The following is a 44,802-nucleotide window of genomic DNA, read 5'->3' on the forward strand; positions in this document are numbered from 1 at the left end:
GCTAAAGTTTGTACTTTTATTCATATCTGGTTTTGTGGTAAAACAAGATATAAAGCAAAGCGGGAAATCCAACTATGGAAATCCCGCTTTTAAAAAACTTTATCGGACACTAATGATTAATAATGTTATTGGCTTTTATACTTAACTCTATGCAGCAAGCAAAAAAGCTCCAAATTAAACTAGGAGCTTATGGATATATTATAAATGTATGCTATTAGTTGAATTCCGGACGACTTTCTGATAGGTAAATATCTCTGGTTGCAACTTGCATAGTTCCTTTTTTATCGAGTCGCAGCATGCTTTTAACTACTTCTGAACGACAGGCTAGCGTTAAATCGGCTATTAAAGGATCGTCATCGAAAAAGAAAGGACTCATATCGTATTCAGGATTCCCTTGTACTTTAATCACTCTATTGATTTGTTTCAGTTCTTTTGTACGTAAAAATTTTCCCGGCATGAAAGTGTAAAATGTATATCGTCCATCTGCATCGGTCTTTATCCAAGCTCTATGGTGCACGTAACGCTTACGGTTACTATCTCGTTTCATTACAAAATGTCCATTTTCATCAGGCTGACAGATGTAAAGGATAACATCCTTGGCCGGTGTTTTTCTGTCCTTCTCATAAATAATTCCGGTAACCATAAGTTTATTTGAAGCCGTTTCAAAACCTGGAACTGTATCTGTATTATTCAGCTGTTTTTCCGAATAATCGTAAATAGGGTTTCGTTTCTTGTAATTGGCAGGTATCTCCATTGAAACACTTGCTAATTCCTGAGCTTGTATTGTATAGTAAGAACCCACAAAACAGACAATGCAAAAGAAACTTATTAGATTTTTCATGAGGCATTATATTAAATTCGTTTAAAATTATACAATTCAGTTCATTACAACCTAAAAAATCATATGAACTAAAAAAATAAACGATGAAACGAATAAATAAGATCATTCAAGGTTCTAAAAGACCAAATAACCGTTATTGTTCGATTCGATAGTAAAAATTTAAATTCCGTAATTTTCCCTCAAGGCAGTTTGTTCTCCAAACGTTACGCTCTTAAAATAGCCTTATTTACCAGATCGCTTATTATTTCGAACTGCTCTTCAACAGACATGTTGGAATTATCTATTTCAATAGCATCCTTGGCCTTTACTAAAGGTGAATCCTTTCTGTTGGAGTCCATATAATCACGTTCTTGAACATTTTTCAATACAGCATTGTAGTCTACCCTATCCCCTCGTTCAATAAGCTCTTTATAACGTCGTTCAGCACGGGTTCCTGCCGATGCTGTCACAAATAATTTTAAATCGGCATTAGGAAAAACAACAGTCCCAATATCACGCCCATCCATAACAACGCCTTTATTTTCACCTATTTTACGTTGCTGATCAACCAATTGCTTTCTTACTTCTGGGACAGCTGCCACTTTACTTACAAAGCCTGATACTTCCAAAGTACGTATGTTTTTTTCCACATTAATCCCATTTAAATAGACTTCTGCAAAACCAAGCGCTTCATTAAATACAAAACTAATATCAATAGTTGGCAATTGCTCAATAAGTGTTTCTACTTTAAAATAGGTCTCTCCTATGAAGTTATTTTGCATAGCATAAAGTGTAACCGCTCTATACATAGCACCAGAATCTACATAGACATATCCCAACTGCTTTGCTAGCTGCTTTGCAATAGTACTTTTTCCTGTTGAAGAAAAGCCATCAATGGCTATGGTTATTTTTTTATTGTTCATCTTAATTATTGCAAGTCTATTTGTAGTCCAAAAAAGTTTGAGTTCGCTGCACTTGTATACTTAGCATGGGCATAGCTAAATCGCATTTTGTTCATTTTAATTGAAAAACCAGCCGACAACCCCGAAAAATTACGTTGATCTACAATTCTTAATTCTTCAGATCGTCTAAAGTTGTATCCCAATCTTAAATTAAAACCTCCCTGAGGGAAAATTTCCGCTCCTATAATGGTGTGCCTAATAACTTGACCTAAAAACCCTATTTTTTCTTCAGTTTGGTTGCCACTTAAATCACTTTCAACCCGAGAAGGATTAGGTCGTGCTATAGGCCATTCCTGTAAATTCTCAAGCGTTACATGCCATCGTATTGGAACATGTTCTAGCGTTTGAGACATACCAAAATCTACTTCAAATGGCAAAGGTTCGTTTAAGCCTGCATAAGTAGTAATCTGTGTTCCCAAGTTTCTAACTGCTATGGCTGCATGAAAATCCAAGTCTTCGTTAATGTAAAGCAATCCCAAATCAATTGCTGCCCCAAAGGAGCTATATTGTTCTAGCTTGGAGGTTATTAATTTTAAATTACCTCCACAATAAAAATCAGAATATCCTATTTGGAATGCATACCCCATGGACAAGGCAGCTTCACTACCAGAAAATGTTCCCGTTGCATTTCCGTTCTCATCATAACCATCAAATGATCCATAATTAATATAGGTAATACCTCCATGCAGCGTTTGTGTATGTCGGTCTACATTATAGGCATAAGCACCAGAACCATAGCCTATACCTCCTAAATAACTCACATAATTTATGGCCAACTGGTTATGCATTTCAACATTAATGGTCGCTGGGTTATATAATCCCTGAGTTACATCATAATCTACATTAGTCAAAATTTTACCTCCCAATGCAGCTTGACGTGGAGACGCCATTAAATTGAGAAATTGATAGGTAGTTTCACCCCCAACTTGGGAATAAGTCAACACAGAAAAAAGTAAACATAAAATGGTGGTTATTGTTCTTAGCATACGATACCACAAAGTAAACAAATCTATCTTAAAACGGTAGTACCTTTCTTTTATTTTAAGAAGTTATCTTGACTTTTTACAAATTATAAAAAAACCTCGATGGGCATCGAGGTTTTAGAAGAATTTTTTGAAACGAACTATCCCCGAGGCAGAGCCTCAAGGAATTCTTTTCAATTAAAAGGTTTTTGCATTTTTAACCTTTTGATTTGTAAGAGCTATTTTAATCACATCGCTCATATCGGTTACGTAATGAAATGTTAAGCCTTTTAAATACTCTGGCTTAATCTCTTCTATGTCCCTTCGATTTTCTTCACAAAGCAAAATTTCTTTTATACGCGCACGTTTTGCAGCAAGAATCTTTTCTTTTATCCCGCCTACAGGCAATACTTTGCCCCTTAGCGTTATTTCTCCTGTCATAGCTAAACTCTTTTTCACTTTACGTTGGGTAAATAACGACACAAGAGATGTTAGCATGGTTACACCTGCACTTGGGCCATCTTTAGGAGTAGCCCCTTCTGGTACGTGTATGTGCACATTATATTTATCGAAAACTTCCTGGTTTATGCCAAATTCATCAGCATTCGATTTAATAAATTCCATAGCAATGGTTGCCGATTCTTTCATCACCTTACCTAGGTTACCGGTAATGGTAAGCCCTCCTTTTCCTTTGGATAAAATGGATTCTATAAATAAAATATCACCGCCAACACGTGTCCATGCTAAACCAGTAACTACACCGGCTACGTTGTTATTTTCGTATTTATCACGTTCTAATTTAGGAGCTCCCAAGACCTCCACAACATCCTCATTGGTTACTTTTACATTATAACCTTCTTCCATAGCAATGTTTTTAGCTGCATAGCGTACCATTTTTGCTATTTGTTTCTCTAAACCACGAACACCAGACTCACGTGTATAGCCTTCTACAATTTTTTCCAATTGGGGCTTAGCAATCTTTAAATCGTCACCTGTTAAGCCGTGCTCTTTTAATTGCTTAGGCAGTAAATGACGTTTAGCTATTTCTACTTTTTCTTCTATAGTGTATCCTGTAACATTAATAATCTCCATACGATCCAACAAAGCAGGCTGGATGGTAGACAAACTATTGGATGTTGCAATAAACATAACTTTAGAAAGGTCGTAGCCCATTTCTAAAAAGTTATCGTAAAACTCATTGTTTTGCTCTGGATCCAACACTTCTAACATTGCTGATGATGGATCTCCCTGATGTGAATTTGTTAATTTATCAATTTCATCCAAAACAAACACTGGATTAGAGGTACCTGCTTTTTTAAGACTTTGAATGATACGTCCTGGCATGGCTCCAATATATGTTTTTCTATGACCTCGTATTTCGGCTTCGTCTCTTAGTCCTCCTAATGAAATGCGTACATATTCCCTACCTAATGCTTCAGCTATCGATTTGCCAAGCGATGTTTTACCTACACCGGGAGGCCCATAAAGGCATAAAATGGGCGATTTCATATCGTTACGAAGCTTCAAAACAGCAAGATATTCTATAATACGGCGCTTAACATCCTCCAATCCAAAATGATCTCGGTCTAATATCTTTTTAGCACGTTTTAAATCAAATTTATCCTCGCTAAACTCGTCCCATGGCAAGTCCAAAAAGAGTTCTAAATAGTTCCTCTGAATGGAATACTCGGCCACTTGGGGATTCATGCGTTGTAGTTTAGCTATTTCCTTTTCGAAATGCTTTGCTACTTTTTCATCCCATAACTTCTCTTCGGCTAACAATTTCATTTCTTCAATTTCCTGATCATGGCTTACGCCTCCCAGTTCTTCTTGAATGGTTTTCATTTGCTGATGCAGAAAATACTCTCGCTGTTGCTGATTCATATCCATTTGAACACGAGACTGAATGTCGTTTTTAAGTTCCAATTTTTGGAACTCAACATTCATATACTTAAGGGTTGCAAGTGCGCGTTTCTGTAAATCGTTTATTTCCAAAAGTGCTTGTTTTTCGTCTACAGAAAGATTCATGTTAGACGAAACAAAGTTCACTAAAAACGAACTACTCTCTATGTTCTTAATGGCAAATGATGCTTCACTTGGAATATTGGGGCTATCTTTTATTATTCGTAATGCCAAATCCTTTATAGACTCAATAATTGCTAAAAACTCTGGGTTATTAATAGCAGGTTTTGCTTCTGGAATGTCACGAATGGTCGCATTCATATAAGGTTCTTCCGTAATGACTTCTGCCACTTTAAAGCGTTTTTTCCCTTGAATAATGACAGTTACATTTCCATCTGGCATTTTTAAAACGCGTAAAATACGGGCAACAGTACCAGTATCATGGATATCCTTTGCTGTTGGGTCTTCTACAGATTCATCTTTTTGAGCAACAACACCTATTACTTTACTACTATTGTTTGCATCATTAATCAATTTAATGGATTTATCGCGTCCGGCAGTAATAGGTATAACAACTCCTGGAAACAATACCGTATTTCGCAACGAAAGTATTGGTAAGGTCTCAGGTAGGGATTCGTTATTGATCTCTTCTTCGTCTTCAGGTGTCATTAATGGAATTAATTCTGAGTTTTCATCAAATTCCTGTAATGACAAACTGTCAAGGCCTATAAAATTAGATTTTTTCATATATACATTTAAGTCAATTTGTCATTAAAACAAGCTTGACGTTTTTTATAAATTATTTTTTTAATCCTTTAAACCACTTACAAGCACTATTTTAAGGCTTTATAGGTAGTATTTACAATATTATAAATTCAATTGTTGTGCCACACTTAATAACGGCAAAGCTAAAGAAGAGTAAAAATTTGTTTTAAAAAAAACTTTTACAAAACTATTTGTAAGACAATACTCTTATATTTGTAGCTTAATTTTAATACAACATTATGAATTTAAAACAATTTTTACTAGTAACTTTATTTATTAGTGTATTAGCATGTAGTAGTGAATCTGATGACTCTAAAGAAACTCCAAATGATGGGGTACTTGTTGAGAAAATAATTTATGACAAGGGAACTGAAGATGAGTATACCGAAACTTTTATTTATGATGGTAATAAGCTAATGAGTGTAGACTATGGAGATGGCTACAAAAATGTTTATACCTATGATGACAATGATAATTTAATTAAAGATGACGCTTACGCAGAAAATGAGTTAGCAGTTACTATAGCTTTAGAATATAATTCTGAGAATAAGGTAACAAGTTATACAGAAACTTTTTACGAAGGTTCTGGGTTAGAAGGAATCTACAAATATGAACTTACTTATAATAATGATGACACCATCACTGTAAAAGTTTATAAAAAAGCGTCAAGCTCAGACTTTGAATTAAAGTATACTGAAACAATTACCTTAAACGGAAAAAACATTGTAAAAATAGTACACGATGATGATTACACTGAATCGTATACATATGACAATAAAAATAGCCCCTTTAAAAATATTCATGCTATTGAAGTCTTAAACCTATTAAGCAATCATGAATATGGTGCTGAAATTTATTCTAACACCCACAACATTATTAGTTTTGTAGAAAGTGGTGATAGTATAAGTGACAACTATAATGATACCTACGAATATACGTATAACGAAAATAATTATCCAAAAACAGGTATAGCAACCTATTCATATGGTAATCTAGAGGACGAAGTTTCTACTATAGAGTTTGTCTACAAATAAATAGATCTGATTGATTAATTAAAAAGGGCTGTCCAAAAAAATCGACAGCCCTTTTTATATGGAAAGCAGTGTACTAATGATTATAACATATCCATTTCTCAGAACATCGTCTACATTTTCCCAGCTTTTTTTAAAACATACAACAAAACAATTGGTATCGCCAATAAGACAATCATAAACAAGTTCGTTTTTAGCAACCAAGGAGCTAAAATTAGGGTTAAAATATAACCTCCAACAGCCCCTCCAACATGGGCATCATGCCCAATATTACCTAAGCTTTTCTTCATGCCATAAATAGAATACAATAAATAGCCAATACCAAAAATATAAGCAGGAATGGGGATAGGGATAAAGAATATATACAAGCTCATCCCAGGTTGTAATAATATAGCAGCATAAATAATGCCCATAACAGCACCACTTGCACCAACAGCACTATAATGGTATTCTTGCTTATGGAAATACAACGACACCAAACTTCCCATTAAAAGGCTTCCTACATATATAATTATAAAACTGGAAACACTCATTAGATTTATAACAACTTCAGCAAAAAAATAAAGGGAAAACATATTAAAGAATAAATGGGCATTATCTACATGCAAGAACCCTGAACTAAACAAGCGCACCTTCTCTCCTCTCTGTACAGCCCCAACATTGAACTTATATTTTTCAAAAAAACCAAAATCACCAAATCCCTTATAGGATATTATAACATTTGCAACAATTATAACGATCGTAACTAAATCTAACTTACCCATTAATATACACTTTAAAATAAAAAATATTGATTTCCTTTAATTTTGAACAAACAAATCTAAACGAAAAAATGATATTGTCCCTTGCTTTAACTAATTAAATACATTTTCTTTTCAGTTAAAATATAACATATCTTTGCACTTGAAAACCTAAAATTATTTCATGCAATTCTTAATATATTTGCTGGTCTACCCACTTTTATGGGTGATTTCCAAACTACCTTTTAAAATTCTTTACTTAATATCTGACGGACTATATGTTTTAGTGTATCACATTATTGGCTATAGAAAAAAAGTAGTTACCGAAAACCTAAATCTTGTCTTTCCTGATAAAACAGAAAAAGAAATAGCTTCCATAAGAAAAAAGTTTTACAGACACCTATGTGATATGTTTTTAGAAATGGCCAAGACCATGTCCATTACAAACAAAACTCTAGAAAAACGCTTTAAGATTGTTAACCCTGAAGAGTTTGAACGTTTAGAAGGTCTTAATAAAAGTATTATTTTAATGTTTGGTCATTATGCCAGTTGGGAATGGACTATCGTACTGCAAAACTACATAAACTTTAAAGCCCTAGCTGTTTACAAGAAATTAGCAAACAAGCATTTTGACAAGCTGGTAAGGGATATTCGTTCTAAATTCGATTTAACATTAATAAGTACAAAGGAAACGATTAACACTATTAACAACAACGAAATCAATAATATTAAAAGTATAACGGGCTTTTTAAGCGACCAGTCTCCCCGACTATCAAAAGATGTGTACTGGGGGGAGTTTATGGGTATAGAAATACCTTGTTTTACAGGTGCCGAACGCTTAGCCAAAAAATTAGATTTAACGACGGCCTTTCTAAAGGTTACTAAAGTAAAACGTGGTTTTTACGAGGCTAAAATTATAACCCTTGCAGAAGATTCCAGAGAATATCCCGATTACGAATTAACAAATATGTTTTTACGGGAAGTTGAAAAACAAATAACAGAAGCCCCCGAATATTATTTTTGGACACATAAACGTTGGAAACACAGAGAAAAAAAGCAATAGTTCAAGATTCTAATGTTACAAATCTGGTATGTAACCATACCTGTACAGTTCATCCAAATGATTGATTTGTTTAATCGCGCCATCAAAAACGATATGCCACGTATTGGCCACATCCAAAACATTTCTATAGTCATGATCCGTTAAAATAATGCCTTTGGTTAATGCGGCTTGCCGTATTAAATCCTTTATAGTGTCTATTAATACCGGAGCAACACCATTAAAAGGTTCGTCTAACAAAACAAATTTTGAACTACTTTCCAAGAGAAGTTTAATTTCTAAATACCTTAACTCTCCACCCGACAGACTAGACACTTTTTGCCCCCATAATTTCACCAATAATTGATCATCTAAAAAAGAAACAACCCTATTTTCCCCTAAATATGCCGCAACTATAGTTTCTATCTTTAAATTGTGCGGTAAAAAATTATCTTGAGGTAAATAAGTGATTAGACCTGTTTCCTTATAAGGTTTATTATAAACTTTCCCATTGCTCTTAATAAACTTCCTATCTGCCAAAACAGTTCCGAATAAAATTTTTAAAAGCGTGGATTTTCCCGAACCATTTCTCCCTAAAAGGCCTACTATATTCCCCGTTTCACATTTTAAATAAATGTCTGTAAGGACCTGTTTGCCATTATAAGATTTAATAACGCTATCTATTTCAAGTATATCAGGCATAGAGTCGTTATTGAAATTAAAATGATAACAAAGAAGACATTAACAAGATAATTCGCTAACATCAATTGAATTTTTGTTATACCCACATTGTAATAATAGTAATATGTGTTCTTATGCGTTATTTCTTTGTACCCCAAACTAATGAGAAACCCCACAGAGCAAAACATGCCTCCAAAAACCAAAACAGATTTTGCAATAATCCCAAATGTTACCGAGATTAAAAAATTAATAAGAAAGGTACTTTTATAAAATTGCCAATATATACGTCCTTTGTTTTGCATGTAACCAATAGCTTCCCTTTAGTGGTATTATAAACTTTTAGCGATCTCACCAATCTCACCAATAAACTTATCTGCCAGCGTATTTGCTTCGGTTTGTGATTTCGCTTCTGTATAAACGCGAATAATGGGCTCTGTATTGCTCTTTCTTAAATGCACCCAATTTTCAGGAAAATCAATTTTAACACCATCAATTGTTGACACATTTTCATCTTGGTAACGATTTGCTATAGCTTCTAAAATACCGTCCACATTTAAATTGTGGGTTAATTCAATTTTCTTCTTACTCATGAAATAGTTAGGATATGATTTTCGCAACGCGCTCACACGCATTTTCTTGTCTGCCAATAAACTCAAAAACAAAGCCACACCAACAAGGGCATCACGACCGTAATGTGATTCTGGGTAAATGATGCCTCCATTTCCTTCACCACCAATAACCACATTATTTTTTTTCATCAAGTTTACCACATTCACCTCTCCAACAGCACTTGCCTCATAGGTGCCCCCATAGGCTTCTGTTATATCTTTTAAGGCTCTGGTCGAACTCATATTACTCACCGTATTACCTGGTGTTCTACTAAGTACGTAATCGGCACAGGCTACGAGTGTATATTCTTCACCAAACATCTCTCCATTTTCATCTACAAATGCCAAACGATCGACATCTGGATCCACTACTATACCAAAATCGGCATGCTCTTCAACCACTTTCTTTGATAAATCAGCCAAATGTTCCTTTAAAGGTTCGGGATTATGCGGAAAATGTCCTGTTGGTTCACAATACAACTTTACAACATCAACCCCTAAACGCTCTAACAATAATGGAATCGCTATTCCTCCCGTAGAATTCACACCATCGACCACAACCTTAAACCTAGCCTCTTCAATAGCTTTAACAGTCACTAACGACAAGTCTAAAACTTCAATAATATGTAAATCGATGTATGCACGGTTTTTTGTGATCTTTCCTAAGTTATCAACATCCGAGAAATCGATATTACCCCCCTCAGCAATTTCTAAAATTTTTGCGCCTTCGGCTGCATTTAAAAATTCTCCCTTTTCGTTTAATAGTTTTAAAGCGTTCCATTGTTTTGGATTATGACTGGCTGTTAGAACAATTCCGCCATCGGCATGTTCCATTGGTACAGCAATCTCCACCGTGGGTGTTGTAGACAGCTCCAAATCAATAACATGAATACCTTGAGCTACCAATGTGTTCATGACAAGGTTCTGAATCATCTTACCCGAAATACGGGCATCTCTCCCTACTACAACGCTGTAATTATCCTTATTGCGTTGCTGCTTTATCCAAGCTCCATAAGCAGCTGCAAATTTAACGGCGTCAAAAGGTGTCAAGTTATCACCTGCTTGTCCGCCAATTGTTCCCCTAATTCCTGAAATTGATTTTATGAGTGTCATTGTAAGTTAGTTTTGTAATATATACACAAATATACAGCTATTCTTAATTCCTAATTCGTAAATTACACCAATGAATTACTTAGCCCATATTTACCTTTCGGGAGATAATAGCTTGGTGACTATTGGTAATTTTATTGCCGATACTATTAAAGGTAGCTCTTACAAGGATTACCCCAAACCCATTCAAATTGGGGTGTTACTGCATCGACATATCGATACGTTTACAGATGCCCATTCTGTAGTTAGACAAAGTACCAAACGCCTTCACGCAAAATACAGTCATTATTCCGGAGTTATTGTCGACATTCTTTACGATCATTTTTTAGCTAAAAATTGGGAGCAATACAGTTCAACTCCACTAGATGTCTATGCACATAATTTTTACGATTCATTGGATAAACATTACGATATATTGCCTTTGCGTGTTAAAAAAATGATGCCATATATGATGGCAGATAATTGGTTAGTGAGCTACGCTTCAATTGAAGGTATAGCAAAAGTTTTGTGGGGCATGGATCGAAGAACCAAAAATAAATCTGGTATGCATGGGGCTGTTCATGAGCTTGAAGTTTTTTATTCTGATTTTGAATCGGAATTTACACTGTTTTTTAATGAACTTATCACCTTTTCAAAGCATAAACTAATTGAGCTTTCTTAAATTATTTTCCTCAGTCATGAAATACTTTCTAATTACCATTCTAAGTACCTTTTTTTTATTTGCATCGTGTAATAAAAAAATAACTAAGAGAGGGCTTATAACCAAACATGCCATGGTCGTATCTGCTCGAGAAGAAGCTTCAAAAATTGGTAGCGATATATTGAAAAAAGGCGGTAATGCTTTTGATGCCATGGTTGCGACAGAGCTGGCCTTAGCTGTAGCCTATCCCTATGCTGGTAATATTGGTGGCGGTGGCTTTATGGTTTACAGAAAACATGATGGCAAAACAGGCTGTTTAGATTATAGGGAAAAAGCACCTTTGCAAGCAACAAAATCCATGTATCTGGATAAAGACCATAATATTATTCCTGAAAAAAGTACTTTAGGAGCTATGGCCATTGGTATTCCCGGTACTATTGCCGGTATATTTGCCGTACACGAAAAATTTGGCACTTTACCAATTCAAGAAATCTTTCAGCCCGTAATCGATTTAGCAAACAACGGTGTTGTTGTGACAGAAAAGCAAGCCAAACAAATTTACAGTAAACAAGCTGATTTTTTAAAAGTCAATAAAGACACTATCCTTTTTTCTAACGAGTGGAAAATAAACGACACCATTATCCAAACCAACCTAGGAAGAACTCTAACACGTATTATGCAAAATGGACGTGATGAGTTTTACAAAGGAGAAACCGCAAAAACACTTTCAAGGTTCATACAAGATAATGGTGGTATTATTACAGAGGAAGATTTAGCAAAATACGAAGCCAAGTGGCGTAACCCTATTATATTTGAATACGATGACTTAAAAATCATCTCTATGTCTCCTCCTTCCAGTGGTGGTATTTGCTTAGCACAAATTATGAAAATGATAGAACCTTTCGATCTTCATAATTATGGGCATAACACATTAAAAACCATTCAAATACTAACTGAAGCTGAGCGCCGTTCGTATGCTGACAGAAGCTTTTATCTTGCCGACCCCGACTTTGTAAACATTCCTAGTATAGAATTGCTAGATAGTACGTACCTAAAAAAGCGTATGGCCAATTTTTCTTTTGAAAAGGCGACGAGATCAAGCGAGGTATCCCATGGCAAAATTGAAATAGTTGAAAGTAATGAAACAACGCACTACTCCATAATTGATCAGTTCGGAAATGCTGTTTCGGCAACAACGACCCTAAACGGTGCTTACGGTTCAAAACTCTATTGTTCCGAACTTGGCTTCTTTCTAAACAATGAGATGGATGATTTTAGTAGCAAACCAGGAGTTCCAAATATGTTTGGTCTTATAGGCGGTGAGTCTAACAGTATTGCTCCAGGAAAGCGCATGTTAAGTTCTATGACCCCCACAATTATAGAAAAGAATGATGCTTTATTCATGGTTGTTGGAACACCTGGTGGGGCAACCATTATTACCACTGTTTTACAAACAATTTTGAATGTACACGAATTTGGTATGACCATGCAAGAAGCAGTAAATGCTCCACGATTTCATCACCAATGGCTTCCTGATGAAATTCGTATGGAACCCAACACTTTCAATATACATCTTATAAAAGAGCTGGAACACCTAGGGTATGAAATAACGACAAAGCACTCCCCTGTTATTGGTAAAGTCGACGGAATACTTGTTTTAGATGATAAAACGCTAGAGGGTGGTGCAGATAATCGAGGAGACGATACAGCCGTCGGTTTTTAAGTGTTTTCCTTTATTAGCTCGGTGGTATTTAATAATTTAGTCTCGGCACACTAAGCATTTGTAAACAAAAGCAATAGGACTAATGAAACCAAAAAAAACACTAAAGCTGGTTATTGGGATCTTTATATTTCTCACACTTCCCAGCATCTTGTTTTCAGGTTTTATGTTCTTTAAATACAATGAAGCACTTCCCACTGGCCAATCTGGAGAGCAAGCAGACTTGTTAGCACATAAAATGTTATCGGCTCTTAACTATGAAGCTTATAAAATCACAAATTATATTGAGTGGACCTATAAAAAAAGACGTCATTACGAATGGGAAAAAAGCAAGAATATATGCCATGTATATTGGAAAGAATATAAAGTAAGCCTAAACCTAAACGATCCTTCCAGTAGCAAAGCCTTTGTTCATAGCTTTATAGTGGAAAGTGATATTTCTAAAGACCTTATTACCAAAGCTAAAAAGTATTTTAAAAGAGATTCTTTTTGGCTTATAGCTCCCTATACTGTTTTTAACGAAGGAACCAAGCGAAAAATAGTCACAATTAACAATAATGAAGCTCTTTTGGTAACCTACACTTCAGGTGGGCTAGCTGCTGGAGACTCCTACTTATGGATATTGGATGAAGAAGGAAAACCGAAAAGTTTTAAAATGTGGACATCCGTATTACCGATCAATGGATTAGAAGCTACTTGGTCCGACTGGACTACTACAGAAAGTGGCGCCCAACTCCCAACATTTCATAAACTACTGGTTGCCGGATTTGAAATCAGTGCCATAAAAGGAACACAATAATTTCCTCGTTTCTTTAGTAATTAAAAAAAATCTGAAAAATTCATAGATAAATTTTATTTAGTTAGGATTCCTTACTATATTTGTGAACTAACAATTAATAAACTTTAGTAATTATGAGTAAATCCATTTTTTATCACGCAGGTTGTCCAGTATGTGTAAGTGCTGAACATGACATTTTAGATCTATTAGGTGCAAATAGTGTAGACATTGTAAACATAGGTGAAAACAAGTCTAGAATTGAAGAGGCAGAACAAGCTGGTGTTAAATCTGTTCCTGCATTATTAACGCCAAATGGAAATGTACTTCATATCAATTTTGGTGCATCCATTACCGATGTGAAAGGTTAGATTACAGTCCTAATCAATTAAAGCATATTTGGTTGAGTGCTATAATTGAAGTAGTAAATTGCAATTAATTAACTTTAGGATTGTTAAATTTGCCTGTCGTTCATTATTTCGGCAGGCATTTTAATTATGGAAGATACTATTTTTAATCCCAATGAAAAGCAGAGCATTTCTAGTAAAATTACTGTAGGACTAGAACGTATTTCTGAAGTTTTTAAAGTACTTCTTTGGGAAAAAGCCAAGTTGGTTGGCTTAAGTCCCATACAAATCCAAATACTTATTTTTATTGCATACCACCAACAAAACCTGTGCAATGTAAGTCATTTAGCCAAGGAGTTTAATGTTACCAAACCTACAATTAGCGATGCTGTTCGTGTTTTGCTACAAAAAGAACTTATAATAAAAAAAATTGCTTCAAATGATAGTAGAAGGTATTCCATAGCACTTTCAGAATCTGGTAATAAAATGGTTAGCGATACCGAGAATTTTGCTGCCCCGTTAAATACTCAGCTTAAGAATATTGCAACAGACGATCTAGAAAACCTTTTTAAAACACTCGCCAAATTAATTTACAAACTCAATCGTAGCGGGATATTAACCGTTCAGCGTACCTGCTATGGTTGTAAGTTTTATGCTCAGAAGGACAATAACGATTTTTGCAACTTACTTGATAAACCTCTTAAATCTGAAGAAATCCGATTGGACTGTCCCGAATTTAAAGAGGTTTGATATCATTAAATTATATTCATTTCAAATTACAGCAAGACCGTACGCTAACTAACGTCCTATTGACTTCAAGCAAACAGTCTAAATTATTTACTTCTTTGCCCAACAAAAAAGTGGTTCTTGGATTTAAACAATACATTAAACGTGGTTAAACTTCCATATATTCTGGTAATATACTGTTGCAAATCTATTTTACCCTGCTCATCCAAATCGCTGGAATTAATACGCTGCTCCATAACACGCAAGCGATCCCTAACCATTGTTATTTTATGAAAAAAAGTATCAATTGGAATTTCCTTTCCTTGCAGTGCCGAATCACCTGGCTGTAGGACTATGGTCCCGCCTTTCCATTTATCTGCTATTGGTACAATTTCAGAAACATCACTCCATTTCTTTAAAATTTTCACCAAACTACTTTCAACATCAAAAAAACTTACAGTATCCACATCGCCATCTGCTGCCTCTATTATTTCAAATTCACTATCAATAGCTATGGTTTCTAAACCTTTATCTATAAAAGTAACCCAATAATGTTGTGAGGTTACGTTGGTAACAACTCCCTTACCATAATCTGCATGATCGATTCTTGATCCAATCCCTAATAATTTCACGCGTTTAAATTTTTAGTTAATTATTGATTCTATTCTAATTATAAAATTTTGTTCTATACAAAACGCCTTTCATAAACTAACCTGCATATTAGCTACAATTTTAGTTTCCCTTTTGTATAGCTATTTCTAAAATAAGATAAAAATCTGATTTTGAAGACTAGCCCCCGGAGTATTTTAAATCTCGACTATTGAGAAATTAATTACTTAAAGTTCACTTTGTACATTCTGTATAAAAATACACAATCCACTTAATACATTACAAGAAAAAAACAACATGTTTTTACCATAAACAAGTTCAATCTTCCCTTTTAAAATTCTTAATATTTTGTTAAAATTCAATTTTAACTTTACGCTCAACACCCCCCTTTAAATGTAGGGGTATCTATAAATTTTCGCCTCATAGAACACACCTTCCCATACCCAAAATCAGGCATCAATTAAAAGTAAGCTAACTACATTTTCACCTACCCTCATTTATGAGGAGGTTACACCTCTTACCCTACAATACAATAAAGGTTAAATATTTCTAAAGCCACTTTAAAATATGTAGATTAAACCATTATTTTGTTCAAAATTCTAAAAAATAATTTTATTGATTATGAAAAAAATACTACTTATACTTTTATTGGTAACCGGATACAGTTATGCAAATGATTTAAACACTGTGAGCTTTGATAATGACAAACCAAAAGTTGGAGATGTATTGGTTATAAACGCTACTTCAAACACCAAATACAACCATATAAGTTTTCCTAAATTAAACACCATAGTTAAAAGAGGCGGTTTAGCTAACTATAAGACTGTTCACGGTCAAAAAGTAATTATAAAAAAAGTAATTGATAACAACGACGGTAGTACAACCGTTGTGTTAGTAAGTAAGGATAAAACTAAATTCTTTGGTTTTTTAAAATCAGTGAAAGCCAACTACCACAAATCGGTCGATTCGGGTGAGTTATCTAAAATTAACTAATTTTACGTACTACAAACATTTAAGTTGTAAAAAGCCGTATATCCTTTATGCGGCTTTTATTTTTCTGCAAATCCTCAAAGTAATTTGCATTATCGCAAACTACATCAAAATTCAAGGCATTCCCTCCCAAGAAATTAACAACTAAAATTGTAACTTTGCAACTTTGCATTTCTATGAGTCAATTCGAAGAACATATTGAAGTAAAGGGGGCTAGAGTTCACAACCTTAAAAATATAGATGTTACCATACCTCGTGAAAAACTCGTGGTCATAACTGGGTTGTCTGGGAGCGGAAAATCTTCCTTAGCCTTCGATACCATTTATGCCGAAGGACAACGGCGTTATATAGAAACCTTTTCGGCTTATGCCCGTCAGTTTTTAGGAGGGTTGGAGCGTCCCGATGTCGATAAAATTGACGGACTATCGCCCGTCATAGCGATAGAACAGAAAACCACCAGTAAATCTCCTCGATCTACGGTAGGAACCATTACAGAGATTTATGATTTCATGCGTTTGCTCTTTGCGCGTGCGAGTGACGCTTACAGTTATAACACAGGTGATAAAATGGTTAGTTATAACGACGAACAAATTAAAGAGCTGATAATTAATGACTTTAAAGGTAAACGCATTAATATATTAGCTCCAGTAGTGCGGTCTCGTAAGGGGCATTATAGAGAATTATTTGAACAAATAGCCAAACAAGGCTTTGTTAAGGTAAGGACAGACGGTGAAATTAAAGACCTTGTAAAAGGCATGAAACTCGATCGCTATAAAACGCACGATATAGAAATTGTTATTGATCGGTTAATTATTAATGATACAGACGACAACGACAAGCGCCTTGCCGAATCTATTAATACAGCTATGTACCATGGCGATGATGTACTTTTAGTAATTGACCAAGACACTAACGAAACGCGTTATTTTAGCCGAAACCTAATGTGTCCCTCCTCTGGTATATCATATCCAAATCCAGAGCCCAACAATTTCTCTTTCAATTCCCCAAAAGGTGCTTGCCCCAACTGTAACGGTATTGGCGAATTATATCAAGTAAATGAAAACAAAATCATCCCGGACGCTTCATTATCCATTAAAAATGGCGCTATTGCACCCCATGGCCCCGAAAAGAACAGTTGGATATTCAAACAATTAACAACCATTGCGCAACGCTTTGATTTTAAATTAACCGACGCCTATAAAAGTATACCCGAGCCTGCTAAACAAATGATTTTATATGGAGGTAACGAAAAGTTTTCCATAGAAAGCAAAACACTTGGCGTTACGCGCGATTATAAAATAGAGTTCGAAGGTGTCGCCAATTTTATTGAAAACCAATATAAAAATGCCGATTCAACTTCTCTAAAACGTTGGGCTAAATCTTACATGGACAAAATTAAATGTCCAGACTGTCAAGGCTCTCGACTTAAAAAAGAAGCCCTTTATTTTAAAATACAAAACAAAAACATTGCAGAACTTGCGAACATGGACGTGGTTGAACTTTCTAAATGGTTCAACAGTTTACACGAGCACCTATCCGAAAAGCAACTAAAAATAGCGGAAGAAGTCATAAAAGAGATAAAATCCAGATTACAATTTCTACTAGATGTTGGCTTGGATTATCTTAGCCTTAACAGAAGCTCCAAATCCTTGTCTGGAGGTGAAGCACAACGCATTCGCCTGGCTACACAAATAGGTTCACAATTGGTAGGTGTTCTATATATTTTGGACGAACCAAGTATTGGTTTGCACCAACGTGACAACGAAAAACTAATTGATTCATTAGTGTCACTTCGAGATATTGGTAATTCGGTCATAGTCGTAGAACATGACAAAGATATGATTGAACGAGCCGATTATGTAATTGATATAGGGCCAAAGGCAGGAAAACATGGAGGGGAAATTATTAGTATTGGCGATCCAGACGCCCTTAAAACGCACCATACGCTTACTGCAGATTACTTAAACGGTAGCAAACAAATAGAAATCCCAAAAAAACGCAGGGAAGGAAATGGAAAAACACTTAGCCTAAAAGGCTGTACAGGAAACAACTTAAAAAACGTTTCTGTAAACCTCCCTTTAGGTAAAATGATTGGGGTTACCGGCGTTTCGGGAAGTGGTAAATCAACGCTAATAAACGAAACCCTCTACCCTATCCTAAATGCCCATTACTTTAATGGTGTTAAGAAACCGATGCCCTATAAAAGTATTAAAGGTCTTGAACACATCGATAAAGTCATAGACATTAACCAATCCCCTATAGGCAGAACCCCAAGAAGTAATCCAGCTACCTACACAGGAACCTTTAGTGAAATTAGAGCACTATTTGCAAAAATACCTGAAGCCATGATACGCGGTTACAAAGCCGGACGCTTTAGTTTTAATGTAGCTGGCGGGCGCTGCGAAACGTGTAAAGGCGGCGGGCTGCGCGTTATTGAAATGAACTTTCTTCCCGATGTATACGTTGAATGTGAAACATGCCAAGGGAAACGTTTTAATAGAGAAACCCTAGAAATTCGCTATAAAGGAAAATCTATTAGCGACGTCTTGGATATGACCATAAATGAAGCTGTGAAATTTTTTGAGCATATACCGAAAATTAACAATAAACTTAAAACAATAAAAGATGTTGGTTTAGGATATGTAACATTAGGTCAGCAAAGTACAACGCTCTCGGGAGGAGAAGCACAACGTATAAAACTCGCAACCGAACTAAGCAAGCGTGATACCGGCAATACCTTTTACATTCTTGATGAACCCACTACCGGATTGCATTTTGAGGATATAAGGGTACTCATGCTTGTATTGAACAAACTCGTTAATAAAGGCAATACCGTTTTAATCATTGAACATAATTTGGATGTCATTAAAACTGTAGATCATATTATTGATATTGGTTATGAAGGTGGTAAAGGTGGAGGTCAAATTGTTGTTGAGGGTACACCCGAAGAAGTTGCCAAGCACAAAAAAAGCTATACTGCCAAATTCCTAAAAAAAGAATTGGCACTATAAAAAATATTAGCCCCTTTTAACAACTAACAACTTCTAAAAAAATTAAATTTGAAGCATTGGCGTTATTTTACAAATGATTAACACTAATGAATTAACCTATTATAAAGTAATATATGAGAAAAGAAAAACACCACAAAGGGTGGAATGAAATAAAAACAAACGATTCATGGGCCATTTTTAAAATCATGGGAGAGTTTGTTAATGGTTTTGAAAAAATGAGTAAAATAGGGCCTTGTGTTTCTATTTTTGGTTCTGCACGAACAAAACCAGATAATCCTGAATATAAACTTGCCGTAAAAATAGCCAAACGTATTGTAGAATCAGGTTACGGTGTCATTACTGGAGGTGGGCCTGGAATTATGGAAGCTGGGAATAAAGGCGCTCATTTAGGAGGTGGTACTTCCGTTGGATTAAATATAGACCTTCCGTTTGAACAGCATGACAATCCTTACATAGATAATGACAAAAGTTTGGATTTCGATTATTTCTTTGTACGCAAAGTTATGTTCGTAAAATACTCACAAGGGTTTGTTGTTATGCCTGGAGGTTTTGGCACTTTAGACGAGCTTTTCGAGGCCATTACACTCATACAAACACATAAAATCGAAAAATTCCCAATTATCTTAGTTGGCACAGCATTTTGGGAAGGCCTTTTGGATTGGGTAAAAACAACCTTATTGGACAGGTTTCAAAACATTAGCGCCAAAGATCTTGATTTAATACATGTAGTAAATAACGAAGAAGAAGTTATAACCATATTGGATGCTTTCTATAAAGAATTCCAATTAAGCCCAAATTTCTAAGAGACTGCTTAAGCCTTATTTTAGATTTTAAACCTAATAAAACATGATATTTTATTATATTGTGTCGCCTTACACAATTTATCAATTTTAAAAGCCTGTTTAGTAAATTGAAATTTCATTTTATAAGTTATTTAGTATTTGCCTTTATAAGCTTTAGTGGTTTTAGTCAAAACAAAATCAACCTTAAGGCCGTTTTTGATATTGATAACAAGCAAATAAAAATTTCACAAACCATTCAGTACAAAAACACGTCACAGGACACACTGCATGACATTTTTTTAAACGACTGGAACAATAGCTATTCGTCAAAAAAAACGCCTTTGGCTATCAGGTTGGCCGATGAATATAAAAACGTTTTTCATTTGGCTAAAGATAAGGATAGAGGCTGTTCTGAGATATCTTTCATAAAACAAAATAATACCCCGTTAGAGTTTGAACAAGTTAAAAATCAACCTGATGTTATAAAAGTTAGACTAAATACTCCCTTAAAACCAAATGAATTCTATACCATTCACTTAGAATACACAGTACATGTACCAAGTGATAAGTTTACTGGTTACGGTATTTCTAAAACTGGCGACATGAATTTAAGGTACTGGTATATTACTCCTGCTATCTATAATGGAGAATGGCACTATTATAGTAATAAAGATTTAGATGATCTTTTTATCCCAAAAGCCAATATACGCTTAGAAGCAGAATATCCTATTGGTTACACCTTAACAACAGAGCTTAACACACATAGCACTAGTATTACCAACAATAAGCAAACGGTAATACTTACAGGGAAGAACAGAATAAACAACAAACTGTTCCTAAACAAAATTTCTACTTTTAAATCTATAGAAACACAAGGCATTAAAGTGGTGTCAAATGTTAACGGAGATGAACTAGAGGATCTTGACAAGGCAATGATTACAGAAAGGATTATTGATTTTATGCTTGATAATCTAGGAGACTACCCCCATGAAAAACTTCTTTTAACGAGCATTGACAACAGTAAAGATCCTGTTTACGGACTTAACTTTTTACCAAGCTTTTTAAAACCTTACCCTCACCATTTTCAATATGAATTAAAACTATTAAAAATAGCTTTATATAATTACTTAGAAAACACCTTACTCATAAATCCGCGAAAGCACCAATGGCTTATTGACGGTTTGCAAATCTACTATTTAATGAACTATGTTGAACTGTACTATCCCAATATGAAGTTTTTGGGAGGCTTTGCCAAAATGTGGGGTATTCGTTCATTTCATGCTGCCGACATGAACTTTAACGATAAGTACAATATAGCGTTTATGATTATGGGGCGCACCAATAAAGATCAACCCCTAACAATGCAAAAAGACTCCTTGTTAAAGTTCAACAAGAATATAGCTAGCAAATACAAAGCCGGTTTAGGTCTTAAATACCTAGATGACTTTATTAACAGTAATGTATTAGAAAATACCATAAAGTCATTTTTAACGCAGAACAAATTAAAAGAAACAACTCCAAATGCATTTGAGACCTATTTAAAATCCAAAACGCAAAAAAATATCGATTGGTTTTTTACCGATTATCTTAAAACACGAAAAAAGATAGATTTCAAAATTAAAAACGTTACAAAAACCAATGACTCAATAACTTTAACCATAAAGAACAAGCGCAACAATAGTATGCCTATTTCCTTGTACACTTTAAACAATGATAGCATTATCTCTAAATTGTGGATTGAAAACATAACCGGTAGTAAGACCATTACAATCCCAAAAAACAATGCCAACAAACTGGTATTGAATTACAATAAGATTATCCCAGAAACGAATATTAGAGACAACTGGAAGTCGTTAAAAGGTTTCTTTTTTAACAACAAACCATTACAATTTAGATTATTTAAAGATATTGAAGACCCACATTACAATCAAGTTTTCCTTATGCCCTTGTTTGAATTTAACAATATTTACGATGGCTTTTCTTTGGGCATGAAAATGTACAACAAGACCATTTTAAGAAAGCATTTCGATTATAGGATTGAACCAAAGTATTCATTTAAATCTAAATCGCTAACCGGTGCAGCATCAGCATCAATAACACATAATTTAGAAAACAACGATCTTTTTTTCATCAACTATGGCATTAGAACTAGCTATACGTCGTATGCAGAAGATTTATTTGTAAGCCAAATAACGCCTTCGCTAACCTTATTATTTAGACAAGACAACGATTTTAGGTCCAATAAAAGAAAATTGCTAATGTTTAGGCACATAAACATTAACCGCGACAAAGACCCTAATAATCCCTTAAGTTCTACAGAACCAAACTATAGCGTATTTAACATTCGTTACATTAACTCCAACGATAATCTTATAAATTTTAGTAAATGGCACACCGACTTTCAAGTTGGAAAGACCTTTAGTAAAATTGCATTTAATTATGAATACAGACGTTTGTTCCAAAACAACAGACAATTAAACTTACGATTATACGCAGGAACCTTTCTAAGAAATGATAACGACCTAAGCTCCGATTATTTTAGTTTCGCTCTAGACAGGCCTACAGATTATTTATTCGATTATGCTTATTTGGGGCGCTCTGAGTCTAGCGGTATCTTTAGTCAGCAATACATAACCGCAGAAGGTGGCTTTAAATCAAAATTAGACACTCCTTTTGCTAACCAATGGATAACTACACTTAATGCCAGTACAACACTCTGGAAATATATTTTGTTATACGGTGACGCTGGATTTGTAAAGAACAAATCCAATAAAGCTAATTTTGTGTACGACTCCGGTATTAGAATTAACCTTGTAACCGATTATTTCGAAATTTACTTGCCCCTTTATTCAAAACTAGGTTGGGAAATCGGGCAACCCCATTACGACCAAAAAATAAGATTTAAATTCACCTTAGATCCTGAATCACTACTTGGTCTATTTAGACGCCGTTGGTTCTAAAAACAACGTATTAAATTACACATTTAACACTACAAGAGCATTTTAACTGAATATTTGACATTTGAAAAGCTTTTAATTGCATATTTTTAAATATAACGCAAAGAATAAGGCTGGCTTAAAATTGCAAAAAACATAAAGATTAACTACTTTTGCACCAGTTAAAGCATAGCACCATGCAAATAATTCCAGATTTGAAAAACAACATATCATTCGACGATTTTAAAGCAGAAGTTTTAAATGATTATAAAATAGCTGTTAGAAGTCGAGAATGTAGTTTGTTAGGGCGACGTGAAGTATTAACAGGTAAAGCAAAATTTGGAATTTTTGGTGACGGCAAAGAAGTCCCTCAACTAGCTATGGCTAAAGCATTCCTTAAAGGGGATTGGCGTTCTGGTTATTACCGTGACCAAACCTTTATGATGGCCATAGGCGAATTAACTATGGAGCAATTCTTTGCAGGCTTATATGCTAATACCGACCTTGCAATAGAACCTATGTCGGCAGGTAGGCAAATGGGAGGACACTTTACCACCCATAGTTTAGACGACAAAGGGCGATGGAAAGATTTAACAAAACAATACAATTCAAGTGCCGATATCTCTCCTACTGCCGGACAAATGCCACGTCTTTTAGGCTTGGCACAAGCTTCAAAAATTTACAGACACGTTAAGGATATTAATCCTTCAGGCTTTTCTGTAAATGGTAATGAAGTTGCTTGGGGAACCATTGGGAATGCCAGTACCAGTGAAGGCCTATTTTTTGAAACCATTAATGCTGCCGGCGTATTACAAGTCCCCATGATAATAAGTGTTTGGGATGACGAATATGGCATTTCCGTGCACGCAAAACACCAAACAACAAAAGAAAACATCTCGGAAATCTTAAAAGGTTTTCAACGCGATAAACATAATAAAGGTTATGAAATTTTACGCGTTAAAGGTTGGGATTATGCCAATTTAATTGAAACTTATCAGGAAGCATCAGCCATTGCCAGAGAGGAACATGTACCTGTTCTTATTCATGTAACAGAATTAACACAACCACAAGGCCATTCCACGTCGGGCTCTCATGAACGGTATAAATCCAGGGAACGTTTAGATTGGGAAACCAAGCACGATTGTAATATAAAAATGCGTGAGTGGGTTATTGAAAATGGGATAGCCGACAATGAAACCCTTACAGATATAGAAAGAACCATAAAAAGAGATGTTAGGGAAGCTAAAAAAAGCGCTTGGGCCACTTTCTTGAAACCCGTTTTAAAAGATCAAAAAAGCTTAGTTTCTATTTTAACACAAATAGCAGCCACAAGTCCCAATAGTGCTTTTATTACTAACATTAAAAATAGTGTGATCGCAATAGACGAACCCACACAAAAAGATATTTTAACGCAGGCTAGAAAAGCTTTAAGATACATTCTAAGAGAAACATCCCCCGAAAAAGAGCTTCTTAGAAAATGGATTGACTCACAATTTGAAACAAACCAACCTAAGTTTAGTTCCCATCTTTATGTTGAAACCGAAAGGTCGCCTGTACTCATAAAGGAAGTAAAACCAATTTACGCTGAAGATGCCCCAACGGTTGATGGGCGTATTATTATTCGCGATAATTTTGATGCTATTTTTAAAAGTAGACCAGAAGCTCTAATTTTTGGAGAAGATAGCGGTAATATTGGCGATGTAAACCAAGGGCTTGAGGGCTTACAAGAAAAATATGGCGAACTGCGTATTGCCGACGCCGGGATTCGTGAAGCCACTATCGTTGGACAAGGTATTGGTATGGCCTTACGCGGATTAAGACCTATTGCTGAAATCCAGTATTTAGACTACATTATGTACGCCCTTCAAATTATTAGTGACGATTTAGCAACCGTACACTACAGGACCAAAGGGAAACAAAAAGCACCATTAATTATAAGAACCCGTGGTCACCGACTAGAAGGTATCTGGCATTCTGGTTCCCAAATGGGAGGCATTCTAAATTTAACGCGTGGCATTCATATTCTGGTTCCTAGAAATATGACTAAAGCCGCGGGCTTTTACAACACCCTTTTAATGGGTGACGATCCTGCTTTGGTCGTAGAGTGTTTAAATGGTTACCGCTTGAAAGAGAAAATGCCAAGTAACCTTAGCGATATTAAGACACCTCTTGGTGTTGTTGAAACCATAAAAAAAGGCAATGATATTACATTGGTATCTTATGGCTCGACCCTTCGTATTGTAGAACAAGCGGCAAAAGAATTGCTAACCGTTGGAATTGATGCCGAAGTGATTGACATCCAGTCGCTGTTGCCTTTCGATCTAAACCACGATATTGTAAAAAGTATTATAAAGACCAATCGTCTTTTAGTAATAGATGAAGATGTTCCAGGTGGTGCATCTGCCTATATATTAAATGAGATATTAAACACCCAAAATGCCTATCAATATCTCGATAGCCAACCCAAAACATTAACTGCTAAAGCACACAGACCCGCTTACGGTAACGATGGCGACTATTTTTCAAAACCATCAATAGAAGACGTTTTTGAAGCAGTCTACGACATAATGCATGAGTTGGCACCCTCAGATTTTCCTAAATTAAGATAACTAACCATTTTACTTTAAATCACTAAAATGATACGACAATCAACCGACTTAGCACTATTAATACTACGAGTAGGAATATCATCATTGATGCTTACCCATGGTATTCCTAAAATTAAATTATTATTTGAAAGCCCTATAAAATTTGCAGATCCCATTGGTTTTGGCGAACCACTTTCTTTAGTTTTAGCTTTAATAGGTGAAGTAATAGCACCAATATTAATAATCATAGGATTTAAAACAAAATGGGCTACCCTTCCTGCTATTATCACAATGGGAGTTGCCGCCTTTGTTATTCATATAAGTGATCCTATTGGGACAAAAGAAAAAGCACTACTCTTCCTAATCGCTTTTATAGCAATCTTTTTAGCCGGACCAGGTAAGTTTTCTATAGACGGGGTGAAAAAACAATAGCAATTGAAAGCTGCTTCAATTGTTAATATAAAACACGAACTAAAGCATAAATCTAATGCTGAGTTAGCAGCACTTTGCTTACGCCTATCCAAATTCAAAAAGGAAAACAAAGAACTTCTCACCTACCTCCTTTTCGAATCCCATGACGAAAATGGATACATCGAAACGGTTAAGGACTATATAGACGAACAGTTTGAACTGATTAACACCAGTAGTTTTTTCTACATAAAAAAAAGTGTTCGTAAGATATTGCGAAATACAAAAAAGTACATCCGCTACTCGCAAAATAAGGAAACCGAAGTCGAACTATTACTGCATTTCTGCTATAAATTAAAACACTTTTCCCCAAGTATAAATAAGAGTGTACAATTGGTAAACATGTACCAGCGCCAGTTAGAATTGACAAAGAAAATAATTATTAACTTACATGAAGATTTGCAATACGACTATAGTTTAAAATTGGATAACTTATAAGTTCAACACTAAAGCCCCATGGACGAATATATTGACATCGTAACTAAAGAAGGCAAGCCGACAGGTAAATCGGAGTTAAAATCTATCATTCATCAAAAAGGCTATTACCATAATACAGCGCACATCTGGTTCTATACTAAATCAGGTCATATATTACTATCACAACGCTCAGCCAGCAAAAGTATTTGTCCGCTACTATGGGATGTTTCCGTTGCTGGACATATTGATGCCGGAGAAACGGTATCCCAAGCAGCCGTTCGAGAGACCCAAGAAGAAATTGGACTAACCATTTCTGAATCCGAACTAAAAAAAATAGGTGTTTTTGAATGCTTTCAAAACTATGAAAATGGTATTGTAGATAATGAATTCCACCATAGTTTCATTTGTGAACTGCAAGTAGACATCACCCGCTTAAAACCGCAAGAAGAAGAGGTCGAAGCTTTAAAACTAGTTTCTTTAGATGATTTCAAATACCTAATCGACCATATTGGTATTGAAAACCATTTAGTTCCTTCAAACAAACCCTATTACAAAGTGGTTTTGGAGCACATCAAACAAACTTTAATATAAAATGAATTTACTCCTCACTGCCATTGCCCCTGCAGCTATTATAATCCTGTACATATACTATAAGGATCGTTACGAAAAAGAGCCAAAAATCATCCTTCTTTACTGTTTTTTAATGGGTGCCATCTTAAGTATTCTAGTAACTACACTTATCAGTTATGTACTTAATATACTTTTACCCCTACCCAACCATTTTAGTATTTTTGAACAGTTTATTAAGGCGTTTTTTGTTGTTGCACTCACCGAAGAATTTAGCAAATACATTATTGTTCGTTATTATGCGCAACCAAACAAAGCATTTAACGAACCATTTGATGGCATTATGTATGCCCTTATGGTTTCCATGGGCTTTGCCACGACCGAAAATATATTTTATGTGATGGACGGTGGCTACCAAACAGCTTTGCTTAGGGCCTTTACTGCAGTTCCTGCGCACGCTACCTTCGGAATTTTAATGGGATACTACATGGGTAAAGCAAAATTTTCCAAAAACAGGATACGCTTAAATCTTGCCGGCTTATTTCTAGCCATCCTTTTTCACGGTGCTTACGACTTTTTTCTATTTATCGATTATATACCCGGTATTTGGCTTGGTGCCTTTGTATCGTTGTTCTTTGGTGTTTACTTATCTAGAAAGGCAATTAAAAAACACCAGGACCGATCACATTTTAAACTCTAAACTTAATTCGTCAAAAGAACAAATACATCCAAAAATTCTTATATTTATACCTAAGGCTATTTCTTTTAGGTTGTCTTTAAAAGAAATCGCAGTAATAATGACCTGCAAATTAAATAAGAACTATGGATGCCGTTTTCAAAGCCAAGGTAAATGACTCATACGAATTTGAAATTAAAGAAGTAACTCTTGAGCAACTCGATATCCTAAAAACTTCCAACAGTACATTCCACATACTCCAAGAACACAAATCCTATCAAGCAGAAATTACAAAGGCTAATTTCTATGCCAAAACGTATTGTGTAAATATTAACAATGCAGTATACGAAGTCGTTATTCATAATGTGCTTGACATTCGTATTAGGGACATGGGATTCACTACAGGCTCCACGAAACATATCTATACCATAAAAGCACCTATGCCCGGCCTAATACTTAACATTAGCGCAAATGCAGGAGAAACAGTAAAAGAAAACGCACCCTTATTGGTTTTAGAAGCTATGAAAATGGAAAATAGCATTGTTGCACCAAGAGATGGCATTATAAAATCCATAGAAGTCAATGTAGGCGATGCAGTTGATAAAAACCAGTTATTAATCACTTTTGAATAGACTCCTTTATAGCTCCATAATAAAAATCAAACGATGCTTCAAATTAAGAAACTACTTATTGCAAACCGAGGCGAAATAGCCATGCGTATTATAAGAACTGCTAAAAACATGGGCATACAAACAGTAGCTGTTTACTCTATTGCCGATAGAAATGCACCCCATGTTAAATTTGCCGATGAAGCAATTTGCATAGGAGAAGCGCCATCTAGTGCATCTTACCTAAATGCCAAAAAAATAATACATGTTGCCAAACAACTCTATGTAGACGCTATACATCCCGGTTATGGCTTTTTAAGTGAAAATGCAGATTTTGCTGAGTTATGCGAAGCCAATCATATCATTTTTATTGGCCCACGTTCTAAGGCCATTAAAACAATGGGTAGCAAACTGGCTGCAAAAGAAGCGGTAAAGCAGTACGATATCCCTATGGTTCCTGGAATTGATGAAGCCATTACCGATATTTCCAAAGCAAAGGACATAGCCAAAGCAATCGGATTTCCAATTTTAATCAAAGCATCGGCTGGTGGCGGTGGCAAGGGCATGCGCATCGTTGAAAAAGAAATAGAATTAGAAACACAAATGGAACGCGCTATTAGCGAGGCAACATCAGCATTTGGTGATGGTTCAGTATTTATTGAAAAGTATATCAGTTCCCCAAGACATATCGAAATTCAAGTCATGGCAGATAGCCATGGTAACATATTGCACTTTTTTGAACGTGAATGCAGTATCCAAAGAAGACATCAAAAAGTAATTGAAGAAGCACCATCTACTGTGTTAAGTCCCGAATTGCGATCCAAAATGGGAGAAGCAGCCATAAAAGTTGCTAAATCCTGTGATTATCTGGGAGCAGGTACAGTTGAATTCCTTTTGGATTCAAATCACAATTTTTACTTTTTGGAAATGAACACCCGCTTACAGGTCGAGCATCCCGTAACCGAATTGATTACTGGAGTCGATCTAGTAGAACTCCAAATTAGGATCGCACAAGGAGAAGCTCTTAAAATAAAACAATCGGATTTAAAAATCAACGGCCATGCACTAGAATTACGAGTCTATGCCGAAGACCCCTTAAATAATTTTCTACCGAGCGTTGGACGTTTAAATACATACCGTATCCCAACAGGAAAAGGCATTCGTGTCGATAATGGTTTCGAAGAACATATGGATATTCCCATTTATTACGATCCCATGCTATCCAAATTAATCACACACGGTAAAACACGCCAAGAAGCCATACAGCGCATGCTAGAGGCCATTTCCAACTACCACGTTGAAGGTGTAGAAACCACTCTATCCTTTGGTCGCTTTGTGTTTGAACATGAAGCCTTTCGTTCTGGAAATTTTGACACCCATTTTGTAAACAATCATTTTAGCCCCGAAACAATAAAAGCCAAAATGAAAGCCGAAGCCAGACTAGCGGCACTCATTGCTTTAAAACAATACACCGAAGACCTAAAAAAAATACGTTTACCACATTAAAATAAGCCTATGGATTCTAAAATAAACAAATTGAACGAACGCATCGCTTTGGCCCATCTTGGGGGTGGACAAAAACGTATAGACAAGCAGCACGCCAAGAAAAAACTAACTGCAAGAGAGCGAATTGCCTACCTATTGGATGAAGGCTCATTTGAGGAAACAGGCTTACTGGTAACCCATCGCACCACCGATTTTGGTATGGAAAAAGAAATTTACTATGGCGATGGTGTCGTTACCGGTTACGGCACAATACACGGCAGACTGGTTTATGTTTACGCACAAGATTTCACGGTTTTTGGTGGGGCTCTATCCGAAACACACGCAGAAAAAATATGTAAGATTATGGACATGGCCCTTAAAGTTGGAGTCCCCATTATAGGACTTAACGATTCTGGTGGGGCACGCATTCAAGAAGGCGTCCGATCCCTTGGTGGCTATGCCGATATATTTTACAGAAATGTACAGGCCTCTGGTGTGGTACCACAAATATCGGCCATTATGGGACCATGTGCCGGTGGTGCCGTGTACTCACCTGCGATGACCGACTTTACCATTATGGTAGAACAAACCAGTTACATGTTTGTTACCGGCCCTAATGTGGTTAAGACCGTCACCAACGAAGAAGTTTCAAGTGAAGCCTTGGGAGGTGCACATACACATGCTTCCAAATCGGGGGTCGCCCATAAAACAGCCGCCAATGATGTTGCTTGCTTAGAAGCAATTAAGACCCTGTTAAGCTATCTGCCCCAAAACAACAGGGAAACAGCTAAAACATTAGACATTACTTTAAACGACGAAGTGCGCGACACCCTATCGGATATCATTCCCGATAATCCCAATAAGCCCTACGACATGCACTCCGTTATTTCAGGTATTATTGATACGGATTCCTTTTACGAAATCCATAAAGACTATGCCGAAAATATCATAGTGGGATTTGCACGGTTAGGAGGACGAAGTATTGGCATTATAGCCAACCAGCCCATGTTTTTAGCTGGTGTTCTAGACGTTAACAGCTCAAAAAAAGCAGCGCGTTTTACACGTTTTTGTGATTGTTTTAATATACCATTACTAGTGTTGGTTGATGTTCCCGGATTTTTACCCGGTACCGACCAAGAATGGCAAGGTATTATTGTACACGGTGCTAAGTTATTATACGCCCTTAGCGAAGCCACAGTTCCCCGTGTAACGGTTATTACCAGAAAAGCCTATGGTGGTGCTTACGATGTTATGAACTCCAAACATATTGGTGCCGATATGAATTTTGCATGGCCTACAGCCGAAATTGCTGTTATGGGAGCCAAAGGCGCCAGTGAGATCATCTTCAAAAAAGAAATTGCTGAAGCCAAAGATCCTGCTAAAAAACTAGCTGAGAAAGAAAAAGAGTATTCCGAAAAATTTGCCAACCCTTACAGCGCGGCTAGTCGCGGCTTTATAGATGAGGTTATTTTACCTAAAGATACACGACGCAAACTTATAAAGGCATTCGCTATGCTTGAAAATAAAGAGGTAAACATACCAAAAAGAAAACACGGTAACATACCGCTATAATCAATTAGGGAACATGGAAGTATCAAGCCCTGGCACAATACGTAAGGCATTTTTATAATACACCTTTTTCAATACTTCGTCTGGCAAACCCAAGCCATACATAGCCCAAAAAGCATGGTACTTTTTATGGTATGGAAAATATTCATCGGCACTTTCTAAAACCCTAAAATAAGTAGGGAACTCTTCGGGTTTCCAGCTGTCTTTTCCAAATAAAATGCGATCTTGGTATTTTATAAAAAAGGCTTTTGCGAATCGTGGTTGTCGTCCCAATTCGGCTATAATAGCACCTATGCCTACGTTCATATTTGGGATTTCGTCTAGCAATTCCCCTAACCTACCTAAATTATTGGCATACCAGCCCATATGGGCATTTATGAACGTTGTTTTAGGGTATTTTTTAAACATGCGATGTTGTTCGGCAATAATTTGCTCCCATGGGGCTGGATCGCTTGCACTGCGTTTTCTTCGAGGATGGGTTTTAAGTTCTAACCAACGTTCGTTATCTGCATTAAAATCATCCCAAAATGACTTTGGGTCTGCTGAGTGAATAAGTACAGGGATACCTAAGTCACCACAGGTTTCCCAAATAGGAGCCAACCGCGCATCGTCAACAGCCAACCTATTCCCTTGCACATCTTTATTGTACATTCCCAAGCTTTTATAAACCTTTAATCCCCGCGCTCCATTTTTTACATCCTGCTTTAATTGGGCAACTGTTTTTTCTATCCACCCTTCTGCTCCAGCATTATTAAAGTCAATATTAGCGAATACTACAAACCGATTCGGGAAATGGTCTGCTATATTTTTAATAGCCATTTTTAAGTTGTCGCCAGAACGCCCACTTAAATTGACCATAATCTTCATATTTAAGGTATCCATAGCTGCGACAACTGGTGACAAATCCTGTGTTGCCATTCTGTATTGATGCCCATGTACGTCAATAAATGGGAACTTTGCTTGCTTTATTATGTTACCTGGGACAACAAGTGTTGAGGTTGGATTGTAGGTTTCAAAGGACATGTCCTGAGCATTGCTAACTGTAAAAACACATGCCAGAAATAGAAAGAGAAGGTTTTGTAATTTCACACGTTTAAATTTTAGTAATTAATTGATTTTATTGTAATTATAAAATTAAGAACGTGTGCAACCACTCCTTACACTCGTTCTCTCATTAAAAATTTTAAACATTTCCTTTAGTGAAGTAATTTTTAAAATTTCTTAATGCTCGTTTCATTCGTTTATAATTATACCTAAAATTACTACTATTCAAATTATTACATATAACTTTAAGATGGGTTTAACACCTACACATGATATCCTTGTATTTTATGCCACAGCGATAATACGCGTTACAATATCGACTACGGCCGAAATTATATACTCTACTCCAATAGCAATGACTACAAACCCAATAATTCTTGATAGAGCATTGATTCCAGAGGCTCCCAATAGCTTAACAATGCCATGAGCACTCTTTAAAATTAGATAGATACTGATGGCTGAAAGCAACATGGCACTTATCAATATCACAATCTGTTCCGGTAAATGGTATTCCTGATTGTAGGTAATTAATAGGGAAATTGTTCCTGGGCCAGCCAACATGGGAATGGCCAACGGTGTTAGTGAGATCGAATCGCGTGTACGGATATCTTCCTGTACGCGTTCTCGTTTCATGCCTTTATGTTCCCTAAATTTACCTGTTAACAGAGCAAAGCCAGAAGACACAATAATAAGACCTCCTGCTATTTTTAAAGCATTCAAGCTAATACCAAAAAAAGACAAGATATACTTCCCTGCGAAAAACGACAATAGCAAAATAGCCAATACATCAATAGCTGTCCAAAATGCCGTCACAGCCCGTTCCTTTTTACTATTATCGAGGGTAAGACCAACAAAAACGGGAACCGTACCCAGTGGATTCATAATTGAAAACAACGCTCCAAAACTCAACAAAAATAGTTCCATGTTTTTTTTGCAAAAACACTACTATTTTTCGGCTTAAAGGTTACGAAATGATTAAGATAAGATTAATAAACTACTCGTTGTACATTTTGATAAAATTCTGTCAATTCGAGTGAATTTTACGATTGAAATGAGTAAAATTCGTATCGAGAATAAGAATTTTAATCGTTGTAATAGTTCTCGATACAATTTTTTTATCAAAAAATCACTCCTGACATTTTTAGAATTAGTTTGACCCAAAATGCACAACGGGTTAATAAACTTGTTTGATATAAGCCACAAATCCACGAATGGCAAGGGCTAAAATATTCGTGTATTCGTGTATTCGTGTCGCGGCAATGCAAACTTTGGTTTGCATTAAACTTGTGGGCTTACCATCGGATGGGGTTTAGTCAAAAAATTACCCCAAAGCCAAGCCTTGGGGTACTTTATATAATTAGCTCAACAAGAAACTGCTTAAGACTCGAACTGTTTTAATGTCTTTATAATAATGGACACACAGTCCAACAGCTGTGCTTCAGTTATTACCAAAGGTGGGGCAAAGCGGATAATGTTACCATGTGTTGGCTTAGCTAACAGACCATTATCTCGCAAGGCTAAACAAATGTTCCAAGCTGTATCACTGTTTTCATCATCATTTATAACGATCGCATTTAAAAGACCTTTGCCTCGCACTAACTTAGCAATATTACTTGTTTTAATAAATGCATTTAGCTCGTCTCTAAATAATTGTCCCAAGGTCTCTGCTCTACTGGCAAGATTCTCTTCTTGTACTACTTCTAAAGCAGCCATGGCTACGGCCGCAGCTATGGGATTACCTCCAAATGTACTACCATGACTCCCTGGCTTTATTACTTTCATAACGGCATTATTCGCTAAAACGGCACTTACCGGATAAGCACCACCACTTAAGGCCTTACCCAATATCAAAATATCTGGGTGTACGTTTTCATGATCTACCGCTAACAGCCTTCCCGTACGTGCAATACCGGTTTGCACCTCGTCGGCTATAAACAAAACATTGTACTGCTCACAAAGTGCTTTAGCCTTAGCCAAATACCCTTCGCTTGGCACATACACGCCTGCTTCGCCTTGAATTGGCTCCACTAAAAAGCCAGCAACATTTGGATTGTTATTAAGCTCCAATTCCAATGCTTCAATATTATCGTAAGGTATCTTAACAAAGCCTTTAGTATACGGCCCAAAGTTTTTCCGCGCCACAGGATCGTTGGAAAACGAAATAATGGTTGTTGTGCGTCCGTGGAAATTGTTTTCGCATACAATAATATCTGCTTGGTTCTCCTCAATACCTTTTACTTCGTATGCCCAGCGTCTGCAAATCTTTAAAGCCGTTTCCACGGCTTCTGCGCCAGTATTCATTGGTAAAAGCTTATCAAATCCAAAAAATCCACAAGCCATTTTCTCGTACTTGCCTAACATATCGTTATAAAATGCGCGAGAAGTTAGGGTTAATGTTTGTGCCTGCTGCACCATAGCATCTACGATCTTAGGGTGACAGTGTCCTTGATTAACAGCCGAATAGGCCGATAAAAAGTCATAGTATTGTTTACCTTCTACATCCCAAACATGTACGCCTTCCCCTTTGCTCAATACTACTGGAAGCGGATGGTAATTATGCGCGCCATATTGGTTTTCTAAATTAATTGCTTGTTGCGGTGTTATGTGATCTAAAACAGCCATTTTAATGATATTAAATTGATAAAATAACCATTCCTACTGTACCTTTATCCTTTCGAAGTGTCGAAAATTCAGCGTGGGAGAGAAATCATCCCTAGGGCTTGCAATTTACTAAATATTCACGATGTCCTAAAATTTTTGCCTATACATTTAAAAGCATTGCCTCTAGCACACCCTATCTACATATATAGAACTCATTTAAATTTTGTCAAAGGTCAATTTTTCCAAGTAAAGAATTTCTTGAAACGAACTATCCCCGAGGCAGAGCCTTAGGGGTACACTTAGAATGCTCAGTACAGGTTTGGCTCGTTTCATTTAGACCTCACAAGGTCAAAAACCGAAATTCTGTATTTAGATTCCCGTTTAATGGGAATGACAATTTCAATGGAAACCCCGACGCAGAGCGTCGAAGAATTCTTTTTGATTAAGGCTTTAAAGCCAGATGATAAAATTTAAACCGTCTCAAAAAAAATCTTATAAAGTAAACACAAATAAAGCAATATATATTGTGGCTATTATTATTTTTGCAGCATGTCAAGAAGAAACAAAAAACAGGTCTTTACCAACGTTGAAGTTATAGATGCCGGTGCCAAAGGTAAAACTGTTGGCAAAGCGCCAGATGGCAAGGTAATATTTTTACCAAATGCTGTTCCCGGTGATGTAGTAGATGTGCAAACTTTTAAGAAGCGTAAAGCGTATTATGAGGGAAAAGCGACCGTATTCCATAAGTTGTCGGATAAGCGGGTAACCCCAGTATGTGAGCATTTTGGAACCTGTGGTGGTTGCAAATGGCAACATATGGGGTATGAGCACCAATTGTATTATAAACAAAAGGAGGTTGTTAATAATTTAACGCGCCTGGGCCACATTCAACTTCCCGATGTAACGCCCATACTTGGATCTGCCAAGCAGTATTTTTATCGTAATAAAATGGAATTTTCCTTTAGTGATAGCCGATGGTTGACCTTAGAGGAAATACAATCTGACGAAGCGCTTGCTGACAAAAACGCTTTGGGGTTCCATATTCCGGGTATGTGGGATAAAATTTTGGATGTTAAGTCCTGTCATTTACAGGAGGATCCATCCAATGCCATACGCAATGCTGTTAAGCAATTTGCAATCGATAACGATATGGCATTTTTTAATACCCGTAATCAAACGGGCTTGTTGCGTACCATGATGATACGTACAGCCAGTACTGGTGACCTAATGGTATTGATCCAGTTCTTTATGGACGACAAAACAAAGCGCGAGCTTTTATTGGATTTCCTTTTTGAAAACTTCCCGCAAATAACGTCCTTACAATACGTCATTAACGGTAAAGGGAACGACACTATTTACGATCAGGAGGTTATTTGTTATAAGGGTAAGGATCATATTTTTGAAGAAATGGAAGGCTTACGCTTTAAAATCAATGCCAAGTCTTTTTACCAAACCAATAGCGATCAGGCTTACGAGCTTTATAAAATAACCCGCGATTTTGCGGGGCTTACGGGTGACGAGCTAGTTTACGACCTTTATACGGGCACTGGAACCATTGCGCAATTTGTTGCCAAGAAAGCGCGTAAAGTAGTTGGCGTAGAGGCGGTCCCTGATGCTATCACAGCTGCTAAGGAGAATGCACAATTAAATAACATTAATAACGTTGACTTCTTTGTAGGCGATATGAAACACGTCTTTAATAACGAATTTATTACCGCTCATGGACATCCGGATGTTATAATTACCGATCCGCCCCGTGATGGTATGCATAAGGATGTGGTACAGCAAATATTGAACATTGCCCCAAAAAAAGTAGTCTATGTAAGTTGTAACAGTGCCACGCAAGCTAGGGATTTGGCATTAATGGATAGCATGTACAAAGTAACGAAAACGCAGGCGGTAGATATGTTTCCACAAACGTTTCACGTCGAAAATGTAGTCCTTTTGGAAAAACGTTAACCAGAGCTTTTATTGTTTATGTGTTTATTCGTTTATTTGTAACCTTATGAAAGAAAGCCCATAATGGGCATTTGGCAAATAGTGGACAATACCAACCGATATAATTAATTATTTATCGCAGGTCAGTACAAAAATTTAAACGTGTAAAAACCTATTTGTTAAGTCATTATATAAAAAAGTAGCGTACCCTAAATTCATGAAGAAACTAAGTTTACTAATATTTATAGCTATTTTCACGGCACATACAAGCTGTGAAAGAGACGATATCTGTCCGGGCAGCACTCCTACTACCCCCCATTTAATTATTGATGTTTTTGATTTCGAAAATCAAGAAAGCAAGAAAAATATTTTTAATCTGGTTGTAGCCAAAGGCACCGAAAGCGACATACTTCCTGGCTTTGCATTTGAATCTAAAAGCAAATTGGTGTTACCATTGGATACAAAAGCCAACACTACGCAATACAGACTTATAAAGGATGCAACGGTAAATGACAATGGTACACCTGATGATACGAGTGATGATACTATAGATGGGAATTTCGATGTTTTAACCATTAACTACAGTCGCGAAGAAGTATATGTATCGCGTGCCTGTGGTTATAAAACCATTTTTAAAAATGTAACACTCACCATTGAAGACGATGGTGACAACTGGATATTATCGCAACAACCCCTTAACCCCAACCAATCTGTAGAAGATGAAACAACAACACACTTTAACATATACCATTAGTCTGTTTATGGTTTTCTTTTGTGTGTTTGCCAGCGCACAAAACGATAGCATTGTAAGCAGCACTGCTACCGACACTTTAAAAGTACAGTTAAAATACGGTCTGCGTGTGGGAGGCGATATTGGGAAACTGGTTCGCTCGTTCGTTAATGATGACTACAGCGGTTTTGAGGTCAGTGCCGATTACCGCTTAAAGCCTAAATTATACCTTGCCGGGGAATTGGGTTTTGAAGAAAAAAATACGGTTACAGACTATTTAGACATAACAAGTAAGGGTTCGTATATCAAGGCTGGAATAGACTATAATATGTACCAAAACTGGTTGGATATGGACAATATGATCTATACTGGTTTTCGTTTGGCGGCCAGCTCGTTTAGCCATAATCTTAATAGTTATAACATCTATAACACCGACCAGTTTTGGGCACCTCAGTACAGTGTTAGTGACGGCAAGTCTTTTGATGGTTTAACTGCAGTGTGGGCCGAAATCATTCTTGGTATTAAGGCCGAATTGTTTAACAACTTATATCTTGGGCTTAATATACAGCTTAAAATGTCGGTTACAGAAACAGTGCCCAACAACTTTGAAAATGTTTACATTCCGGGATTCCATAAAACCTACGACAGCAGTGGTATTGGTGTGGGTTATGGCTATACCATTTCGTATCGTATTCCGCTGTATAAAAAAGTGAAGGAATAATAACTACACTGTTTTTTTTTATATCTACCAAACACCTCTATAATGGCTTAAAAACTTTCTATTAGGTTGGTTTAGGCTTTGTTGATATTCTTTATAAAATTGAAGGAATTATTTTCTATGTTTATAAGAAAGTAATTATATTAGCTTCCATGTTTTGCACTTGAGAGTATACGACTAAAAAAGTAATATTATCTCAACTTTTGAGAACATTATTAAACATTTAGTCATCCATATAAACAAGTTGTACACAAGCTAAAAATACCAAAACTCAAATATGAAAATAAACTACATTTTGACCATCGGACTAATTATTCTGACAATTTCGTGCGGAAAAAGTAAAAAGGAAATCGAACAAGAAAAAGCTCAAATTGAACTTGAACAAAAAGCATTAGCAGAACGAAAAGAAAAGGAAAGAATTCATTTAGAAAAAATTGAGGTTGGAAAGTCCAAACTAAAAATGGAGTTAACCAATGAGCTTGACAGACTGAAAAAAATGTTAGTACAAGAAAAAAACAATCTAAATGAAATCAATAAATTTCAATTGGGTCGTTTAAGTTCAACAAAAGAAAAACAACTTACTGAACAGAATCAAAAAATCAACATATTAAATGACTACATCAGAAAATTAGAAAAAGAAATCTCGCTAACTAGCCTCCGAGAAACCTTTGATTTTCAAGACACGCCAGAAGGAGTTGTTAATTACATATTTCAATCGGCAAAAAGTAAGGACTTTAGTAAATTAAGAAATCTCTGTGACCCTTATGGAGAAAACGATGCTGATACTCGCAGAATATGTTTGGTAGAAATGCAACCGACCGAAATGCAAAACCGATTTGTAGAATCCTTTGAAAATGGCAGAATAATGGGTAATCCGAAAATTGAAAATGAAACTGCAGAAATAGAAATTGCATTTGGACAATATTCTGATAAACTAGAAAAAATTAAGCTTATTAAACGAATGGACAAATGGTACATTGGAAGTTATTAAAAAAAGCCAGTGTACAACGCCGTATAAAATTAATTGCTAGTGCAGGCCTACTTACGAAAATCCTCGCGGATTTTCTATTCGGTTTGTATTTGCTAAATTAGGTACTTAAAACACGTAACTATTTTTACACAACCACGTTGGGCTTAATTAAAAAAAGATGACAGAAATAAAAAACATACGAATTGAAAAACTCTTCGGGGAAAAAGACTATGAAATCCGTCTTGAAAATAACCGATTAATCTTAGTTGCAGAAAATGGAGCTGGGAAAACCACAATAGTAAACATTATCTATTTCTTTATTAGCCGTCAATGGACTAAGTTATTAAGGTATGAGTTTTTTGCGATAGAAATAAAGCTTGAAAAAAACACAATTAGATTAGAAAAAAATGAAATAGACATTCTAAATTCTGATAAACTTAACCGCCTTTTAAGGAGGTATACACCTGCTGTTAGAGAAAGAGTTAATGCGTTCTTGCAAAATCAAGATTTTTCAATCTTTTCAAATGATTATGAAAAACTAGAATACATTGCTGATGATTACCGCTTACCTAAAAGTTTAATTATGGAAATAAGTAGGTATGCGGAAAGAGAACAAATCAACCTTTTTGAAAGCACTCTTAGGGAAAAGGAACAATTACTATCTTCCCTTATCAATACGCAAGTTCTCTACCTTCCTACGTATAGAAGAATTGAACAAGACCTAAGTAATATTTTACCAGACCTTAAAGAAGAACTTAATTCATACAGAAGAAAAAAATATCGACAATTAAGCCACGAAAGAGAAACGGGCTTTGTTGAATTAGTAGAGTTTGGAATGGAAGATGTTGTTGAAAAAGTTAACCAAAAATTAAACCACCTTCGAGAAGACTTTAACTCAAATCTGAAAACGAACTTAACGGGTGGCTATCTTAAAGATGTGATAAATAAAAACTACTCAAAAATCACGTATAATCAAATTGAATCTCTAACACCTGAATCGTTAGAAAGAATATTTGACAGAATTGATGAGGATGTTTTGTCAAACAACGAAAAGAGTAAATTAAATCAATTCGTAAGTGACATCAGAGAAGGTGGGACTATTGAAAAGGAGGAGAATAAAATTCTAGCATATTTCATATATAAACTTACAACCATTTATTCAAAACTAGAAAAAGATGAAAAAGAAATAGCTGAATTTATAAAAATCTGCAACGACTACTCCTCAAACAAAGTTTTCTTATATGATTATGTCAATTTTCAAATCCTCATTCGTCCGCTCAAAAAAGGCAAAATAGACTTTCAAAAACCGATAGAATTTAGCAATCTATCTTCTGGAGAGAAACAAATTGTTTCATTATTTAGTCATATTTATTTGTCTACATCAAAAAATTACATTGTAATAATTGATGAACCAGAACTCTCATTATCAGTTTCTTGGCAAAAAAGATTTTTAACAGACATAGAAAATAATGATAAATGTTTAGGCTTAATTGCCGTCACTCATTCCCCATTCATATTTGAAAATAAACTCGAAAGATACGCTCATGGTTTGAATGAGTTTGAAACAAAGTTTTAACCATGAATAGTTTTTTACAATCGTTAAAAGATGCTGGAGCTTCTCCTATAACATCACATATTCGATTTTTACAAGAATATAGCAAGACAGATAAATCGTTGCATTTGTTTATTGAAGGTAATGATGACCCCTCTTTTTATACAAATTTCCTAAAAAATATTGCTGGAAAAAAATATGAGTTGTATTTCTACAATAGTAAAAACAAAGAAGGTGTTTATGAGAATTATAAAAAAATAAATTGGAACACCTACAACAAGAATAAAGTATTGTTTTTTGTAGATAAAGACTATTCGGACATTCTTAATATCTCATACGTATCTGATGAAAATATTTTTGTGACAAAATATTATTCAATTGAGAACTATCTGGTTAATGGCAAAATTCTTAAAAGAATATTAATTGACCTCCTTCACATAACAGATACTGAGACAATAAAAGGCATAGTCAAAAGATTCAAAAAAGAGCACAAGGAATTTTGTAGCCTAATGAAACTATTGACTTCATGGATAATATATCATCGCAGCAAAAAAAATAAAATTCAGTTGGCAAATATCAATCTATCTCACATCTTTTCATTTGATGATGATATGAAGATTTGTAGATCTTGCCGTCCACAAGGACAAAAATTACTTTCTTATCTAAATAAAAAAACCGGTAATATCGATAACTCAGAAATTTGGAAAGAAATCAAATCTATTTATAACAAGATAAACTACATCAGTGAGCAAAAAACTCACCTAAGAGGCAAATTTGAAATTTGGTTTTTAGTAGCATTTATTAATCAGTTAATGGAAAATGTAAATGCTAACAAACCTAAAGGGGAACAAAAGTTAAAAATGAATTTCACACTTAGCAAATCAAATGCAGTTGAAATATTAGGTTCGAGACTAGAAATCCCAAAAGACCTTAAAAAATTCATCACCCATAATCTAAAAAATAACTAGTTCAATCGAGTAGGCGGCCGTGAACGATAAGTCCACGGTGCACCTCTCACACCACCGTACGTAAGGGTCGCGTATACGGCGGTTCAAAAATGATATTGACCTTTGTAGTATGTTAGCATACTTAGGTAGCCTCTTTTATGAAGTTTTGATTGCGTTATCGTGGTTCGCAAAATAGGACTTTGAGCTACTGCCCATCCTCCCATATTTGTTCTACTCCATGCATAGGCTTGCCCTTGGGGCACGCCCAACCGAATTAGGTTTTTCCGCTTTCGTTCGAGCTTCTTCCAGTCATGCCAAATGCAGTACCGTATGCGATTTCGCAACCATTCGTCCAACTTTTTGAGTTTCCCTTGTATGGAAGCTGGTTTAAAATAATTAACCCAGCCCCGTATTAGTAGATTTAGTTTACCTATGCGCTCATCAAAGCTCATGGGCAGCGTTTTCTTGGTCAAGATGGCCATATGGGCTTAAAATACCTTTTTAAACGACGGTAGAAATTGTGCTCCGGTACACGGGCACTCAACTGGAACTGATTGAACAGTTTCTCCTGATATTGCTTTTTGCCTTGCATCCTTAAAAATAAGAAGTTTCATGCAAATCTTAAAATTTTAGATTATATTTGAGAAGTTGTGCAACAGGCACACTATATATAAAAAATAAGGGATTCCGTGCCTAAACCAAAGTTAGATCAAACCGGCACGTCGCCAATTTATAAAATTAATATTTATCCTACATTTTAAACATTTATTTACTAAATTGGCTTTGTAAAAACCAAAGGGCATTGGCTTTTTAAATTCCTTACTTTCCATATACATTACGTTATCGCTAATATATTGAGTATGTAAAAATCAATGTAAAACAAATTATAATGAAAAGCTTAATAAAATTAAAATCACTTTCCGTACTGTTTATATTCCTTTTTTCTATGGCTTGCACCCGCAAAACAATTCCACCCAATATAATTTTAGTAATGACCGATGATCAGGGCTATGGAGACATCTCTGCACATGGAAGTCCTGATGTTTTAACGCCGAATATGGATAAATTAAAATCGCAGGGAATTAGTCTGGAAGATTTTCAAGTTAGTCCAACATGTGCTCCAACAAGGTCAGCAATAATGACAGGTAGGCATCCTTTTAAAAATGCGATTACGCATACCATTTTAGAACGTGAACGAATGGCTTTGGGGATAAGAACCTTGCCGGAAATTTTAAAAAGAGGCGGATACATAAGCGGCATATTCGGAAAATGGCATTTGGGCGATGAGCCTGAATATCAACCCGATAGTCGTGGATTTAGCGAAGTGTTTATTCATGGTGCAGGTGGAATTGGTCAAGCTTATGCTGGTTCGTGTGCAGATGTTCCCGACAATAGGTATTTCGATCCAATTATAAAACACAACGGAACCTTTGTGAAAACCTTAGGTTATTGTACCAATATTTTTTTCACACAGGCTTTATCGTGGATCAAAACTAAAGCGAATGAAGATAAACCGTTTTTTGCCTATATTTCATTAAATGCACCACACGGTCCTTTTATTGCTCCCGATAAATACAAGGCGAAATTTATAAAACAAGGTTATCCAAAAAAAGCCCAAGGTTTTTATGGAATGATTGAAAACGTAGATGATAATTTGGGTCTTTTAATGGAAAAACTAAGTGCCTGGAATCTTGCTGATAATACCATTCTGATATTTATGTCAGACAATGGAAAAACAGGCGGTGGCAACAATACTGTGCATGGCCCTACTTACAATGCTGGCATGAAGGGAATGAAAGGCAGTGTGCATGAAGGAGGAACAAGAGTTCCGTTTTTTATACGCTGGCCAAATAACTTTGCGGCAGGTGAAAAAGTGGTTGCCTTACTCAACCACTACGACATACTACCGACATTGGCAGAAATTGCTGGAATTGATATCTCGGATATTCCTGACATGGACGGACAAAGTTTTTTGCCATATTTAAAGGATAGAACTTATAAGGCCGACGACAGGTATCGTTTTATTCACGGTGGACGATGGCCCTTAAATCCTAAAAATGCAAACAACCAAGAAGGTAGCGAACGTTGGATGGGTACTCTGGAAAACTCGAACCCTAATAACTCGATTTACAAAAACTGTGCGGTACGAAACGAACGTTACCGCTTTGTAAATAACAAAGAGTTATACGATGTAATTACCGACCCGGGGCAAAAACAGGATATAGCAGCTCAACACCCCGAAATAGTACTTGAAATGAGTAAAATTTACGACCAATGGTGGAGAAATGTAAGACCTTTTATGGTGAATGAAAATGTTCCTTTGGCAAATGAAAAACCTTTTTGGATGGAATATGAAAAGCAAAAGGAATTAGGAGGTATCAAAAAATGGATAAGACCCAGCCTTGATTAAATTGCAAAAGATTTACTCATGATTTTTTGGGGTGATTCAAATAAATAAAAGCGATAACAATAGTAGCCGTTGCACAAGCCCTTAATTTTCTAAAAGCAAGATACAAATAAGCCCTTTTAAGGGCTTTTATTTTGCCGTGTAAATTGCTTGCACCCTAAAATTATGAGACTTAAAAAGACGTAAAATGTATTGTAGGTCAGCTTTAAAGGCAAAACGAACATTGGACAGGCTTGTGGCCCTGTAGGCTCACCCATATTAGAACTGTCTAATTTTCTAAAATTTCAACAAAGTTATTGTTTTTAATTGTAATGGAGCTAGCTCCATTACAATTGACTTCTGCATATTTTATCGGGGACAT

The 44,802-nt window shown here is 35.8% G+C and carries 38 protein-coding genes; 26 read left to right on the top strand and 12 right to left on the bottom strand.

Features of this window, described 5'->3' with window-relative positions; genetic code table 11:
• Window positions 1–214: 214 nt before the first annotated feature.
• From JF259_RS15185 to lon, 4 genes are all read right to left on the bottom strand, one after another.
• Window positions 215–841 carry a peptidase associated/transthyretin-like domain-containing protein gene (locus JF259_RS15185; RefSeq protein WP_199116555.1) on the bottom strand — a complete coding sequence of 209 codons (627 nt, stop codon included), beginning with the start codon at window positions 839–841 and terminating at the stop codon, window positions 215–217.
• Window positions 842–1,044: 203 nt separating this feature from the next.
• Window positions 1,045–1,743: a (d)CMP kinase gene (cmk, locus tag JF259_RS15190; protein ID WP_199116557.1), complete on the bottom strand. Its 699-nt coding sequence runs from the start codon at window positions 1,741–1,743 to the stop codon at window positions 1,045–1,047.
• Window positions 1,744–1,748: 5 nt separating this feature from the next.
• The gene (gene porQ, locus JF259_RS15195) at window positions 1,749–2,768 is read right to left on the bottom strand and encodes a type IX secretion system protein PorQ (RefSeq protein WP_199116559.1); all 1,020 of its coding nucleotides are present in this window, start codon (window positions 2,766–2,768) and stop codon (window positions 1,749–1,751) included.
• 174 nt (window positions 2,769–2,942) lie between these two features.
• Window positions 2,943–5,393, bottom strand: coding sequence for an endopeptidase La (lon, locus tag JF259_RS15200; protein WP_199116561.1), 2,451 nt, complete (start codon window positions 5,391–5,393; stop codon window positions 2,943–2,945).
• Window positions 5,394–5,650: 257 nt separating this feature from the next.
• Here lon and JF259_RS15205 point away from each other — a divergent pair, with 257 nt between their 5' ends.
• A complete protein-coding gene (locus tag JF259_RS15205) occupies window positions 5,651–6,445 on the top strand; it encodes a hypothetical protein (RefSeq protein WP_199116563.1) in 795 nt (264 codons plus the stop codon).
• Window positions 6,446–6,555: 110 nt separating this feature from the next.
• On the opposite strand, the gene JF259_RS15210 is transcribed toward JF259_RS15205, so the two are convergent.
• Window positions 6,556–7,206: a rhomboid family intramembrane serine protease gene (locus tag JF259_RS15210; RefSeq protein ID WP_199116565.1), complete on the bottom strand. Its 651-nt coding sequence runs from the start codon at window positions 7,204–7,206 to the stop codon at window positions 6,556–6,558.
• 160 nt (window positions 7,207–7,366) lie between these two features.
• On the opposite strand from JF259_RS15210, the gene JF259_RS15215 reads away from it, so the two are divergent.
• Window positions 7,367–8,245, top strand: coding sequence for a lysophospholipid acyltransferase family protein (locus tag JF259_RS15215; RefSeq protein WP_199116566.1), 879 nt, complete (start codon window positions 7,367–7,369; stop codon window positions 8,243–8,245).
• Window positions 8,246–8,260: 15 nt separating this feature from the next.
• Here JF259_RS15215 and JF259_RS15220 read toward each other — a convergent pair whose 3' ends face one another.
• Together JF259_RS15220 and glmM are read right to left on the bottom strand one after the other, a co-directional pair.
• Window positions 8,261–8,923: an ATP-binding cassette domain-containing protein gene (locus JF259_RS15220; protein WP_199116568.1), complete on the bottom strand. Its 663-nt coding sequence runs from the start codon at window positions 8,921–8,923 to the stop codon at window positions 8,261–8,263.
• A 308-nt stretch (window positions 8,924–9,231) separates the two neighbouring features.
• The gene (gene glmM, locus JF259_RS15225) at window positions 9,232–10,623 is read right to left on the bottom strand and encodes a phosphoglucosamine mutase (protein ID WP_199116569.1); all 1,392 of its coding nucleotides are present in this window, start codon (window positions 10,621–10,623) and stop codon (window positions 9,232–9,234) included.
• Window positions 10,624–10,693: 70 nt separating this feature from the next.
• On the opposite strand from glmM, the gene JF259_RS15230 reads away from it, so the two are divergent.
• The 5 genes from JF259_RS15230 to JF259_RS15250 all read left to right on the top strand — a co-directional run bounded on the left by JF259_RS15230 (window position 10,694) and on the right by JF259_RS15250 (window position 14,852).
• Window positions 10,694–11,281: an acyl carrier protein phosphodiesterase gene (locus JF259_RS15230; protein WP_199116570.1), complete on the top strand. Its 588-nt coding sequence runs from the start codon at window positions 10,694–10,696 to the stop codon at window positions 11,279–11,281.
• 16 nt (window positions 11,282–11,297) lie between these two features.
• The gene (gene ggt, locus JF259_RS15235) at window positions 11,298–12,983 is read left to right on the top strand and encodes a gamma-glutamyltransferase (RefSeq protein WP_199116571.1); all 1,686 of its coding nucleotides are present in this window, start codon (window positions 11,298–11,300) and stop codon (window positions 12,981–12,983) included.
• An 82-nt stretch (window positions 12,984–13,065) separates the two neighbouring features.
• Window positions 13,066–13,779, top strand: coding sequence for a hypothetical protein (locus tag JF259_RS15240; RefSeq protein WP_199116572.1), 714 nt, complete (start codon window positions 13,066–13,068; stop codon window positions 13,777–13,779).
• Between the two features lie 113 nt (window positions 13,780–13,892).
• A complete protein-coding gene (locus tag JF259_RS15245; RefSeq protein ID WP_199116573.1) occupies window positions 13,893–14,126 on the top strand; it encodes a thioredoxin family protein in 234 nt (77 codons plus the stop codon).
• A 126-nt stretch (window positions 14,127–14,252) separates the two neighbouring features.
• Window positions 14,253–14,852, top strand: coding sequence for a MarR family winged helix-turn-helix transcriptional regulator (locus JF259_RS15250; RefSeq protein WP_199116574.1), 600 nt, complete (start codon window positions 14,253–14,255; stop codon window positions 14,850–14,852).
• 83 nt (window positions 14,853–14,935) lie between these two features.
• Here JF259_RS15250 and JF259_RS15255 read toward each other — a convergent pair whose 3' ends face one another.
• A complete protein-coding gene (locus tag JF259_RS15255; RefSeq protein WP_199116575.1) occupies window positions 14,936–15,460 on the bottom strand; it encodes a hypothetical protein in 525 nt (174 codons plus the stop codon).
• Window positions 15,461–16,058: 598 nt separating this feature from the next.
• Here JF259_RS15255 and JF259_RS15260 point away from each other — a divergent pair.
• The 12 genes from JF259_RS15260 (at window position 16,059) to JF259_RS15315 (ending at window position 31,537) form a co-directional block, all read left to right on the top strand.
• Window positions 16,059–16,430, top strand: a complete 372-nt coding sequence (locus JF259_RS15260) for a hypothetical protein (RefSeq protein WP_199116576.1) — start codon at window positions 16,059–16,061, stop codon at window positions 16,428–16,430.
• A 173-nt stretch (window positions 16,431–16,603) separates the two neighbouring features.
• Window positions 16,604–19,438 (top strand): excinuclease ABC subunit UvrA, encoded by a 2,835-nt coding sequence (uvrA, locus tag JF259_RS15265; RefSeq protein ID WP_199116577.1) that lies wholly within the window; start codon window positions 16,604–16,606, stop codon window positions 19,436–19,438.
• 113 nt (window positions 19,439–19,551) lie between these two features.
• Entirely contained in the window at window positions 19,552–20,241 is a 690-nt protein-coding gene (locus tag JF259_RS15270; RefSeq protein WP_199116578.1) for an LOG family protein, read from the top strand.
• 107 nt (window positions 20,242–20,348) lie between these two features.
• Complete coding sequence (locus tag JF259_RS15275) at window positions 20,349–23,180, top strand: gluzincin family metallopeptidase (RefSeq protein WP_199116579.1); 2,832 nt, start codon at window positions 20,349–20,351, stop codon at window positions 23,178–23,180.
• 173 nt (window positions 23,181–23,353) lie between these two features.
• Window positions 23,354–25,765: an alpha-ketoacid dehydrogenase subunit alpha/beta gene (locus tag JF259_RS15280; protein ID WP_199116580.1), complete on the top strand. Its 2,412-nt coding sequence runs from the start codon at window positions 23,354–23,356 to the stop codon at window positions 25,763–25,765.
• A 27-nt stretch (window positions 25,766–25,792) separates the two neighbouring features.
• The gene (locus tag JF259_RS15285) at window positions 25,793–26,176 is read left to right on the top strand and encodes a DoxX family protein (RefSeq protein WP_199116581.1); all 384 of its coding nucleotides are present in this window, start codon (window positions 25,793–25,795) and stop codon (window positions 26,174–26,176) included.
• Between the two features lie 3 nt (window positions 26,177–26,179).
• A complete protein-coding gene (locus JF259_RS15290) occupies window positions 26,180–26,650 on the top strand; it encodes a hypothetical protein (protein ID WP_199116582.1) in 471 nt (156 codons plus the stop codon).
• Window positions 26,651–26,668: 18 nt separating this feature from the next.
• Window positions 26,669–27,220 (top strand): NUDIX hydrolase, encoded by a 552-nt coding sequence (locus JF259_RS15295; RefSeq protein ID WP_199116583.1) that lies wholly within the window; start codon window positions 26,669–26,671, stop codon window positions 27,218–27,220.
• Between the two features lies 1 nt (window position 27,221).
• A complete protein-coding gene (locus JF259_RS15300) occupies window positions 27,222–27,896 on the top strand; it encodes a PrsW family intramembrane metalloprotease (RefSeq protein ID WP_199116584.1) in 675 nt (224 codons plus the stop codon).
• Between the two features lie 122 nt (window positions 27,897–28,018).
• On the top strand, window positions 28,019–28,504 hold the full coding sequence (locus JF259_RS15305) for an acetyl-CoA carboxylase biotin carboxyl carrier protein subunit (RefSeq protein ID WP_199116585.1): 486 nt from the start codon (window positions 28,019–28,021) through the stop codon (window positions 28,502–28,504).
• Window positions 28,505–28,546: 42 nt separating this feature from the next.
• Window positions 28,547–29,986 (top strand): acetyl-CoA carboxylase biotin carboxylase subunit, encoded by a 1,440-nt coding sequence (accC, locus tag JF259_RS15310; protein ID WP_199116596.1) that lies wholly within the window; start codon window positions 28,547–28,549, stop codon window positions 29,984–29,986.
• A 9-nt stretch (window positions 29,987–29,995) separates the two neighbouring features.
• Window positions 29,996–31,537, top strand: a complete 1,542-nt coding sequence (locus tag JF259_RS15315) for an acyl-CoA carboxylase subunit beta (RefSeq protein ID WP_199116586.1) — start codon at window positions 29,996–29,998, stop codon at window positions 31,535–31,537.
• Here JF259_RS15315 and JF259_RS15320 read toward each other — a convergent pair whose 3' ends face one another.
• The 3 genes from JF259_RS15320 to rocD all read right to left on the bottom strand — a co-directional run bounded on the left by JF259_RS15320 (window position 31,538) and on the right by rocD (window position 35,200).
• Complete coding sequence (locus JF259_RS15320; RefSeq protein WP_317192097.1) at window positions 31,538–32,623, bottom strand: amidohydrolase family protein; 1,086 nt, start codon at window positions 32,621–32,623, stop codon at window positions 31,538–31,540.
• 240 nt (window positions 32,624–32,863) lie between these two features.
• Entirely contained in the window at window positions 32,864–33,502 is a 639-nt protein-coding gene (locus tag JF259_RS15325; protein ID WP_199116587.1) for a MarC family NAAT transporter, read from the bottom strand.
• Between the two features lie 453 nt (window positions 33,503–33,955).
• Window positions 33,956–35,200, bottom strand: coding sequence for an ornithine--oxo-acid transaminase (gene rocD / locus JF259_RS15330; RefSeq protein ID WP_199116588.1), 1,245 nt, complete (start codon window positions 35,198–35,200; stop codon window positions 33,956–33,958).
• 528 nt (window positions 35,201–35,728) lie between these two features.
• Here rocD and rlmD point away from each other — a divergent pair.
• The 6 genes from rlmD (at window position 35,729) to JF259_RS15360 (ending at window position 42,055) form a co-directional block, all read left to right on the top strand.
• The gene (gene rlmD, locus JF259_RS15335) at window positions 35,729–37,138 is read left to right on the top strand and encodes a 23S rRNA (uracil(1939)-C(5))-methyltransferase RlmD (RefSeq protein ID WP_199116589.1); all 1,410 of its coding nucleotides are present in this window, start codon (window positions 35,729–35,731) and stop codon (window positions 37,136–37,138) included.
• Between the two features lie 196 nt (window positions 37,139–37,334).
• Window positions 37,335–37,871, top strand: coding sequence for a DUF6452 family protein (locus JF259_RS15340; protein WP_199116590.1), 537 nt, complete (start codon window positions 37,335–37,337; stop codon window positions 37,869–37,871).
• Window positions 37,837–38,568, top strand: a complete 732-nt coding sequence (locus JF259_RS15345) for a DUF6048 family protein (RefSeq protein ID WP_199116591.1) — start codon at window positions 37,837–37,839, stop codon at window positions 38,566–38,568. The genes JF259_RS15340 and JF259_RS15345 overlap by 35 nt, the downstream gene beginning before the upstream one ends.
• Before the next feature lie 274 nt (window positions 38,569–38,842).
• Complete coding sequence (locus JF259_RS15350) at window positions 38,843–39,556, top strand: hypothetical protein (protein ID WP_199116592.1); 714 nt, start codon at window positions 38,843–38,845, stop codon at window positions 39,554–39,556.
• A 157-nt stretch (window positions 39,557–39,713) separates the two neighbouring features.
• Entirely contained in the window at window positions 39,714–41,111 is a 1,398-nt protein-coding gene (locus tag JF259_RS15355) for an AAA family ATPase (RefSeq protein WP_199116593.1), read from the top strand.
• A gap of 2 nt (window positions 41,112–41,113) precedes the next feature.
• Window positions 41,114–42,055: a DUF4435 domain-containing protein gene (locus JF259_RS15360; protein WP_199116594.1), complete on the top strand. Its 942-nt coding sequence runs from the start codon at window positions 41,114–41,116 to the stop codon at window positions 42,053–42,055.
• Between the two features lie 83 nt (window positions 42,056–42,138).
• Here the strand turns inward: JF259_RS15360 and JF259_RS15365 are convergent, their stop codons facing one another.
• On the bottom strand, window positions 42,139–42,507 hold the full coding sequence (locus JF259_RS15365; protein ID WP_449618959.1) for a group II intron maturase-specific domain-containing protein: 369 nt from the start codon (window positions 42,505–42,507) through the stop codon (window positions 42,139–42,141).
• 416 nt (window positions 42,508–42,923) lie between these two features.
• Here JF259_RS15365 and JF259_RS15370 point away from each other — a divergent pair, with 416 nt between their 5' ends.
• On the top strand, window positions 42,924–44,444 hold the full coding sequence (locus JF259_RS15370) for an arylsulfatase (protein WP_199116595.1): 1,521 nt from the start codon (window positions 42,924–42,926) through the stop codon (window positions 44,442–44,444).
• Window positions 44,445–44,802 lie beyond the last annotated feature (358 nt).

Origin of the sequence: Snuella sedimenti (genome assembly GCF_016428595.1) — a bacterium.
Classification (GTDB): Bacteria; Bacteroidota; Bacteroidia; order Flavobacteriales; family Flavobacteriaceae; genus Snuella; species Snuella sedimenti.

Coding starts and splice junctions, on each gene's coding strand:
- JF259_RS15185 (WP_199116555.1), bottom strand. CDS start 841: ATGAAAAATCTAATAAGTTTCTTTTGCATTGTCTGTTTTGTGGGTTCT.
- cmk (WP_199116557.1), bottom strand. CDS start 1,743: ATGAACAATAAAAAAATAACCATAGCCATTGATGGCTTTTCTTCAACA.
- porQ (WP_199116559.1), bottom strand. CDS start 2,768: ATGCTAAGAACAATAACCACCATTTTATGTTTACTTTTTTCTGTGTTG.
- lon (WP_199116561.1), bottom strand. CDS start 5,393: ATGAAAAAATCTAATTTTATAGGCCTTGACAGTTTGTCATTACAGGAA.
- JF259_RS15205 (WP_199116563.1), top strand. CDS start 5,651: ATGAATTTAAAACAATTTTTACTAGTAACTTTATTTATTAGTGTATTA.
- JF259_RS15210 (WP_199116565.1), bottom strand. CDS start 7,206: ATGGGTAAGTTAGATTTAGTTACGATCGTTATAATTGTTGCAAATGTT.
- JF259_RS15215 (WP_199116566.1), top strand. CDS start 7,367: ATGCAATTCTTAATATATTTGCTGGTCTACCCACTTTTATGGGTGATT.
- JF259_RS15220 (WP_199116568.1), bottom strand. CDS start 8,923: ATGCCTGATATACTTGAAATAGATAGCGTTATTAAATCTTATAATGGC.
- glmM (WP_199116569.1), bottom strand. CDS start 10,623: ATGACACTCATAAAATCAATTTCAGGAATTAGGGGAACAATTGGCGGA.
- JF259_RS15230 (WP_199116570.1), top strand. CDS start 10,694: ATGAATTACTTAGCCCATATTTACCTTTCGGGAGATAATAGCTTGGTG.
- ggt (WP_199116571.1), top strand. CDS start 11,298: ATGAAATACTTTCTAATTACCATTCTAAGTACCTTTTTTTTATTTGCA.
- JF259_RS15240 (WP_199116572.1), top strand. CDS start 13,066: ATGAAACCAAAAAAAACACTAAAGCTGGTTATTGGGATCTTTATATTT.
- JF259_RS15245 (WP_199116573.1), top strand. CDS start 13,893: ATGAGTAAATCCATTTTTTATCACGCAGGTTGTCCAGTATGTGTAAGT.
- JF259_RS15250 (WP_199116574.1), top strand. CDS start 14,253: ATGGAAGATACTATTTTTAATCCCAATGAAAAGCAGAGCATTTCTAGT.
- JF259_RS15260 (WP_199116576.1), top strand. CDS start 16,059: ATGAAAAAAATACTACTTATACTTTTATTGGTAACCGGATACAGTTAT.
- uvrA (WP_199116577.1), top strand. CDS start 16,604: ATGAGTCAATTCGAAGAACATATTGAAGTAAAGGGGGCTAGAGTTCAC.
- JF259_RS15270 (WP_199116578.1), top strand. CDS start 19,552: ATGAGAAAAGAAAAACACCACAAAGGGTGGAATGAAATAAAAACAAAC.
- JF259_RS15280 (WP_199116580.1), top strand. CDS start 23,354: ATGCAAATAATTCCAGATTTGAAAAACAACATATCATTCGACGATTTT.
- JF259_RS15285 (WP_199116581.1), top strand. CDS start 25,793: ATGATACGACAATCAACCGACTTAGCACTATTAATACTACGAGTAGGA.
- JF259_RS15295 (WP_199116583.1), top strand. CDS start 26,669: ATGGACGAATATATTGACATCGTAACTAAAGAAGGCAAGCCGACAGGT.
- JF259_RS15300 (WP_199116584.1), top strand. CDS start 27,222: ATGAATTTACTCCTCACTGCCATTGCCCCTGCAGCTATTATAATCCTG.
- JF259_RS15305 (WP_199116585.1), top strand. CDS start 28,019: ATGGATGCCGTTTTCAAAGCCAAGGTAAATGACTCATACGAATTTGAA.
- JF259_RS15315 (WP_199116586.1), top strand. CDS start 29,996: ATGGATTCTAAAATAAACAAATTGAACGAACGCATCGCTTTGGCCCAT.
- JF259_RS15325 (WP_199116587.1), bottom strand. CDS start 33,502: ATGGAACTATTTTTGTTGAGTTTTGGAGCGTTGTTTTCAATTATGAAT.
- rocD (WP_199116588.1), bottom strand. CDS start 35,200: ATGGCTGTTTTAGATCACATAACACCGCAACAAGCAATTAATTTAGAA.
- rlmD (WP_199116589.1), top strand. CDS start 35,729: ATGTCAAGAAGAAACAAAAAACAGGTCTTTACCAACGTTGAAGTTATA.
- JF259_RS15340 (WP_199116590.1), top strand. CDS start 37,335: ATGAAGAAACTAAGTTTACTAATATTTATAGCTATTTTCACGGCACAT.
- JF259_RS15345 (WP_199116591.1), top strand. CDS start 37,837: ATGAAACAACAACACACTTTAACATATACCATTAGTCTGTTTATGGTT.
- JF259_RS15350 (WP_199116592.1), top strand. CDS start 38,843: ATGAAAATAAACTACATTTTGACCATCGGACTAATTATTCTGACAATT.
- JF259_RS15355 (WP_199116593.1), top strand. CDS start 39,714: ATGACAGAAATAAAAAACATACGAATTGAAAAACTCTTCGGGGAAAAA.
- JF259_RS15360 (WP_199116594.1), top strand. CDS start 41,114: ATGAATAGTTTTTTACAATCGTTAAAAGATGCTGGAGCTTCTCCTATA.
- JF259_RS15370 (WP_199116595.1), top strand. CDS start 42,924: ATGAAAAGCTTAATAAAATTAAAATCACTTTCCGTACTGTTTATATTC.